Genomic DNA, 57,671 nt, shown 5'->3' with positions numbered 1-57,671 from the left:
ACGAGCTGGACGTGGCCGCCCTGAAGGCGAAGATTCTCGCCTCCGGTCTTTCCGTGCCGCAGCTGGTCTCGACGGCCTGGGCGTCCGCCTCGACCTTCCGTGGCTCCGACAAGCGCGGCGGCGCCAACGGCGCGCGTATTCGCCTTGCGCCGCAGAAGGATTGGGACGTCAACCAGCCGGCTCAACTGGCCAAGGTGCTGGAGAAGCTCGAAGCAATCCAGAAGGAGTTCAATACTTCGCAGTCCGGCGACAAGAAAGTCTCGCTTGCCGACCTGATCGTCATTGGCGGAGGCGCCGCAATCGAAAAGGCCGCGAGGGACGCCGGCAACGACGTGAAGGTCCCGTTCACGCCGGGGCGCATGGATGCGTCGCAGGAGCAGACCGACGTCGACTCCTTCGCTCCGCTCGAACCGACCGCCGATGGTTTCCGCAACTATCTCAGCGGCAGGCAGCGTTTGTCGCCCGAGGAGGCGCTGGTGGATCGGGCGCAATTGCTGACGCTGACGGCACCGGAGATGTCCGTCCTCGTCGGCGGCCTGCGTGTGCTCGGCGCAAATACCGACCAGTCAGCGCACGGCGTCTTCACCAAGCGGCCTGAGACGCTGACCAATGACTTCTTCGTCAACCTGCTCGACATGGGCACGGTGTGGAAGTCGACATCGGACGCCAAGGATGTGTTCGAAGGACGCGACCGGGCAACAGGTGAGCTCAAGTGGAGCGGCACGCGCGTCGACCTGATCTTCGGCTCGCACTCCCAGCTGCGCGCCCTGGCGGAAGTCTATGCGACCGCGGATGCGAAGGAGAAATTTGCCAACGACTTCGTGGCGGCATGGAACAAGGTGATGAACGCCGATCGTTTCGAACTCGCCTGATCCAGGAGCATGATCCCGAAAAGTGGAATCCGGTTTTCGGGATCATGCTCAATAGTCGGGATCATGCTCAATAGAAAGACAGAGCCCCATCCCGATTCCATCGGGATGGGACTCTAGCGCCAAGGCGCTCTGGCAACAAAAAGGCGCGGGCTTGGCCCCGCGCCTTTTTGTATTGGGGTTTCCTTCGGCCGTCAGTCCTTCTCGAAAATGCGTGGCTTGGCCGCAACGCTGGCGCCCCCTCTCCCCGTTGTTCACGGGGAGAGGGTAAGGGTGAGGGGCAGCGCAAACCCGAAGCGATTTGCCGTCTGCCTTCAAGACTCTCCCCGCTTGTGTGCGCCAGTCGCGCGCTTTAGAGCAGGGCCGGAATTAATTTGCTGAGTAACGGAAGACAAAGATGAGACTGGGCGGACGGCTGGCGGCGGCCATCGAAGTGCTGGAGGATATCGGCCGGCGGCACCGGCCGGTGGCCGATGCGCTGAAGGATTGGGGCCTGTCGCACCGCTTCGCCGGCGGCGGCGATCGCGCCGCGATCGGCAACATCGTCTATGACGGGCTGCGCCGGAAGCGCTCGGCCGGCTTTTTGCTGGGCGAAGATACGCCGCGCGCCGTCGCTTTCGGCGCGCTGCTGCTCGAATGGAACCAGACAGCCCAATCTCTGAATGAAGCGCTCGATGGCGACAAATTCGCGCCGCCGCTGCTCAACGACAATGAGTTGAAGGCGGTTGCCGGCCGCCGGCTTGACGCTGCACCGCCAGCGGTGCGCGCCGACATTCCCGACTGGTGCGAACCGCTTTTCGAACGGGCCTTCGGCGCCAGCTGGGTCGAAGAAGGTGCGGCGCTGGCGACCCGCCCGCCGCTCGATCTCAGGCTCAACACGCTGCGGGCCGATCGCGGCAAGGTTCTTGCCGAACTGGCCGAGACCGGCGCCAGGGCCGCACGGATCGCACCGCACGGCATCCGCATCCCGCCGATCGCGGGCGACGGCAGGCACCCGAACGTGCAGGCGGAACCGGCCTTCCAGAAAGGCTGGTTCGAGGTTCAGGACGAAGGTTCGCAGATCGCCGCCATGCTGGCTGGCGCCGAGGCCGGGATGCAGGTCCTCGACTTTTGCGCCGGAGCCGGCGGCAAGACGCTGGCACTGTCGGCGGCGATGGACAATCGCGGCCAGGTGTTTGCCCATGATGCCGAAAAGGCGCGGCTGGCGCCGATCTTCGACCGCATCCGCCGCTCGGAAAACCGCAACGTGCAAATCGTCACCAAGCCGGCGGAACTCAGCCCACTCTCGGGCCACATGGACATCGTCCTGGTCGATGCGCCGTGCACCGGCAGCGGCACCTGGCGGCGCCGGCCCGATGCCAAATGGCGGCTGACGCAGAAGCAGCTCGATGCACGCAAGGGCGAGCAATCGGCGATCCTCGACGCGGCCAAAGCCTTCGTCAAACCCGGCGGGCTGCTGATCTACATCACCTGCTCGGTGTTCGACGAGGAGAATGGCGAGCAGGTCGCTGCCTTCCTGGATCGTAACAGCGGCTTTGCCCCGGTCGATCATCGCCAGCTCTGGGACAGCCGCTTTCCGGGCCACGAGACGGCCGCGCGTATCGGCGCAGCAGGCATTTCGCTGTCGCCGGCGCTGAGCGGTACCGATGGGTTTTATGTCTGCGCACTGCGCAAGGGCGGCTGAACGTTGCCGGCGGGCATGATTGCTGCAGTGCAGCAATAGCGATTGCCTGCCGCTCATGCCTCTGCAATAAGCTTTTCTGACAGGAGCGTGACAAGCCATGGCAGCAGAGATCGTACCCGCCCCCAACTATGAGGATCGCGTCAGGACGTCCTTCGCACGCCAGAACGCCATGACCACCATCGGCGCCGAGCTGACGCTGGTGACGCCCGGCATCATCGAGATCGAGATGCCCTATTCGGCGGCGCTGACCCAGCAGCATGGCTTTCTTCATGCCGGCGTCATTTCGACGGCGCTGGACTCAGCCTGCGGATATGCGGCGTTCTCGCTGATGCCGGAAAGCTCCAGTGTGCTGACCATCGAGTTCAAGGTCAATCTGCTGGCCCCGGGCCGGGGCGAGCGCTTCCTGTTTCGCGGCTCGGTGACGAAGCCCGGCCGTACCATCGTCGTCGCCGACGGCCAGGCCTATGCCTTCGCCGTCGACGGCGAGGCCAAGCTGATCGCCACCATGACCGGAACGATGATGACAGTGGTCGGCCGCGATGGCATTGAAGGCTGATCCGATGCGCAAGGCGGTCACAATTGCGGGCAGGGACGTCCTCTTCGTGATGGCGGCGCAGGCCGAGTACGGCCCGCATCTGCAGCGGCTGTTCACCCCTGTCATGACCGGCGTCGGGCCGGTCGAGGCGGGTGTCAGGCTGGGCGCGGAACTGTCATGGCTGAAGACTGAAAAGGCGCTGCCGGACCTCGTCGTCTCGCTCGGCTCGGCCGGCAGCCGGACACTGGAACAGACGGAAATCTACCAGGCCGTTTCGGTCGCCTACCGCGACATCGATGCCTCGCCTCTGGGCTTCGAGAAGGGGGCGACGCCGTTTCTCGACCTGCCGGTGACCGTGCTGCTGCCGTTCAGGATTCCAGGCATAAGAGAGGCGACGCTGTCGACCGGCGCGGCGATCATTTCCGGCAGCGCCTATGATGCGATTACCGAGGACATGGTCGATATGGAGACCTTCGCCTGCCTGCGAGCCTGCCAACTGTTCGGCGTGCCGCTCGTCGGCCTGCGCGGCATTTCCGACGGGGCTGCCGATCTCAGGCATGTCGGCGACTGGAAGGAGTATCTCCATGTCATCGACGAGAAGCTGGCGGATGCGGTGACACGGCTGGAACAGGCGATCGGCTCCGGTGCGCTGCAGTTTGGACCATCGCATGACGCGGAAACGGAGTGAGAGAGACGCCTTCGCAACCCATTGCGCCGACTCGTTTCTTTCTCTAAACGCTCGCCATGAAGATAGCCAATCATCCCGACACCGTCCTGATTGTCGATTTCGGCAGCCAGTTCACGCAGCTCATCGCCAGGCGCATCCGCGAGGCCGGCGTGTTTTCCGAGATCGTGCCGTTCCAGTCGGCCGAAGCGGCGTTCAAGCGCATCAATCCGAAAGCGGTGATCCTCTCCGGCGGCCCGGCCTCGACCGGCGACATCGGCAGCCCGCGCGCGCCGCAGATCGTCTTTGATGCCGGTGTGCCGGTGCTCGGCATCTGCTATGGCCAGATGGCCATGTGCGTGCAAATGGGCGGCGTCGCCGAAAGCTCCGACCATCGCGAATTCGGCCGTGCCTTCGTCGAGATCCAGAAGGACAGCCCGCTGTTCGAGGGCTTGTGGGCGCCCGGCCAGCGCCATCAGGTGTGGATGAGCCATGGCGACCGCGTCATCTCCCTGCCCAAGGGGTTCGAGGTGTTCGGAAAATCGGAAGGCTCGCCCTTCGCCATCTTCGGCAATGTCGAGCGCAAGATGTACGGCATCATGTTCCACCCCGAAGTGGTGCACACGCCGGACGGCGCCAGGCTGCTGCAGAACTTCGTCCACAAGATCGCCGGCATCGAAGGCGACTGGACGATGCGCGCCTACCGCGAACACGCGGTCGAGACGATCCGCAAGCAGGTCGGCAAGGGCAAGGTCATCTGCGCGCTTTCGGGCGGCGTCGATTCGTCGGTCGCCGCACTGCTGATCCACGAGGCGGTTGGCGATCAACTCACCTGCATCCTTGTCGACCACGGTTTGATGCGCAAGGACGAGGCATCAGGCGTGGTGGAGATGTTTCGCCAGCACTACAATCTGCCGCTCATCCTGGTCGACGCTTCTGACCGTTTTATCGGCGCGCTCGAGGGCGAAACGGACCCGGAAAAGAAGCGCAAGACCATCGGCCGGCTGTTCATCGAGGTGTTCGAGGAAGAGGCCGAGAAACTCGGCGGCGCCGATTTCCTGGCGCAGGGCACGCTCTATCCCGACGTCATCGAAAGCGTCTCCTTCACCGGCGGCCCGTCGGTGACCATCAAGTCGCACCACAATGTCGGCGGCCTGCCCGAGCGCATGAACATGCAACTGGTCGAGCCGCTGCGCGAACTGTTCAAGGACGAGGTGAGGGCGCTCGGCAAGGAACTCGGCCTGCCCGACAGCTTCATCGGCCGGCATCCGTTTCCCGGCCCCGGTCTCGCCATCCGCTGCCCGGGCGGCATCTCTCGCGAAAAGCTGGAGATCCTGCGCGAGGCCGATGCCATCTATCTCGACGAGATCCGCAAGGCCGGCCTCTACGACGCCATCTGGCAGGCCTTCGCCGTGCTGCTGCCGGTGCAGACCGTCGGCGTGATGGGCGATGGCCGCACCTATGAATTCGTCTGCGCGCTGCGCGCCGTCACCTCGGTCGACGGCATGACGGCGGATTTCTACCACTACGACATGGCGTTCCTCGGCGCCGCCGCTACCCGCATCATCAACGAAGTGCGCGGCATCAACCGCGTCGTCTACGACGTGACGAGCAAACCGCCGGGCACAATCGAGTGGGAATAAAGCTCGGTCGTTCGCCAGCATTTGGTGGCTATCGGCGGCGGGCGCTTAACTTATTGAACTATCATTGTTTTCATCTCTTTGCCTATCACGGACTATCGCCCGTAAGCGGAATCGTTTGGCGGCAAACCTGACGGCATGCATTTTCGCGTCATCTTCCTAGCGGGCTGATACCGTCACGCCGCCGCTTCCTAGGCAATTGGCAAAATATCTAGATAAGGCATTGAATTTGAGACATTTTAATCTGGCCTTGACGGTAAAATTGATGACGGTAAAATCCGAGGCCGGATACTTAGAGGTGACTGTTTAATTACTCGCCATGCTCACCGATGTCGCACTTAAGAAGCTGAAATCAAATGACAAAATGTACAAGGTCACTGATCGTGACGGTATGTACGCCGCCGTGTCTCCCACAGGGCAGATATCGTTCCGATACGATTACCGAATAAATGGTCGGCGAGAGACAGTGACGCTGGGACGCTATGGTGAGAATGGCATCTCACTAGCAGAGGCGCGTGACCGCTGCCTTGCCGCTCGAAAAATGGTGGCAGCCGGAAAATCGCCGGCGCATGAAAAGCAGCGTGAAAAGCGGCGCCTGTCTGCGATGGCCACCTTCGGCGATGCCGGCCGGGCCTGGTTTAAGGAGGCCAAGATGGCGGATAGCACGCGCTCAATGCGCAAGGCCATCTTCGATCGAGACATCTTGCCGATCTGGGACAAAAGGCTCCTCACAGAAATAACAGCGGACGACTTGCGGGCGCTCTGCGCAAAGGTGCGCGACCGCGGCGCGCCGGCAACAGCCATTCATGTCCGGGATATTGTTAAGCAGATCTATGGTCATGCCATTCTGCACGGCGAGAAGATTGCCAATCCAGCGGACGAGGTAGGACCGGCTTCGATTGCCACGTTCGAGGCAAAAGACCGAGCATTGTCCCCCGCAGAAATCCGAATCATGCTGAATGAGTTGGAAAATGTGACAACCTTGCCGACGATACGGCTCGGCCTAAAGCTGATCCTGCTCACGATGGTTCGGAAGGGTGAGCTGCTGGACGCGACGTGGGATGAGATTGATTTTGAGAACGCTGTTTGGAGCATACCCAAAAAACGAATGAAACGGAAAAAGCCGCATAACGTCTACCTGTCCCGCCAATCCCTCGATATCCTGATTGCGCTCAAGACTTGCGCAGCGAACTCCCGATACGTGCTGCCATCTCGCTATGACGCCGACGAACCCATGTCGCGCGCCACCTTCAATCGGGTCACCATGGCCATTGTCGCCCGCGCGAAAAGACAAGAATTGGCGCTTGCGCCCTTTACAGTGCACGACCTACGGCGGACCGGCTCGACAGTCCTAAACGAGATCGGATTCAATCGCGACTGGATCGAAAAATGCCTTGCCCACGAAGACAGCCGCACTTCGCGCGGCGTCTATAACAAGGCTGAATATGAGCCGCAGCGTCGTCATATGCTGCAGGAATGGGCTGACATGGTTGAGGCCTGGACGGCGGGCAAGAAGCACACGCCCGTACTCCAGCCGGCTGCCGGGGCGGCGATCATTCTCGATCCGATTTGACAGGCCTTGTCTTCCGCGACCGCACGTCTGGACCTGGGGCGATTACGATAGTGCCGGCAGACGACGCGTTTCGCCTTGCCTGAACCCAGGCCTCGACCTCTGCTAGATCCCAAACAACACAGCGGGGGGTCAGATTGAAGCGTCGTGGGAACTCGCCACGTTGCTCCATTTCATAAATGGTCGTGTGCGATAGGGGGACGATTTCTCGCAGTTGCGACCGGCGGACAGTTCGCACGACCCGACGCAACCCGATGTGTGGCAAAACCGGAAGCGGGTCGGGTTGCCCAATTGCAATGCCCTCGAATTTATCGACCTCGGAAGACTGCTGCCGTTTGACCATTTTCGTTACCGCATCGGTTGCCTTGCTGGCCAACGATCGCGCAACTTTTCGAGATCTCGTACACCCCTCAATTGCGACTACATGTCCCCGCTTATGCACGAGAAGATACAATGGCGCTCCAATAGAGAGAAAAGTCAGGGCCGCGCACACAGCCATGCACCGGTGGACTGGCCGCAAGTTCCGTCCGGATCTTCCAATCTCGACGACATCGATAAAGCCATTGCCAAAGCACCCCGTGCATCAGGACAACTATCTCTACCGTCGCGAGAGCCATCCTGATCGCCACAACGGCCAAAGATACAAAATGCAAAGGCGCGGCCGATCCGGTCAACAATGACTATGGTGCCGAGGACATTGCGGCCAGCCTGTCGTGACGTGCGCCAGAGCGTGAAGCGCGTGTTGCTGTCGCCGCGCATCCTCGATGCCACTAAACGCGCCTTGACGCTGGACAGATCAGTGGGTGCGAACATACTTGCCGTTCGTGCCGTTCACCGCCGCTACGTTGGCTCGCTTTCCGCCGACTTAGGTGAAGAATGTGTGAACACTTCGATCGATCCAGTCGATTACCTGGGCTCTTGTCCACTTTCCGGTCGAATTGCCGAGATGCGTTATGCTTTCATGACTATTTTGTCGGTTGAGCTTGTTGATGCAAGTCACCTGATGTCGGCCATAGTATGCTCCTTTCGAGCGCGAGCGAGCACGCGGACATGGTATTTCGGGAGGGAGTATCGCCATTAGTCTTGGCATCTGCAATCCGAAAGACCGTCACTCCGCGAGTAATCTCGGAAAACCGGACCCTGCCGACGATGCGCTCTTCTTCATCCTCCTGGATGGTCTCCCCCCACGCCTGCCGGATCAGATTCCTGGTGTACTCAGCTACATTGGAGTCACTCCATTTAGGCTGGCCCGTAACAGACTTTGGCCAGCTACTATTTCCGGCTCTCAAAATCCCGCCATCGTGCCTTAGAACAACGACTATGTCTTCAGAGCCTTGGAAATCCTCGCGAAACTCTTTCGGATGAACATCGTCCTTATCCTCATCGTAGTCGAACTCACCATCAAAGCTCACAGCTATTTCTTTGGTTGATCGGAGCCGTTCTTGAAACTCGTCCGTACCCAACCAATCAGTTCCCCATTTTACGAACTTAAGGCCTCCAATTTCTCCTCCACATTCAAGGACCACCTCCGCAGAGCGCGCTTGGCGCTCTTCATCCTTGACGGATGCCGCAATCAATTCGGCTTGCTTGGATGCCCAGCGCGCTAGCGCGTCCCTTGCGGCAAGCGGTTGAGCCGCGTCTCGGGCAGCAGTCACTGCCTCTCCAAGTAAAATGCCCTCTACGTTGTGGAGCCGACCCGCGCGCAGTCCGGAAATAGTCACCCAACCACCGTCTGCCGAAAACGAGTAACGCGACGGCGAAATGAAAGCGCGCCCGAAAATTCGACCGTCTTCATCTTCGATGGTTTGCATGTGGGCTCGGTCTGCTTTTGGAGAGTCAGCGTCGGAGCGATCAGCAGTCGGGTTCAGACGGCGCACCAGATCCAGATCGCTAATTCTTAGCCAGTCACCTGGCCGCGCCACCTGTTCCGTGCCTTCCTTCACCAGGATCTCGGTCGCCACGTCGAGGTTGGGCGCAACTGCGCCTACCAGCGTTGCTAAAGGCATCGTTCGTTTTGAATAAGAATTTATATGAAGGAGTCCACCTGCCTCATGTGGGTGGCCTTTCAACAAAACCTCTATACGCGTGCCTCCATCAATCGGCACAGGCGCACCGGGTGCAGGAGAAAGAATAGGCCGGGCGCTCGTTCCGCCACGGAATTCGAGGAGGCGGCCCGTATCTTGTCCCTTGTCGCAACGTCGCGAGTAGACACGAACGACCGGTCCGAGCATGAAAACCGAGAAGAATCCAATTCCAAACCGGCCGATGGCATGCATGCCTGCGGCCATGAGCCCAGGAAACTCCTCCATTGCTTGGGGCGACCGCCAGAACGATGTTCCAAAATCGAGAAGTGGCCCGGTGAGCACCTGTTCGGACATACCGATGCCATTGTCCTCGACGACCAGCCAAATCTTGTCGCCCTCTGAGAGCAAGCCGACCGTGATGAGGCCCCAGTCCGCGGCGCGCTTTTGATATTTTCGCCGGGCCTGGACCGCGTCGGCTGCGTTCTGGATAAGTTCGCGAAGAGCTACGGTCGGGTCGTTGCCATAGAGCTTCGAACCACCGAGATTTTCCACGATACGCGGAACGTCCGATACCTGAAGGCGAGCATCGACGGGGCGCCAACCCCTGGTCTGAACTGAACGGGCAAGAATTTCGGGCGACCCCGCTCCCTTAACACGTCTCGCCTTGAGGACCTCCTTACCGCGGCCTTGTAGGAGCAAATCAACGTCGTGAAGCTCGCGATCGACGGAATTTAATGTGTCGTATGCCAACCACCAAGCCTCAGCATCCTCCCTGCCGAAAGGCTGACCGGTCGTGAATACCACTGCATCGAGTTCAATATGCGGTCGGGCTAGCCGCTCTTGAAATGTCCAATGCAGGGCCGAGATGCCGGCTGGATTTGTGATTGCACGATGGAACCTGGGAGCACGACGGCTGTCGAGGTGCAGGGCATCGGCAACCCGCAACAGACAGGCGAGCTTTACGCGATCGACGCGATTGAGCGTCCGATTGGCAAGAGCCCCCAAATCTTCCGAGAGTTCCTGCTCAACCTTCTGCACCGACCACCAATGACTGTGAGCAATCTGGCCGATTGTCGGCCCATAGAAGCGACGTAGCTCGGAGTCCTCAATGAGGTACACCTGTGACCCGTCTGCGGCGCGCCAAGCCTGCTCGGCAAGTTCCTCGGCTCGCTCCGCGTGCAGACGGCGAAGGACATCCGGTACGATCCGTTGCACGATCTCGCTCGGCGGGTTCTCGATATCAAAGCTCTCACCACCGCTCTCTTCGGAGGCTAAGGCGAGGCGAGCAACGGCGTCCTTCCATGCAATGGTCGTCCTAACTTCTGCTAGGCCACCGGGGTATGCCGCGAGGCTCATGGCTGCATCGTGCAGAAGAATGCTCGCGCCAAGAACGAACGCCTCGGCCGGATTGACGTTGACGGCACCCTCGGCAACCGAAGAAGCTGTGTCCCATAGAGCATCCAAATGACTGATGTCGTGTACCGTCATCCCTGGTAAATCGACTGCAATCCGGGAAACGAGCTGGGCCGCGCGCTCTCGAATTGAGAGATATTGCGTCCTGAAAAATTCTTGCTCTTCAGTTGTGCTATCCGAGCGTGGCGTTTGAAATGCCTGTCGCCAAAGCCATGTTTGACGGAAATCCGGCCCACTGACTGTCATACAATCCTCGACCAAAAATAGGGTTTACTGCTCTCATTGCGCCGGTGCCGCCGCGAACTCGAACTGAGCCTCGCAGCCGTCATGCGCGCAGACTGGCTTTTTCAGAGTGAAGGGCCGCTGGAATTTCGTCCGGCTGCATTTCTTGCAAGCGAACTGACTGCGGAAGGTCTTGAATTCCTCCCAGCGCGTCTTCTCGTCGCCGATCGAACCGCCGCCATAAGGCCCGTCCTGGAAGTGGCTGCCGAAATTCTCGATCTCGCCTTTCACCAAACTGTCGAGGAACCGATTGTTGACGCCCGGCACCAGCGCCGGCGCCAGCTTGGCATCCTTGAGCAGACCGGCGAGCGCCGAGGCCAACTCGCTGCGTTCGTAGGAATAGGCCTTCTCCAACGCTCGGATGCGGACGCTGACCCCGAAATCCCGACAGATACCGAGAAGCCATTCCTCCTCGGCCTGGCGCATCTCGTTGGCCGCCGACTGGCCCTCCGCCCAACGAGCCTCGATCATTTCGTCGCTGACCTTGTGGTCGGCAAAACGCGGCCCGTAGGCCGGGTCGAGACCAATGATCCGGGTGAAGTGCCACGCCTTCGCTTCAAGCTGATCCTTCAAATAATTGAAGAACCGTTCGTCGTGAGTGGTGATCAGGATCTGGCAGTCGCCGAACATGGTGGCGATGAGCCCGGCAATGGTGCGCCTATGATCCGCATCGTATGAGGTCACGATGTCGTCGAGCGCGATGATGGGCGCGCCTGCATTAAATTGCTTGATCGCCGCCATGCGCAGCGCCAGCGCCACCGAATGGATCTGGGAGTCGCTCAAATAGCCAGCCGGCTGCACGCCCGTGCGGTTCTTGGCGAAATCGATCAGAAGGTTGAGCCGCTGCTGGTTCGCGTCGTCTTCCGCCGGCAGCTCCAGCCGGATTGGCGTGGCGCCAGCGCCCTGGATGAGCTTGTAGATATCGTTCATCGGCGTCTGAATCCTGTCGAGCAGGGCCTGCACCTTCTTGCGGATCTCGGCCGAGATTATTGTCGCCTGCGCCGTCAAGGCGTTGGAGAGGTTCCCCAGCTCATCTCGCGTCCGCAGCGCAAGGTTCCGCTCGGTCTGTAGCTCCAGCAGTCGATCGATCTTCGCCTTAGCCTTGATATAGGTGTGGTCGCCTTGCTTCGATTCGATGTCTGCGATGGCCTGATCGAGCGTGGCGAGCAGCTTGGCGATTGCCGCAACAATATTGGCCGAGGCCGGAACGGCCGTCTGAGGCCAGCCGGCAATGCCCGCTTGATAGAGGACAAGATCGGCTTTCAATGCCGCCTCGCCATCGCCGAGGAAGCCAATCAGCCCCGGCAGCGCCGCCACTAACTGAGTATGGGCCTTGGTCGCCGCAGTCCAGGCCTTGTCGAGCGCCTTCTTAGCGGCGGCGTGGTCCGCCAACTCCTCGAGGTTCTTGGCGATGTGTTCCCGGATCATCTCAGCGCTACCCGCCGCCGTGTCCGCGACAGGTGTCGTGCAGACGGGGCAAATGTCAGGTGCCGCTACCCCTTCGGCAAAAAGCGGCTCTGCGGCTTTCCACAAAGCCTGAAACACAGTGCTCGCCGCTTTGCCGCGTTCTTCCGTTTCTTTACTCTCCGCCGCCGACAGCGCCGCGACCGCTGCGTCAAAGGTCGGAATCGCACCGCTGACGACAGTCTCGCCGCTCTCCGTGTCCGTCGCCGCCGCCCGCAAAGCGGCAGCCGCATTACGGATCTGGCGCAGGCCCGCAAGCCCGATCTTGTTCTCCTCAGCCTTGGCGCGCGATTCCAGTTCGAGATAGGCCAGATCGCCGGCGGCCAGCGCCGCCAACACCAGCGCCGGATCAAGTGGTGCCAGGACCGACGTGTTGGCGTGGGAAAGCACCGCCGCCCCATCCCAGGTTTTCACCGCCTGGGCCATCTCCTTGGCAAGCTGGGTGTCTACGCGCTGCAGCGCCGTCTCGTCCTCGGCGGCGGCCTTCACCTGCGTGCGCAGTGAGCGAATATTCTTCTGCACCTCAACCAGCGGGCCGAGCTGCAGCCAATTGGCGACATCCGCGTAGCGCTGTTCAGGCGTATGGATTTCGACGAACGTGCGCAGCGCATGCCCGCGGATGATCGGCGGCACCGCGAAGCAGGCGTTCACAGTTGTGGCCACCGCCGGTATCAGTCGCTTCGCCCCTGTCGCCGGTCGGCTGCCGTTGGTGGCATCCTTGCCCGAGACCACGCCGATCGTAACCGTCGAAGCAAGCTTCGCCTCCTCAGCCAGATTGTGCGCCAGCGCCACGGGGCCAGCCTGGTTGTTAACGGCGCGCTGCCCGAGCCTTTCGAGCGTTCCGTCCTTGGAGAACATGAATTCCAGCGCATCGATGACGCTGGATTTGCCACTGCCGTTCGGCGCGAAGATCGCCAAGCAGCGCTTCTTGCTGAAATCGAACGACTTCGGTTGGAGATACGCGCGGAACCCGGAAAGGCCCAAGGACCGGAGGAAGTAAGGATTAGCCATTGGCCACCTCCGGCTTAGGAGGATTGGCACGTTCGCCTGCGAGTTTCAGGATGGCATCGTTGGCCTGAGCGACGGCGTTCTGCGCGGGCGCCGCCTTCAGAATGTGCATCTTCAGGATGTCCGCCAGGCCGGCATCGACACCGTCCTTTCCCTTAAGGCTTTCTCCCAAGGCCTTAAGAAATGCGTCCGGCGTATCTGCCGGTCCTGCTTCACCTTCCACACCCTTACCCCCCACTTTATTAGTCTTTGACAGTACAAGGAGATCGCCCACAAGAGAATGGCGCTTTCCTTGAAACTACGAGCCCTTTTGTGGGGAAAGCCTTCCCCTGCGGCCGATCCATGATCTCGATCGACCCCTGCTGCGGGGACGCCCCCTCAACGGCCCGATGCGGCGGAGATCAGGGACACACCACTGCGGCTCCAAGACGCACAATCCCTGATCGCAACCTGACCCGGCTCCCGCTGGCGCTCACGCCGGCGGGTTTTCGCTATGGCGAGTTACCGGTGACCAAATTTTTTCTTGAATGGGTCACTCCATTTGCGTGCGCTGCTTCACCACCGTTCAATGTGAATGCTGATCGAAGAATAAACCATCGGCGTTATCGAGACCCCTCCAGCCCGTTGAATTCGTTGAGTTGCAATGACGAGGCCCCATCGCCGATCACGAAGGGACCACACGCCGAAGCGCATATTGGGCGTGGCGTGAAATAGATCGCATATCTAGGTTCAGAGTTCGGCAGCCCTGTCATCGGGGTGGGTCTGTCCTTTCATTGCTATACAAATGAGCGGGCGGTCCACTCGCGACGACGGACGATAGAAGGGCGGGATGAGCGGGCCAGCAGGCTTCATTCACGCAAGGAACTCCTTTTCATTGGCTTTCACCTGGTCCATCTTCTGGAGACGGAAAATTTCCTCGACTGAGACGATGTCCTTGTCGACGTTGTGAATGCCTCGATCTTTAAGTATCCGCGCGAAAACATCCTTCATGGCCGTCACCGAAGCGCGGACCGCGTGGTTGCCGTAGATGACGACCGAGATTTTTCCCAAATCCTTGATCCGGGCCTCGTTCATCTCGGGATAGGCGGTCGGAATTACTACAATGCCGGCTTTGCCATTCCACGCACGAACAAAGCTCTCCACCTCGTCCGGCGTCTTCTGCTTGGAGTGGACGACGATGAGGTCGGCGCCAGCAGCTTCGTATGCAGCGGCTCGATCGAGAACGTCCTTCTCGCCGAGACCGGCGATCAAAGCCTCTGTTCGCGCAATGATGAGGAAGTTCTGATCGGTGCGCGTCGCGATCGCTGCGCGGATCTTGCCCTGGAATTCCTCGACCCGAAGCAGCTCCTGCCGGCCATCCGCCAACAGGCTCGTCACTTTGGGAAAGGTCTTGTCCTCGATAACGACAGCGGCCGCGCCGGCTTGTTCGTACTGCTTCACCGCGTGAATCACGTTGATCGCATTTCCGAACCCTGTGTCGATATCGGCGATGATTGGCAGCGACGACTGCTCGGCCATTGCGCGCACCATCTCGAGGTGCTCTCTCATCGAGACGAGGCTGACATCGGGGAGGCCATACAAAGCGGACAGCTCAAAGCCCGACGCCCAAATGCCGTCGAACCCGGCTTCCTCGACAAGACGGGCCGACAACGGACTATGTGCAGCCATCACATGAGCGAGGCCGTTCTTCGAAATGGTGTTCTTGAGAAGCGTGCCCTGGCTCATGCTGCTTTGTCCCGAGAAAGTTTGGTGCAAGCCGCGGTGATGCGGTCGCACGCTTCGATGAGGTCATTGATCGAGGAGGCATAGGAAATGCGGATGTACGGGGAGGCCAAGAAGCCTGAGCCCGGAACGACCGCAACACCCGCTTCTTCGAGCAGATACATAGCGAAGTCTGTATCGGTCGCGATCACTCTGCCCGCTTCCGTTTTCTGACCGAGGACACCGACGCAGTTGGCGAATACGTAGAAGGCCCCGTCAGGGACGGTGCAGCTCAATCCCCGCGCGGTATTGAGCCTTTCGACGACCAGGTTGCGGCGCTTCTCGAGCTCAGCCTTGAACTCGGGAACGTACCCCTGGTCACCGGCAATCGCTTCGATAGCCGCATATTGGGAGATCGAGCTGGTGTGCGACGTGGTCTGACCCTGAATGACATTGATGGCCTTGATAAGCTCGATTGGCCCGGCGCCATACCCGACGCGCCAACCCGTCATTGCATTGGTTTTCGATACACCATTGATCGTGACCGTGCGGTTGAAAAGGTCGGGGGCGGCGCGCGCCATTGTCGCGAACCGCGCTGCTCCGTAGACTAGCTTCTCGTAGATATCGTCCGACAGGATGTAGACGTGTGGATGCCGACGCAGGACTTCGGCCAGGCCAGCCAGATCGGCCTCGGAATAGACAGTGCCCGTTGGATTGTTAGGCGAATTCAGCATCAGCCATTTGGCGCGCGGCGTGATTGCCGCCTCCAGGTCTTCCGGCTTCAGCTTGAAGCCCAACCGCTCGAGGCAAGGGACCAGCACCGGCTCGCCGCCGGCGAGCCGCACCATGTCAGGGTAGGAGACCCAGCAGGGCGTAGGGATGATGACTTCGTCCCCCGCGTCCAAGGTGGCGAAGAGCGCGTTAAAGACCACCTGCTTGGCGCCACAGCCGACGGTGATCTGGTCTATGTCATAGTCAAGGCCGTTGTCGCGTGAGAGTTTCTCCCGGATTGCCTCGCGTAGCGGCTTGACGCCAGCGACCGCCGTATAGCGCGACTTTCCCTCAATGATGGCGGCGACGCCGGCTTTCTGGACAGCCTCGGGCGTATCGAAATCCGGTTCACCCTGGCTTAGCGTGACGATATCGACACCTTGTTCGCGCAAGGCGGTCGCCTTGTCAGTCATCGCTTTTGTTTGGGAGGGACGGACGGCCTGCAGTCTTTTGGCGAGCAAGGGCAATGGACTTTCCTCAAGGCAGGGGAAGTTTGTGCCAGAGGTATATGAGGCGTCCGTCGCTCGCCAGTTTTGGCATCGGGGAAAGCGGCCAAAATGATCGCGTTCTGCGATGCATTATTGGGGCCAGCACCTATCTCCCGGTGCTCTCCTCCTCGGTCTTTTTCCGGCAGAGCTTTATAAGCCAACGGCAGAAGGCGCGGGCGAGATCCGTATTGTTGCTGCGATCGACAGCATAGGCCCGGTATTGCATGCCACTTGGTGCGCGTGAGCCGGGAAACACTTCCAGGAGGCGTTGCCTGATCAGGTCCGCGACGATGATATGCGGCGTCACTAGCAAGGTCTGGCCGGTCGTGACTGCTGGCAAGGCCAGATAATGATGGTCGTAGCGTTCCCCCGAGATGATGTCCGACGTCTTCAAATCCATGCTGCGAAGCCAGGTCGGCAGGATGTCCGGCCGCGAGGTGACGGTAATCACCGGTGTGGTGCGCAGCGCCTCTAAGCCGCGGCCGGCGATGCAGTCTGGCGCACCAACGCAAACGAGCTGCTCGTCGTAGAAATCCCAGCGATCTCCTGGTTCGGTGAGTGTCAGGTCCCGGGTCAGAAGCACGTCGAAGCTGTCGGTTGAGGCGGGAGCCGACAGGGTGCTAATGACATCGACCGTGACGCCGCCCATTTCATTCGAAAATTCGCGCAGATTGGGGATGAGCAGCGTATAGGCAAAGGTCGATAGCGATGTGCGCACGACTAGGCGATTGACACCAGTCCGGTCGTTGCGGCGCATCCGCTTTGCGGTGAACAGGATCGTATCGAGCGGCTCGCCGACGGCATCAGCGAACAGCCGCCCGAAGTCCGTCAATTGGCTCTGACGGCCGCGCCGCTCGATCAGCTTCGCGCCGAAATATCCCTCCAGCACGGCAAGATGGCGGCTGACTGAACTTTGGGTGATGCCGAGCGTCTTTGATGCGCGCGTGACACTGCTGTCTCGTGCGACCTGCACGAAGGCGCGCACGGCATTGAGTGATAGATCTTTTTCCTCGGTCAAATTCGTCTCCATGAACCGGATCGATACTATCCAGAATCGTCTAGCTGACATCGCAATATTCGATGACTGTCACAACCATGTAACAAAGCCATTCGATCGTCAGCCTCGGAGTTAAACCCATCAAGGCGATGCTTTTTCACATTGCCGACGGAACGAGGGTAACCGATGTCGGCTATAACCATTGAAAAAGTAGAAAAGACATTCGGTGCGACGCCCGTTTTGCGCGGAGTCTCGCTCAATATTGCTAATGGTGAGTTTCTGACGCTGCTGGGCCCGTCGGGCTGCGGGAAGTCGACCCTGCTGCGGATACTCGCGGGTCTGGAGGTGCAGACGGGTGGATCGCTGTCGATTGGTGATCGCGTGGTCGACGGGATACGACCAAAGAAGCGCGATGTTGCGATGGTGTTCCAGTCCTATGCGCTCTATCCGCATATGACGGTCGCTCAGAACATGGCGCTGCCTCTGAGGATGCGACGCCTTTCGTCCTGGCAGCGCCTGCCGCTCGTCGGCCGCCTGCTGCCCGGCACGCATGCGATGACCGAGGAGATCGACAAGGACGTAATACGCACCGCCAAGGCGCTCGGCATCGGCCATCTGCTCGCAAGAAAGCCCGGGCAATTGTCCGGTGGTCAACGCCAGCGCGTTGCGGTGGGCCGCGCCATGGTGCGTCAGCCGGCCGTCTTCCTAATGGACGAACCGCTGTCGAACCTCGACGCCAAGCTCAGAGTGCAGATGCGCGCCGAGATCAAGGAGTTGCACAAGCGACTCGGCGTCACCTTCGTCTATGTCACTCACGACCAGTCCGAGGCCATGACCATGTCCGACAGGGTGGCGGTGATGCTGGACGGCGAGCTTTTGCAAGTGGCGCCGCCGCAGGAGATATACGCCGATCCCGACGACCGGCGCGTGGCCGAGTTCATCGGCTCGCCGAAGATCAACATCCTGGACGCTCGGCTGCGCGCCGACGGTTTGGCCGACGCCGCCGGCACCAGTTTTACACTTGACGTCGCCGCCCCCTCCGGGACGCCGCTCGCCCTGGGAGTTCGGCCGGAGGCATTCTACTTGGTCGAGACTGGCGGGGTGGACGTCGTCACCGGTTCGGTCAGATTGGTCGAGCATATGGGCTCCGATCTTTTCGTCCATCTCGACGTGCCTGGCCATGATCATCATCCGGTTGTTGCCCGTCTGCTGGCCGAACGCGCGCCTCAGATCGTTTCGGGCCAGACCTTGCATCTCGGCGTCAAACCGGAACGCGTGCTGCTGTTTGCCGATGATGGCAAGCGCCTGCGGCCGGACATCCATCGGTATGCCAATGTGCTGCCTATGCGGGAACATGCATCATGACCCTTGCCTCCCGCTCAACAACTGAAGAGACCAGCCTGTCCAATAGCGCTGTCACCTGCGACACGCTGCGCAACTATCGCTTCACCGAGACGCTTGTCGCCTGGTCCTTGGCCGGACCGGCGCTGGTCCTGCTCGTAACCCTGTTCTTTTTGCCGGTCTTTGCCATCTTTGCCATCGCGCTGACCGACTGGCAGTTCGGCGCCAGTGCGCTGTCCTTCGTTGGCTTTGCCAACTTTAAGGAAGTCTTCGCCGACGAGGGCTTTCGTGCCTCGCTCGTCAACACCATCCTTTATGTCACGATCGTCGTGCCCGGCACCATCGTCCTCGGGCTTGCGATCGCGCTCCTGATCGAAAGCGGCAAGTCTTGCCGAGCCTTCTATCGCGCTATCCACTTCCTGCCCTTCATGGCGACGCTGACCGCCATGGCGATCGCCTGGGAGGCACTACTCCATCCCACCATCGGCCTCGTCAACCAGACGCTTGCCGGTCTTGGGCTGCCGACCGCAAACTGGCTGCGCGATGAGAACACCGTGCTGCCGGCGCTGGCCGTGATCGGTATCTGGCAGAACTTGGGTTACGCGATGGTGCTGTTCCTCGCCGGGTTGAAGTCGATCCCGCAAGATCTCTATGACGCCGCCGACATCGACGGAGCCGATCTCTGGCTTGACCGGTTGCGCACGGTCACCCTGCCAATGCTCGGCCCGGTCACCATGTTCGTCTTCATCGTCGTGGCGTTCAAGGCCTTCGAGACCTTCGACACTGTGCAGGTCCTAACCCAGGGCGGACCCGGCCATGCCTCCGAGATGCTGCTCTACACGCTCTATCGCGAGAGCTTCCAGTATCTGCGCACCGGTTACGGTGCCTCCGTCGCCGTCGTCTTTCTCTTCATCGTCGTCGCGTTGACGCTGATCCAGGCCCGCGTGATGGACAAAAAGGTACATTACCAATGAGCACGCCTCACTCCGAGGGGCTCTCCGCAACCTCCGCGGTCCTGCGCCATTCCGTGCTGCTGATCACCGGCGCACTGATCCTCATCCCCTTCGTCTGGATGGTCTCACTTTCGATCAAGCCGCCGGGCGAGATCTTTCGCGCATCCTTCTCCTTCTGGCCCCAGCAGTTCTACGGCATCGTGAACTATACCCGCGCGCTAACCGAAGCGCCCCTGCCGCAATACATGCTGAACGGTGTCATCGTCTGCGCGGCCATCGTGGGCCTGCAGATCCTCATCTGCGCGCCAGCGGCTTACGCGCTCGCCAAGCTCGATTTTCCCGGCCGGAACCTGCTGTTCACACTCGTAGTTATCGCCCTCATCCTTCCGAGCGAGGTACTCTCGCTACCGCTGTTCATACTCGGCTACCAGATCGGCATCCTCAACACCTACGCAGCGCTGATCTTCCCCTATGTCGTCTCGCCGTTCGGCATCTTCCTGTTCAGGCAGTTCTTCAAGACCATCCCCGACGACGTCATCCATGCCGCCCGGCTCGATGGCCTCTCGGAACTGGCCATCGTCTGGAAGATCATGGTGCCCATGGCGATGCCTGCCATCATCGCCTTTGCCATCTTCTCCGTCGTCAGCCACTGGAACAGCCTGTTCTGGCCCCTCATCGCCGTGCGCGACCAATCCCTCATGCCGCCGCCACTTGGCATCATGGCGTTCAAAAACGAGGAAGCGGGCAACGACTACGGCCCCCTCATGGCAGCATCCACCATCGTCGTTGCACCCCTCATCATTGCTTTCCTCTCCGCCCAACGATGGTTCGTCGATGGCCTGACCGGAGGAGCTGTCAAGTAACTCCCGCATCGAATGAAACAACCCCAACCAATTTTCCATCCCTCCAAACCATAGGTTAAGCCATGATCGAAGTTAGCCGCCGCAGTCTGGTGAAGTCTCTTCTCGCAGCGCCTGTCGTCCTGTCGTCCACCTCTCTACTCGCTCAAACGCGAACGAAATTGACAGCGAACTATGCCACAACCGCATTCGATGCACTGATGGCTCAGGCCGCTGACCTGTACGCAAAGCATGCTGCGGTATCGGTAACTTTCCAGAAGCCAACGCCGGCATCCGGTGGCGAGTTGATCAAGCAGACCTTGCTGAATGCGATTACGGGTGGATTGCCAGACATCTCGTTCAGCGCGAACAACTATGTCCAGCGATTGGCAAGCCAGAATCTAGCTCAGCCGCTGGACAAGGTGGCAGCGACAGACAGCGCATGGTCGCAGATGCAAGCGCACTCGACGGTCGGCCGCATCGGCCAGGTCGACGGCCGCCTCTATGGCGTTCCGTTTCAGGTTTCCGTTCCCGTATGCATGGTCAACCTTGCGTTGGCCGAGAAGGCGGGTGCGGATCCGAGGGCGCTTCCGACCGACTGGCCGGGGATCATTGCTCTCGCCAAGCGCATCTCCGCGCTTGGAAATGGTATAGTCGGGGGCTTCTTCGACCTGGGCGCCGCCTGGACATTCCAGGCTCTGATCACCGCTGGCGGTGGGCAGATGGCGACACCGGACGGACGCGACGTCGCATTCGAGGGACCGGCCGGCATGAAGGCCATGGAGGTTCTGAAAGGATTCGGCGAAGCTGGAATGATCAGCATGAGTGACAACCAGGCATTTCAAGGATTCGGCGCCGGGACGGTCGGTATCTACGCCACCTCCAACAACGTCCTGTCCAAGCTGGAAAATCAAGCCGCTGGAAATTTTGAGATTGCCACCATTGCTTGGCCCTTGACATCGCCGAACGGTCTGTTGCCGGCCGGCGGCCGGACGGGCGTAGTCTTCACAAAGGACCCAGATCGTCAGGCCGCTGCCTGGCAGTTCCTCCAGTTTATGACGAGCCCGGAGATTCAGACTCTGGTGGTGAAAGCGACCGGCGCCATCCCGCTCGACCCTGATGCGGTTCGGGACGACAAGTATCTGGGCGGTTTTTACAGAGAACACAAAAACCATTCCGGGGGCCTGGCTCGAGCCAAGCAACTCACGGGATGGTACAGCTATCCCGGTGAAAACGCAGTGAAGATCAACGAGCTCATGATCGAACGGCTTGGTCAGGTGGCGACCTTGAAAGCGTCTCCGGATGCCATGTTGAAGTCGATGTCTCAAGAGATCAGGGTGCTTCTTCCCAAGGCGTAAATCGGCGCCACTCACCAAGTGGGGCCGTGGCTTGAAGCTTGTTTCGGCGCCGCCCTTACTCAACGACCTATCGGTGGTCGGCGTCTGCAAATCACCGATAGGATTTGGAGCTTCGACATGGAGGTTTATCGTCTTCCAGGCAAGGCATTGGGCCGTTCTGCCGGATCGGCCTTCGGTTCTTTCGTTTTCATGGCGACGGTGGCACACGACCGAAAGGCTGACCTGCCTTTTCAAGCTACAGATATGCTCTCTCGCCTTGAGGAGCAGCTTCCGCACTCGGCAGCGCAAAGAGCTGCATTCTTTTCCGCGACTGTCTATCTGGCAGACATGTCTCGAAAGGACGAGTTCGACGAGATATGGATTGAGTGAGTGAGCGATGACAATAGCAACTGGCCGCAGCGTGAATGCGTCGGTGCGGTATTGGCGGGACAAACGGCTGTTGAAATCTCGATCGTTTTGATGCGTCGCAATTAGACTTCGCATTGACCGCCGCGAAGCGCACCTTTCGATCGATGCAGCACGGAGGTCTGCTGCGTTCTGGCGTCGCCTATTTCTACGGCAGCACGACGCGCAGCGGACTTCGTTTCATATCGACCCTTGGGCCTCCTGCCTTGGTTCATGAGCGAGGCATGCTCCTCACACCAGACGACAAGCCTCGTGCCGCTTTCGTGAATTACAACGTAGAAGCCGCGCAACAAACGCGGCAGTTTTGAGATTAGCCAATGCCTCATGTAGCTGTGATTGGAGCTGGCGTCGTTGGCATGATGTCTGCGTACTCGCTTTTTCAGTCCGGATATCGCGTCACCTTGGTTGATCCTGCTGAGCCGGGCAGCGCGCGAGCATCGAGTTTTGGGAATGGTGGATGGCTCAGCCCAAGTCTGGTGCTGCCAGGCGCCATGCCGGGACTATGGAAAAAGGTGCCGAAGTTCCTCCTCGACCCGAAAGGTCCTTTGACGATCGACAAGCGACGCCTTCCGAAACTTGCGCCATGGCTGCTGCGGTTTCTCTGGAATGGCGCGACGGAAAGTCGTGTTCGTCCCACTGCGGCGGCGCTGAGCTCCATGGTCGGAAGCTGTCCCAGTCTTCATATCGAGATCGCCAAGACAATCGGAGCCCCACATCTCGTGGAAGAGAGCGGATTGCTGTTCCTGTACCGTAATCGAGAAGCCTACCAGCGGGAAGTTCTGCCGTGGGCTCTTCGACGCGAATTGGGCGCGACGTGGACCGAACACGAGGAACAAGAGTTGCGGATAACTGAACCCTGTACGCCGGAAGGATATCGGTTCGGAGTCCTGGTGGCGGGCGGACATGCCTTTGATCCGGGCCTGTTCGTTGCCGAAGTTGCTAAATACCTGTTTGCCAACGGGGTTCGTTATCACCGGGCGACCGCACTCGATTTTATCTTCGATCGCGATCGACTGAATGCGGTGAAAACGGACCATGGTCAGATCGAATGTGACAAGGCAGTGATCTCAGCCGGGGCGTGGTCTTCGAAACTTGCCGAATTGGTAGGTGACCGGATACCGCTCGAAGCGGAGCGGGGCCATCATATCATCATCCCCGGAAACGGACCCGAACTTCAGCACCCGCTACTTCTAACGGATCGCAAGATAACGGTAAGAAAGGTCGGCGCAGGCACGAAAATCACGGGCCAGGTCGACTTTTCGGGCCTTGAGGCGCCAGCGAACCCCTTGCGCTTTTCAGTCCTGCGTGAACTCGTCGTCGACGCTTTTCCAATGCTGGGAGAAGGGCCGGAGCGAAAGATATCGACCTGGATGGGACGGCGACCGTCATTGCCGGACAGCAAGCCAGCTATTGGCCACAGTCGCCGTTCGACCGACGTCGTTCATGCTTTCGGCCACGGCCACACGGGATTCGCAGCCGCACCGGAAACAGCGCGGCTCGTTACGCGCCTGATCGAAGAAAAGAAACCTCTGGGAAAGGAGTCGCCTTTCTCGCCGCAACGATTCTCCTGGCGCGAGACCGTCGCCGCAAAACAGGTGGATGTGTCTTTCACATTGCTGCGATGACGGCAATCTCGACAAGCGAATTGCCCTGAAGGACCGATTGAACGCAGGAGCGCGCCGGGCGCCGACCGGGCACGAGCCACTCGTTCCAAACCGAATTCATCTCGGCGACGTCACGGATGAGCTCGGGCATCCAGATCGTTGCCGAAAGCAGGCGCGATTTGTCAGTCCCGACTTCGGTTAGGCGGCGGTCGATTTCCTCCAGGGCGTCCTTGGTCTGATCTGCCACAGATGCGCTTTTGTTTGGGGACTTCACTCCCGAAACGTAGACGACGCTGTTGTAGATTACGGCGTCCGAGCGGTGGAGAAACTTGCAGCTATCGAAGTAGAGCGGGTCCTGTCGTTCATTTTGCATGTTGTTCTCTCGTCTTGGGGAGGTCGGCCCAGCGTCTATCCACCGACACAGCATGACCGCTAGGAGCCGTTGAAGACGAGTAGATGACAATTATCGATAAAAGCGATCGTTTGGTTCGAATTTTGCGACTGATTTGCTGGGAAAACAATCCGCAGATAGCCAACTGATATCTCAAAATGCGATATAATTCATGTATTTGAAATAGGGGGAATTACGCTGGTGCTTAGGTGTGACTGAGGCCAACCAAATCGCGCCGTGGAACCAGCGCCAGCCATACAATGCGAGAGGGCCTATGACCTTTTCATCTGCAAAATTTCTTATCGTTAGCTTTGATGGCCTGCGTCCCGACCTGATTGACAAGACTCAGACACCCAATCTGATGCGCTTGAAAAAAGTCGGAACGACGCTCGCCGCGCAGCGGACCGTCTACCCGAGCGAAACGCGCGTAGCGTTCCCTAGCCTAGTCACGGGCGCCACTTCGAACCGGCATGGAATGGTCGGTAACAAGTATGTCGACCGAGGTACGAGCCCTCATCGTTACGTCGATACGGCAGACGCCATTCTTCTCGATCGCCTGAACAGAGAAAGTGGCGGTTTGCTTATGAGTGCACCAACACTTGGCGAACTTCTCGGACGTGCCGGAAAAAGCATGGTAGTTCTTGCCACCAACACTCCGGGCACGACGCGTTTTTTCCATCACAAAGCCGAGGATTTCGGCCACATCCGCATTTCAGGCCATTTCCCTGAGGCATGCACGCCGGACGCTGTTTTCTCCGACATCGTCGGACGCTTTGGACCGCTGCCGCCTGTCCCGCCGCAGGGCGAGCCAGATATCGAAGCGCAGACGCTGATCACATCAATCTTTCTTGACTACGTCTGGCCGAAACACGCTCCCGACATCACGGTTCTCTCCTACGGTGAGCCGGACACTGCCTCGCATTTCAATGGAACTGGTGGCGCGAACACCCGTATGGCAATCGCACATTGCGACAGGGAGTTCGGACGCGTTCTCGACTGGTGGGAAGCCGAGGAAAAGGCGGATGGCGTCCAGATCGTTGTAGTCTCAGATCACGGCCACATCACGGCTCATACACGCGTATCTGTTTGTGACAGCCTCACGGAAGCGGGATTTGCAACGTCAATCACGCCGGGTAGCGGAGTTGGCGTCGTCGTCGTACCAGGGCAGGTGGGCGCACTATATCTCGCGGATCGTTCGATTGCGCAGCTCGATCGCGTTGTCGAGGCACTGATCGAACAGCCTTGGCTAGGCCCTGTTTTCACATCGGCGAAGAACGAGGTTGAGGGCATAGCGTCTGGTAGCTTTGCCAGCAATCTCGTCTTCGCTGATCATGTACGAGCGCCCGACATCTATTTCTGCTTTCGGGCTGACGATCGCATGGACGAGTTCGGGCTGATAGGTGGCACTTTCTATGATAACAACCGCCGAGCCGGCCTCGGCGTGCACGGTGGGCTCCATCCTAAAGAACTTGAATCGGTTGGAATCGTAGCAGGAACGGCGTTCTTGGGTCACGGATGCATCTCCACCGTTCCAACAGGGATTTGCGACATCGCGCCAACGTTGCTTTCGATTCTAGGCATGCATGTACCCGGAAGCATGACGGGCCGCGTGCTCTCAGAGGTCTTGCGCGAGGGCACCGCCGACATCGCGGCTCGCACGCCTGCCGTCAGCAGGCCTGAAATCTTTGGGACCGGTCTCAACGGCTATTCTCAGCAGCTGAGACGCGTGAGCGTCGGCCAAACCGTTTATCTGGATGGAGGCTGGGTGTCGGCGGCGAACTAACGGGCGGCCGTACGTTATCGTTCCCACGAAGGCCGCCGCTACTATTCAACTACCGTCCGAAAATTTCTGGAACGGTCATACATCCTTCTGCAAGCCTCGGAGAAATGACGCCGGATGCTGGACGCCGACGGTAACATGGTTGGATTCGTCATGCTTCCCGACTTTCCAGACGTTGCATCGCTCGACAAACACTTGGCGGGCAAACTCTACCAGCGGGGCGGATTGTCGGAGAGATCGAAATGGGTTTCGTCGATAGTGGAACCTCATGTCAGCAGCATCGAATTCGGGCTGCTGACGGGCCGCATCTGTAGAGTCCGCAGTGAATGTACAAAGGCGACCCGTTGCCTGCGTAAACGGGTCGCCTCAGGAGAACTCTCTACGCAAGCCGCGATGCGTTGCTATGCGAAAGCGTTAGATCTCATGTGGTGGTCGGAAGCCCCCGAATTCGCGCTCGACAAGCGTGGCGAAGCCTATGGTCGTCCGATCTTCGAGATAAGGGCCCATGATCTGCATTCCGATCGGCAGACCGCCGCTCTCAGCAATTGGCATTGTCGTTGAAGGCAATCCGATCATATTGGCGATACTTGCCCAGGCATGCAGATCGCAGCGATATTGCCTCGGCTCGCCGTTGATATCGATCTTACGAGAAGGCATCGGCGAATGGTCGTGCTTGAAGGCCTGTACCGGCGACGGCGGGCACAATACCACGTCTACGTGCTGGAACAGCGACCTCCATTGGGCTCTAAGTTCATCTCGATGCTGTGAGAGGGCCACCCAGTCCGCGTGCGTCATGAGATATCCACGCAACATGCAGGCGACTAGGCTTTGATCCTCAGGGGACAATTGCACCCCCCGTTGCTCAACTTCGGCACGCTCTTCCGCCAGAAGCTTGCCGCTCCGCTTGGCAAAGCTGAACTTTTCAAACACCTGCGATGTAAAAGCCAGATCGGGGAGTTTTGGATGGTTGCGCATCACGGCACAGCCGGCCCCCGAAAGGCGTTCGGCCATTTCATTCAGTGCTGTGCGGATGCCGTCGGCAGTAGGACATAGTGGGTGCTCGTCGATCACGAGGACACGAAAGTCTGCAAGCTTGCTGTGACGTGTCGGCGGCAATGAAAGTGTGTAACCAACGCCGTCCGAGGTCTCGTCTGGTCCGGCAATGACTGACAACGCCAGTTCCAGATCCATGGCGCTTCGTGCCATCGGGCCGATCGTAGCTCCCTCGTCGCGTCTGGGCACGATGGGGGCCTCTGGAAGGCTCAGGCCCCGAAGAGGCACGAGATCGAGTGAAGCCTTGTGCGAGAAGATACCACAAAAATGCGCCGGCGTTCTTAGAGAACCGCCGCCATCCCATCCGAGATCAAGCGGAACGTAGCCGGCTGCGATCGCCGCGGCACCGCCACCGGACGACCCGCCCGGCGTATGCGCGAGATTCCAAGGATTGTTTGTTGTTCCGTAGACGTCGTTAAAGCTTTGCCAGTCCCCGTTCTGGTCCGGCACGTTACTCTTTCCGACAATGACCGCGCCAGCGTTCTTCAGCCGCTGCACTGCAAGCGCGTCGACATCTGAAAGCCAGCCCTGATATTTTGGCATTCCCCAAGTCGTCTGGAGACCAACCACGTGGAAATGCTCCTTTACGGTGATCGGAAGGCCTAGCAAAGGCGCGCGCTCGCCGCGCTCAAGCTTAGCATCAGCCTCGCGTGCGGTCTCACGGGCCCGCTCGAAATCGTGAACCACGACTGCATTGATTGCCGGATCAGCCGCCTCGATCCGAGCAATGGCGTTATCAACCAGTTCCAGGGAGGCAACTTCGCGCGACGCCAGTGCTTCGACAAGCTCCGTCGCAGTTCGAAAGTCGGGCAAAGGGCAATTTGCTGCCTTAGTGCTCGCCTGGTCGGCTGCCGTCGTCGAACGGGTCATGGTCGTCTTCCTTGAATCTGATGCATGCCTAAGACCGCCTAGATGGAATCTTTCGGAGCGCGCTACGCCGTGTTTTTGCTGCCGCTAGAATCTTGCGCTGTCGGAACCTTCCGATCAGCTGCAGCGATAGGTCACATTTGTGACACTTAAATTAATAATATCGAATAATTAGATGGATTCAGGCGTTTTCTCGACAGTTCCGCTACGGTCTAGTTTTGCCTTTACGCACTGTATCGAGCAGTTCAGTATTGCTAACGCGCTGTCTCAACTTTCGTTGTTCCGCTGGACGGTCGCTGGTATTGATAACAGGGCGGTCGGTGCGCCAACGACCTTGCCTTCTCTCGTTGATTAAACTGTCGAGGATTTGGTTGCTAGCAATTGCGGTGACTTAAACTGCGATCATTACCGGCGAGCCGGTTAAAAAGCAGCTTACCTCCCATTGATCTCGGCTATGCGACTCGAGCTCGTCTGAGGCGAGCGCGAGACTGTTGAAACTTTCGCCAGATCGACGGCCAAGCCACGCGCACGCACCGGTTGGCTTAGACTAGAATGAGATGCCTGCGCATCCATCCATATAACAATATTATCCATCGCATAATGCGATCCATGTCATCGCGCTGTCAAATGACGTGTTTAGGTCGACTAAACGAGCAGCAAAAAGCGGCGGATCTCCCCGCGACTTCGTCTCGTCATCACAGTCAAAAACGCCATTCGAAAAGAACTAGGCCTCTCCACGAAAGCGGCTTTATCGGCAAAAGGAAGACGTTAATGACAAAGATCGTTGAGACGAGCCGTACTCATCCGCCGCTGGTGCCTACGGTCTTCGATCCGGAATACCGGACAGCGTTGGAAGGTGTGCTGACCCGCTACACGCCGAGCGAAATGGTCGGTGCACACCGCTGGATGGGTCAGCGAAGCGGACCGGGAGGCCGGCGCGGCTTTCACCGGGCGACGGCTGGGCGGCAAGCCGGAGGTCGACCGTGTCATCGTCACCAACGGGACGCAGAGTGCCTTCAACATGCTGCTCGGTGGTCTCTTGGGACATGGCGATGTCCTGGCGGTCGAAAATCTCACCTACCCGCCGATCCTCGTTCTGGCTCAGCGCTTCGGCTTCATCCGAAAGGTGTCAAGATGGACGTAGAAGGCATCATCCCGGAGGCTCTTGAGGAGCTCTGCCGCGTTGATCGGCCGAAAGCCCTCTATCTCCTGTCGACCCTTCAGAACCCAACGACGGCGACCATGGCCGCCAGGCTGTAGTCGAGGTTGCCCGCAAATACGAACTGCAGATCATCGAGGACCATATTTACAGCCTCCTTCCGGAGAACCTTCCCCCACCAATATCCGCGCTTGCGCCAGAACGCTCCTGGTACCTGCTCGGTGTCGCCAAGACGATCGCCGCAGGGATGAAGATCGCCTATGTGGTCGCACCAACGGCGGCGTCGGCGGGGGCCCAGTTCTGGCCCGGTGTCCGCGCTACATTCTGGATGGCAGCGCCGGTCAGCGCAGCTGTTTCCACGCAGCTAATAGAGACAGGTGGCGCGGGACGCATCATTGAGGCGGTCCGGCAGGAAATGGCGGCCCGCCACCGGATCGTCCGGCCGATGCTTTCGAACGCGGATTTCGAGACGAAGGACGGCGCGCTGCACGTCTGGATTCGTTTGCCTCAATCTTGCTCGGCTGCTGGCTTGGCCTCTCGCATCCGCGAACGCGGTGTCAAATATCGGAACCGGCGACCCCTATGCTTTGCCGGATGAGGTCGCAAGCGATCCGCTTAGGTGTCGGTCATGCAAAGTCCCATCCGGAACTCGAGGAGGCCATGCGGATTATTGCCGATTGCCATGAAGCCGACGTCGGGCGTGAACGTTAGCGGGTGGGATCGGACCATGAGCACTGGCAAGAACACGGCCACACGCATCTGGACTGATGTGGATATCGAAGCAGAAGGCGTGTCACACGGCTATTTGCGCGTACCGTTCTCCACCAATGACTCCGCTTACGGACGGATACCTATACCGATTTCGGTGATCAGGAACGGTGAGGGACCAAGCGTCCTACTCATGGCCGGCAATCATGGCGACGAGTACGAGGGTCAAGTCATGCTGATGAAGCTGCTGCGCAGCTTCTCACCGGATCGCATCCAGGGCCGGTTGATCATTCTGCCGGGGGTCAATGCGCCGGCGGTCAGCGCCGGCCACCGTGTTTCGCCGGTCGACGGCGGCAATATGAACCGGCTTTTCCCTGGGACCCGAACGGGACGCCAACCCAGATGATCGCTCATTACATCGATAGCGTTCTCCAACCGAAGGTACGCTACTGCTTCGATTTCCATTCCGGCGGCTACTCGTCCGAATATATTCCGGCCGCCCATCTGGTTGCGCCTGACGAACCGAACCTGAGGGACGAGGCGATCGGATTCCTGAAGACCTTTGCAATGCCTGCCAGCATTCTGATCGAGGGGTTGATGGGCGGCGACCTGCGGCTTCTCGGCTCCTGTCGACGGCTTGGTGTCGGGCAACATGTCGACGGAACTCGGCGGCGCGGGTACCTTTTCGTCGATGCATTCCGGGCAGCGGAGTCCGGGCTCCCGCGGCTTTTGCGACATGTCGGCGTACTGAAATCCGATGGTCGGGAAGAGCCCCCATCAAAGACGGTCTTCTACAGTCGGCACCCGGTCAAGGATTTCGTCTATTCGACCGCCACCGGCGTCTTCGAGGCCTATGTCAAGATCGGCGATGTGGTTGCAGATGGCGATTCAGCGGGTGCGGTGCATTTCACGGAAACGCCTTGGCGGGAGCCGGAGATCATCACCGTCAGGAAGGGCGGCACGATCCTGAAACGGCGCGCGCCTGCCCGCACGAAGATCGGCGACTGCCTGTTCGGGCTCGGCACGCTGCCGCCCGCTATGTCATAGTCGAGGCCGTTGTCGCGTGAGAGTTTCTCCCGGATTGCCTCGCGTAGCGGCTTGACGCCAGCGACCGCCGTATAGCGCGTCTTTCCCTCAATGATGGCGGCGACGCCGGCTTTCTGGACAGCCTCGGGCGTATCGAAATCCGGTTCACCCTGGCTTAGCGTGACGATATCGACACCTTGTTCGCGCAAGGCGGTCGCCTTGTCAGTCATCGCTTTTGTTTGGGAGGGACGGACGGCCTGCAGTCTTTTGGCGAGCAAGGGCAATGGACTTTCCTCAAGGCAGGGGAAGTTTGTGCCAGAGGTATATGAGGCGTCCGTCGCTCGCCAGTTTTGGCATCGGGGAAAGCGGCCAAAATGATCGCGTTCTGCGATGCATTATTGGGGCCAGCACCTATCTCCCGGTGCTCTCCTCCTCGGTCTTTTTCCGGCAGAGCTTTATAAGCCAACGGCAGAAGGCGCGGGCGAGATCCGTATTGTTGCTGCGATCGACAGCATAGGCCCGGTATTGCATGCCACTTGGTGCGCGTGAGCCGGGAAACACTTCCAGGAGGCGTTGCCTGATCAGGTCCGCGACGATGATATGCGGCGTCACTAGCAAGGTCTGGCCGGTCGTGACTGCTGGCAAGGCCAGATAATGATGGTCGTAGCGTTCCCCCGAGATGATGTCCGACGTCTTCAAATCCATGCTGCGAAGCCAGGTCGGCAGGATGTCCGGCCGCGAGGTGACGGTAATCACCGGTGTGGTGCGCAGCGCCTCTAAGCCGCGGCCGGCGATGCAGTCTGGCGCACCAACGCAAACGAGCTGCTCGTCGTAGAAATCCCAGCGATCTCCTGGTTCGGTGAGTGTCAGGTCCCGGGCCAGAAGCACGTCGAAGCTGTCAGTTGAGGCGGGAGCCGACAGGGTGCTGATGACATCGACCGTGACGCCGCCCATTTCATTCGAAAATTCGCGCAGATTGGGGATGAGTAGCGTATAGGCGAAGGTCGAGAGCGATGTCCTCACGACAAGCCGGTTTGCGTCTTTCCCGTGATCTCGGCGCATTCGCTTTGCAGTAAAGAAAATCGTGTCGAGAGGCTCGGCAACGGCATCGGCGAAAAGTCGCCCGAAATCTGTCAACTGACTCTGGCGTCCGTACCGTTCGAGCAGCTTGGCGCCGAGATACTCTTCCAATATCGCGAGGTGGCGGCTCACCGAACTCTGGGTGATGCCAAGGGTTTTCGAGGCACGGGTGACGCTGTTGTCTCGTGCAACCTGAATGAATGCACGAACAGCATTGAGCGAAAGATCCTTATCCTCGGTCAAGTCTCACCTCTTGCGAGCGTGGCATCCATCCGGATTCGCCAGTTTCCTATCGCAATATTCGATTTATGGACGCGAATGGCCTCCAGGGAGCAGGCGCGGATCCTTGTGGAGAGCTACGAGGCTGGCGAGACGGTTTGCGCTGTAGCCCGCCGATATGCGCTTTCCCCGTAGCAACTGCTAGCCTGGCAGCCTTGATGCGCGTCAGCCCTCGGCAGAGGCGACGGCATCAGAATCCCTGAGAGTTCTCATGTTTTGCAAGTTTGCAATTGAACATCGCTTTCTCCTTGGAGCATCGTTGCTGCAGGCGTCATTAGAGATTTGGCCGGCTATGATGACTCGTGGTAGTTGGTCGCCTCAGGATGACGTTTTGGATCGAGTGATAACCCGCCTGCATTGAACTATGGTAATCTACTCTCCCTCCCGACGCGGAAACGGGATCTCGCGCCACCCTAAGCTTCTGAAGGCTTGACGCGTACTGCGCGCCACGAGGCTCGTCCAAATTGCGAGCACAGCGATGGTCCGCAATGTTCGTCGGAAGCAGCGCCGACGGTCAGTTCTCCGGCGAGAGCGCCCTCGTTCGGGGTTCCTTGGAAAGTGTAGTAGATTCTTAGAGGTTGCCCTGCGTGGCAGGAATTCAGAACGATGCCCTTCGATGACGTTTCTCCGCGGATGATTCCGCTCAAGCATCGAGATTTATGTGTGCCACGAACCTCGCTTCCCGTTTGGCTGAGATAAAATACATCTTCCCTGTGTTGGCCTAAAAACTCGATTGAAACCTTCCAAGAGCCGGAAACTTCCAATTCAAATGACTCTGCAGTCGTCACCGCAGCTTCGCTTGGTGGCGATTCGGCCCCAAAAATCTCCCGAAGGCAAAGCACCACACGATCGATGTCTTCGACGCCGAGCATGTTAAAGGGATTGATTTCAATGGCCTCCCCCTTCGACCAAAAATCCTGAAGTCGAACTCGTTGCATTTCAAAAGCCATGCGTCGAACATTGTCGGCTGTGTAGTGGTGTCGAGATGCCCAAGTTATTCGCAGTCTCGGTGCCAGGGAAAACGGCTCCGCGTTCAGTATTTGGGTCTCCAAGCCGAGAGTTGCCGCTTCTTTTTCGATTACCGCCAATGTCTTATGCCATTTGGCTTGATCGTCGTTCTCCGACCTTGTCAGCAACCAGGCCTCAAGAGCTGCGAGGGCTCCGATGATTTCCTCTTTTCCCACCTTCATCGTCCGACCAAACGACTGGTGCGGGGATCCGTTCAGCCATGCGGCCCGACAGAGATCTTCGCGGCCCAGGAGAAATCCTGTCGAGTGCGGCCCGCGAAGGAATTTTCCTCCTGAATAGATAACTAGATCCGCACCGCGTTGTAGCCAAGGATCCGACCTCTGAGGGGACAGGCCGGCAGCGTCCACGACAATTGGAACATGCTCGGCGATCTTGCGCACGTCTTCCAGCGTGGGTCCAACATTTTGAAGGAGAGCTCGTCCCAACATGCAAATCATTTGGGGTTGAATATCAAGCGAGCGCGCAAGTTCCTTGAGACCGCGGAAACTCCTGACCTCCGCCCCGACCACGGTCATTACATGATCATAATCGAAGCGATGTTCTTCAGGAATCAAGACGCTATGGGAAGGCCCCGCAAGATGTGGCAGCTGAAGCATCCGCTCGGGATCGTTGCCTGCCAGACATGCTGCTGTTGCAAGCGCTAATGCTGCGGCGCTTCCGGCGGTCACGATACCCCATTGGGCATCTGTCAGCCTCGCTAGCCGGCGTCCCACCCCCTCCGCCAATTCATCGAAGTCGACAAAGGCTTCTGCTGCTGCAGCCATCGCATTGACAACGACGGCACTTGGCTGGCTGCCTCCATAGTTCGTCTGGGTGCCGACACAATTAACGATAGGTTCTACGTTGAGCGCTCGATAGATCCAGCCACGCGGCTGCACCTCCGGCTCTGAAGTCAAAAAGCGTTCGCTGCTCAACCGTTTCATTATGGGAGCACTCCGCTATCGGTGAACAGCTGCTCCGCTGCTGAAGCGGACAGTTCATCCGCGGTGTTGAACAAACAGTCACCGATTTTTGTACGCGCCGGCACGCGTCGGCAAAGTACATATCCGCTTCTTTGGAAGTGGACGACGTGAGGTTCTCGCCACGGTGCTTCCGTACAATGAAGCACGCCGGCTACTTGCCCTGCTTGCACTCGCTCTCCCAATCCAACGTGCGGTTCGAACACACCAGCTGCCGGGGAGTAAACGTAATCCCGCGTCGGATGTCGTAAAAGCAGTCGCACTTTCTGAGTTTTCGCGCACTCTTGATCGCGAGAAAGGGCACCCACATGTCCGAGGAGACGCAGTAGGCCAACTTCAGCCGCTCGCAACGCCTGTAGGTCTACAGTACCTGACCCACCAAGTTCCGTTGATAGGTACGGTATCCCTCCAGCTCGCTCGCAGGCCCCGCTGAGACTTTGATCGCCGCTGGCTTGTACGTCTGTAATAAATCCGACAGGAAGTCCGAACTGATACGCGAGGGACAGCACGTATTGCAACTTATGTTCTTCCTGCGGTCGGACAATGACCGTTGAAGGCAAATACTCCAAGGATGAGCCGCCGGAATGGAAATCACAGACCAAGTCAGTTCCGGGCAAAAGGCTAGTCTCGATAAAATGTGCAATCGCCCATGTCGGCGTTCCATCTGGCTTTCCCGGGAAACAACGATTCAAGTTGCCCTCGTCAAGGGGGGAAACCCTTCGACCTGCTTCAACCGCTGGGGCATTGGCTGCTGGCAAGATGACTATCGTTCCGCGAACATCGGAGTGTTGAACTCGACGGAGGAAATTCATGAGCACGATCTGGCCTTCCCACTCGTCACCGTGATTGCCGGCGGTCAGCAGGACGCGAGGACCACTTTTGTTCCTTACGACGGCTACAGGTATAGGGATCCAGCCATAGGCCGATTCGTGCGACGATATTGGCAGCCGGAAATAGCCACATTGCTTTCCATCCGCGGTGAAGTCGATGTCGGTCCAAATCTTCGAGGCTTTTGGCTCCGACAGCGCGCCTTCAGGCGGCAGATTTTCGGCGTTGGTCATAAGATTCGCCTCCTCCTGACTGCGAAGGTGATTTCAGTCCTGTACAAAGCTCGGCTCGCCCGTCGTCTGAAACCAGGGCGAGGGATTCTCGCAAGGCATCGATGACTGCCTTTTCATCATCGTAAGCAACGACGGCGGATTTCAGTTGCAGCGTCGTGGCAGCGACTGCAAATTCATCGATGCTGAGTGTTCGACCGCAGAAACACTGGCACTGCTGATCGCGATGGCGAGCGATTTCTTCATAAGGTACCCATGCGGCTTGTTCGACGTCGACGATCTCGCGTGCATACTCAAAGTCATCGACTAACTCAGTGAATGTGACGTTAGTCAGCAAGTCAGCAATGGTCACGTCATCAATGCTGACGTCATTGCCGTGTACCGTTTTCATGTTCCAAAGCCCCCAGGCTTGATAAAATGCGCGATCAACATTGCTTGGATGCCTTCGACCCATTCGCCAAGGACGACGATGTCGGCCTCCCCTCTGGCCAAGACGCCGTGAAAGCTGACCAGCGCCCTGCCTCCACCTTCATCCATTTGGTCCTCATTCCTTTGTGTTAGCGGACCCCAGTCGCGGTCATTGAGAGCGCTAACGATCCAACGATTGCCGCTGCTGACGCGATTGGTATGGCCACCCCACGAATGGCGGGAACCCTGATGGCCGTCGTTACGTGGAGAATCGCGAGCACGATAAATGCCACCGCAATTACCGTTCCAAAGGAAATGCCAGGAAAAAGCGGGCGCGCGAGCAGAAGAAGCGCGAGGAGGGGCGTGTCATACGAAACAGGCAGCCCTGTAAATCGAGCGTCGGCGGTAAGTCCGACGTTCTCGAAATAGCTTAACCTAATGGCACCTGCCAGAATCAGAGTGAGACTGGCGATAAGAGACAGAATGGTGCCCTGGCCAAGGAGGATTACGACCACCGCGGGGAACACAACGCCATGAATGAAGTCGGCGAACCCGTCGAAGCTCTTTCCGAAGTCCGCCACGCCCGGGCGGCGGAAATGGCTCGTCTTGCGCGCAACGTGCCCGTCCCAATGGTCCAGAAACCAGGTCCAGAGCATGGCTGCGACACCGAGCTCGATCCTTCCGTTGAGGGCGAGGTACAGCCCCACGACCGCGAACAAGTAGGCGAGCGCCGTAATGGCATTCGCGTAATCACGCAGATAGCCGATCATCTCCTTGCTCCTGCCGCGAGTGGGGCTGAAGATGCACCGGGCAATGCACGTGCCGGCGGCAACGCGAAAATTTCCTCCGCCAGCCGCAGATCAACTTCGCTGTCGATCTCGAACCAGCGGGTGTCGCTGCAGTCAGCCGCAGAAAGCTGCAGCTCGCGCTTTTCCACCAGGAGGGACAGAATCTGTTCGACATAGGCGGTCCGGTGCTCGCTTTCGACTGCACGATGGAGAGCCGGTGCCAGTTGCTTATGCAGGGCCGCCGCAGAGAAATGGGTCAGGTTGATCGTCTTGAAGAGACTCCTTGCCTGCGCCTGGGCCGGCGTCTGGTTCATCACGAAAGTGGACACAGAGTGATCTGCGGCCAATTCGACCGCGGACCCGCTCATCGCTTCGGTGAATACGGCTACCGCCGCCACATTCTTTTTCGTCGCCGAGACGGTCCGAAGCGTTCGTTCCAGCACTTCGCGCTCAAAGAACACGTCGCCTTCGAGGAAGACAGTGTCACCGGCAAGCATTGTGTTCCGCGCAAGCCAGAGCGAATAGGCGCTGCCGGTCCGGTCAAATATCGGATTGTGGACATACTCGATTTCCACCTCCTCGAACCGCCGGCCACACGACTGCTCGATGACCTCCTTGCGGTAGCCCACGACAATGGTTGCTTCACAAATCCCAAGCTCAGAGAGCTGATGCAGCGCGTTGTGCAGCATAGGGGTGCCGTTTACTTCCACCAGAGGCTTCGGAACGGCATCCGTGTACGGGCGCAGCCTCGATCCCATGCCTGCGGCAAGGATGACGGCCCGAGTACGGTTGCGCATATCAAATGTCCTCCGGATAAGACGCTCAGGCAGCCACTTGTCTGGTCTTGAGGCTGTTCAACGTTTCGACGACCTTCTGCAGTCCCTGCTCCAGCTGGCCTGGGGGCACCCCGAATGACAGACGAAGACCATTCGGATCACCAAAAGCGCCGCCGGCGACGGAGCCGACGTCGGTTTCCTCAAGAAGCAACCTGGCAACGTCGTCCGTGGTCCGCACGTACTCCGCCCGCGGCAGCGAAGCGATCAACGTGCTCAGGTCGAGATAGAAGAAAAACGAACCCTGGGCGGGCGGCGCATCGACATCGCGCAGGTCGGACAGAATGTGCAGCCCCATGGTGCGAGCATCCGTCAGCCGCCGGTGCATCTCCCGTTCAAAACGGCCATCACCAACCTGTAGGTGATGCAGAATGGCATGTTGCGCAATCACGTTGGGGTTCGAGGTCGTGTGACTCTGCAGTTTCTTGGCTGCGGAAACGATCTCCGGCGGCGCCGCAAAATAGCCCAGACGCCATCCAGTGATCGCCAACTCCTTGGAGAAGGCATTTACCAGGATTGTCCGCGACCGAACCCTTGGATGGGCCATGACAATGGACTCATGACGTCCGCCGGTGAAGACAAAGCTGGAATAGCATTCGTCGGAAACGATCCAGAGCTGGTAGTTGATTGCGAGGTCGCCAATGGCCTGAAGCGTCGTTCGATCGTAGACAGCGCCTGTGGGATTGTTCGGCGAGTTGATGATGATGGCTTTCGTGCGCGGCGTGACGGCGGCGCGGACTGCGACGATGTCGGGAACGTAAGCTGGCGGCCGGACATCAACGAATACGGGCTTTGCGCCGGCAAGAAGAACTTGGGACGGGAATGTCGGCCAGCACGGGCGAAAGATGATGACCTCGTCGCCTGGGTCAAGCACAGCCAGAGCAGCATCGAGCAATCCTTGTTTCGCACCTGCGGTGATGACGATATCGTCGGTGTTCCAGCCAATGCCGGTTTCGATCGTCAGTTTTTTCGCGACGGCTTCCCGGAGCGGCACCAAACCGATTGAGTCCGTATAGCGGTTGGTGCCGGCATTGATTGCGGCGATCGCTCCATTGCGAACTGACGTAGGCGGCTCGATGATCATCTCGCCGGCCGCCAGATCGATAATCTGACGGCCGGCCGCGGCAGCAATCTTGGCTGCCTCACGGGCGGCGGCAGTGCCCGGACCTGAAAGCAAAGACATCCGTTGCGCAAGCATGTGCGCCTCTCCTGAGCTAATTGCAGAATCTTTGAAATTGGTCCGAGCCGGACGGACATCGCTCTGCTGTGCTGTCCGCTTCGGCAGATACTGTTCTTCCGCCTGAGCCAGTTCGTCGTAGCCGATCAGGCTGAACAGCTCGTCGAGGCCGGCAACCTGGTCCTCGATCCCGGCGATGCTTTCTTCCGACCAGATGCGGCCGCAGATGTCACGCATGCCAGCGATCGCCGCCCGCATCGAATGGTTGGCCCAGATGACGGTCGAAATACCGGCAACACGATAGACCGAAGCTGGCGTTTTGTAGTATTTGGTGGGGACGATGACGACTGGCAGCTTGTTGTTCCATTCCTTGGCGAAGGTCAGGATCTCGTCTGCGACGGCCTCGCGGGAGTGGATGAGGATTGCGTCGGCGCCGGCCTCTGAATAAGCGTCGGCCCGGCATAGCGCCTCATCGAGACTGTTACCGGCGATCAGCGCCTCGATCCGCGCGACGACGACGAAATCCGGTCCCGTAGTGTCTTTCACGGCCTTGAGACGGCCGCAGAATTCATCAATGTCAGCGAGCAGATGCCGATCGCCGACGAAGGAGTTCATTTTCGGGAACCTCTTGTCTTCAAGGCAGATGCCGCTGGCGCCGCGTTGCTCAAGCTTGCGCGCGACCAATCGAGCATTGTTGAAATTTCCGAAGCCGCTGTCACCGTCGACAAGAACAGGGATGTTCGTCGCATCGACCATGCGCTCGACGACGTCGACGACTTGCGTCCAACTCGCTTCGCTGGCGTCGCGAAAACCAAGTGCCGAGGCGATGGAAAGACCAGAGGCCCAGAGCCCTAGAAAGCCGGCACGCTCGGCAATTGCTGCCGAAAGTCCATCATGCGCTTCCATCAAGAATGTCAGGTCGTTAGAAAGAAGGAGCTCGCGGAGGGTCGTCGAAGACGCCGTCACCGGAAAGACTTCCGCCCCGAACGAAATCGCCTTGCTCATTGTATGACCGCCTCCATAAAATCAGGCCCAATGAACTCGGCGAAACGGGACGATTACTCATCGTCGCCCTAACCTCGCTGTAGAAAAGTCCTTTGGCCTACAAATGCGCAATGGTCGTGATATCCGCTGGAAACGGCTCTGTGCCGGAGCGCACCTACAGTTCAAGCAGCAAGAGCCATGCCAGCTAAAAAGCCGTTGTTATTGCAATAGGTTGGCTTTGCGCGGCTGGTTCCGTTTGTTAGCCACGATACAATTCCGTCGGGATCGCGACAGTGGGCAAGCAATATCGCGGTGCGAGGTTGGCAGGTCGCCCCCTAATCGTGATGTCTTTGGCCGTGCCAGGGCGCGTCCCGTCTAATCCGGTTCATATTTTGCAGCCTTGAAGTAGTTTGCGCATTCGACGGGAGTGCATTGGTCGGGACGGAGCCGACGCCTTGATGGTCCGCTGGGCCTTTGGCGCGCAGAGGTGCCTTGAGCTGCGGCCTCGATCAAGTTGAAGTCGCGACTGCAGTGCAGCAGGAACAGGAGAGCCGCCCTGGCATGTTCTGGGCCGATCCGCTCACGTCAGCGTCATGGGTACTGGCGTCAATCAGCGCCGCGTGCTGGAAAATTCGAAGCCGCAGAAGTACTGCCGATAGGGATTTTCGACCCAGCGCTCGACCGTCTCTTCGTCCGGCAGGTTCGTGGACGTGCTTGAGGTAATGCAGATCCACTATGAGGCGGGTCGGCTTGGCCGGTCGACCGATCGGCCGATAAAAGCCGCTAAAGGCCTGCGTTTAATGTGGGAGTAGGTCTTGAACCTCTCGCGTCATCAATGCGAGGGCCGTGTCCGGTTCTTCCTTCAGCGTGACGACTGAGCGCATGTGGTTTATCAGGACGTTGTGGATTTTGCCGCCATTCTGTCCTGGATATGCGTACCAGCTATGAATAATCGGCAACGCATCTACAACCGCTTTCATATTCGGCTTGCTTGCGAAATAATTGCCGAGCATTGAAGGGTCGGTCGCCACGCGACTGTTAGCAACCAGGTAACTCGTCTGCTGACCTATGATCGTTTGCCCTTCTTTCCCTGCGGCGAACTTCAAAAACTCCCAAGCCGCTCTCTGCCGAGCCTGATCCTTCGCAAATACAACGCCAAGGGCACCTCCGGCTGGCAGGTGGGCATTCGGCGATGACAATGGGAACGCGCGAGTAGCGATGGAAAAACGGCCGCCAGCTTGCCTTTCAAAGCCATTCAAAGCACTACTGGAGTCGGCAATTATCCCGAGCTTCCCGGCAGCGAACAGTTGGCGCGCCTGATCGCTGGGCATGTCCAGTTTTCCTTGCCCGGCTTCGCCAAAAGACTTGAGGAGTTGCATCGACTGCAATCCCTCCGGACCACCGAAATCAGCCTTCTTGTCATCGGCGGTCGCCACTCTGCCGCCGTAACTCTCTACCAGTGCGATCCAAAACCAGTCGATCTGATCATAGTTGAAGTACCCGCCGAGAGTGCCGTTTGCGGGATCATTCAACTTACGTGCTAGGTCCAGGATGCCGTCCCATGTCGTCGGCAGGTGCGTAGCATCAATCCCAGCTTTCTTGACCAAATCGAGATTGAAGAAGATGACCGGTGCAGAGACGGAGAGCCCTAGTCCGTAAGTCTTGTCGGCAAGCCGACCAATCGACGCGACTGAAGGCGAAAGCGTGCTCGTACCCGAGGCTGCATCTTCTTTGAGGTATTTCTCCAGCGGAACGGCCATGCCGCGTTCGGCGTAGAGTCGGATTGTGTAGTTCCCTTGAATTGAGGCATCGGCGAGTTGGCCTGTCAGCGAGTCCCGGAGCGTCGCCTCTACCAGGGCTTTGTAATCGCGCTGCATTGCGTCAATCTCGACCTTGATATTGGCGTGTGTCTGCTCGAATGCAGTTGCGATCGACTTGTAGACGTCGGCAATAACTGACGGTGCCGCAGTGACACGAAGGGCGATCTTGTCCTGCGCGGCACCAGGAGACGAAAGGGTGAGTGCCGCAGCCAAAATGACGTTAGCGCAAATAAACCGCCTGGTGAACATTAAACGTGTGCTCCATAACCGTGAATGATGTGGAGGCTGGTAAGAGAGCCGACTGTTGCAGTCTCGCTTGCTTTACCTTTTTCAGCCGAGCGCTGCGGAAAACCACCACCTGAACTAGTATCGTGGCGGATGATCCAAGCGTTTTGTTACAAGTGCGTGACATGTATCGAGTATTGCGATAGGAGGCCGGCGAATCCGGATGGATGCCGCGCCCGCAGGAGGTGAGACTTGACCGAGGAAAAGGATCTTTCATCATTGCTGTTTGGGCATTCGTTCAGGCTGCACGAGACAACAGCGTTGCCCCTGCCTCGAAAACCCTTGGCATCATCTAGAGCTCGGTGAGCCGTCACCTCGCGGTAGTGGAAGAGTATCTCGGCGCCACGCTGGTCGATCGGCGCCGCCGGTGGCGTCACGGTCGACGTCATCAGCACCTTGTAGGCTCCGGCTTCGACCGACAGCTTCGACGTGCTCCTCACCTGAGACCAGATGCTGAGTGAACCAGCGGATCGCTGGGACGTATACGAAGAGCAGCTCGTTTGCGTCGACGCGCCGGACCCGTCGCCGGTCGCGACCTCAAAGCCTTGCCAACGCTCCCTGTCATCGCGGTTACGTCGCGGCTCGATATTCTGCCGACTTGGCTTGCAACATCGGCAAATCTCAGGGTTGCACTCGTCGCCGTAACGACTGAACCGTAGTTGCAAAGATCCGGCAAAGATCCGGCGTTGAGCCGCCGAGCTGAAATGGAGGGCCGGGGATATCTTTGCTCTATCTTCTGCACTTTGCTTCTGCTGCGACCCCAAGCTTACTCTTGTAGTGCGCCCGACATGACATTCGGCCGCCTCCTTGGAGCACTCTGTTTCGGCCATGCGCTGGGGCTTTGAATGCGTCCCAGCGTGGTGACGCGTCTTGCAACTCTGTGCAATCGGGAGAGTTCGCGAGAGAGACCTAGCCATGGAGCCCGAACACTTTATCAGGCATCTTTCCTAATGCGTGTTCCGCCCGTTTCAGACTGTGAGGCTTACATTGTAGTCGGTCAGGAAATCGTTGAGGGTCAGGATATGCTCCACCCAACCGATCTTGTCGGTCGCGCTGAGCAAAGCGCGGGAGCCATCGACGGAGAGCAGTGGTGCCACTGCCGCATTCCGGTCATTCAGGAGCGTGGTGAACCGAGCGCGCACCATTCTGTCGTAGATCGGATCCTGGATAGCTGGATACCCGCTCTTAACGCGCTGGACCACCGACTGCGGCAGCAGGTCCGCGGTCGCGGCCCGCAGCAGACTCTTCTCGCGCTTGTCGAACGTCTTGTGCGACCAGGGGCAGCCGAACACGTATTCAACGAGGCGGTGGTCGCAGTAGGGGACCCGTACCTCGAGACCCAACGCCATGCTCATCCGATCCTTGCGGTCGAGCAGCCTCGGCAGGAAGTGCGTTAGAGAGAGGTAGCAGACCTCTCTCATGCGACGCTCGTGGGGATCGGCCGAGGCCGGCCCGGTCAGGGCGGGTACTTCCGCAAGTGCCCTGCGGTACTGCTCGTCGAGGTAACCGGGAAGGTCGAGTTTCTCGAGCAGGCCGGGATCTAGATACTGCCAGCCGGCATCGACGTCCAACCAGGGAAATGTCTCGGCCTGAACGTGCGCGGGATCGTGGAAGAACCGGTAGCCGCCGAAAACCTCGTCGGCCGACTCCCCGGACAGGACCACCGTCGAGTGTTGCCGGATGGCCCGGAACAGCAGATAGAGCGAGCTGTCTTTGTCGCCCAAAGTGAACGGTAGATCGCGCGCGTGGAGGGTGCTGGCCCGCACGTCAGGGTCCATGACTTCGTCCGCGGACAAGGTGATATCCATGTGGTCCGTAAAGACGAACTTCGCAACCTCCTGCACGTACGGCCCGTCGGGTGTGGTGTGCCTCGGGTGGGCGGTAAAGTTCTCGGTGTAGCCGACGAAGTCGAGGGCGAAGGACCGGATTCGTTCGCCGTTAAAGCGCGCGGCCAGTGCGGTCAAAACGGAGGAGTCCAGCCCGCCCGACAAGAGCGTGCCTAGCGGCACGTCGGCGACGAGCTGCCGCTGGACCGTGTCCTCGAGCAGCTCGCGGACGCGCCGAACTGTGGTAGGCACGTCGTCGGTGTGCCCGCTGTCGGTGAGCTGCCAATAGGTCATCTGCTGGATGCCGTCGCGGGTCACGCGGACGATGTGGCCGGGCCGTACCTCACGCATACCACGGAACACGGAGTTGTACGGGTCGGCGACGCAACAGAGGGTGCGACGAAGCCCGTCGGCGTCCAAGGCCCGTTCCGCGAGACCATTGGCGAGGATCGCCTTTGGCTCCGAGCCGAACAACACTCCATGCTGGGTGGGATAGTAGTAAAGCGGCTTGATGCCGAGCCGGTCGCGTATGAGAAGCAGTTCGCGCTTGGCGGTGTCCCAGAGTGCGTAGGCGAACATCCCGTTGAGTTCGCTCACCGCAGTGCAGGGGTCCCGTCGGCCCCACTCGCGGTGGGCGTGCAGCACCACCTCGGTGTCACTGCTCGTGTCGAACCGATGGCCGAGGGCGACGAGCCGTTGACGCAGCTCGCGATAGTTGTAAGTCTCGCCGCCGTAGACGAGCACCAAGGCGGGTTGGCCGTCCTCCTCGAGCGTCATTGGCTGGCGGCCGCCCTGGATGTCGATGACCGCAAGGCGGCGGTGTCCCAGTGCCGCATTCCCGTCGATCCAAGTCCCCTCGTCGTCCGGACCACGATAGGCCATGGTGGTCGTCATGTCGGCAAGCTCCCTTCGCGCGTCGGGACTTCTTAGGTCACGATCGAAATCAATCCATCCACAGATGCCACACATATTTTCGCTCCTTCCCTAGGTAGCTTGTTGCGCAACTTCGGGGGTTCAGGGGCATCGAAGCCCGGAACACGTGATAGTCTTCAAGGGCGGCACATCGACTCGAGTTGGCTCGACCAATCGGGACGGGTTTCCGACACGCTGCCCTGTGCCGTATCCGACGTCGACGGCGATTATGGGTGTGCAAATGTCGGGCAGAGCGTCGACGAGGTTTTGGACCACCCCGGCCGGATAGCCCGGCCGCGCCGATTGGTAGTAGGCGGCAGGCCTGTATAGATAGCCCAATTGGCGGATGCCTCGTGGGGCCTGCTCGAAATTGGTCCCATGTCTTGAACTCCTTCTACTGGTGGGAAGTGCTAGGATTGGTCTGAGATGCGCTGATTTCCGTTTTTATCAAAGACTGGCGCATAAGATCTCTGACATACAGCGCATGTAACCCGACGCCGGGGATGTCAAAAGCCTTGCCCAAGGCTCGAAACCCATTTCCGAGATAAACCGCTTCAACTGACGTGCGCCCATAGCACCAAACCCTTGTGCCGTTCCTCGCCGTCACTTCCGCCAGGCCGCCTTGCAGAAGTAGTCCGCCAATACCGCGCCTTTGTTGGTTCAGTTCGGTCGCCATGCCGCGCAACCGCCAAGTACGGCCCTCGTCTTTGCTGTCGTCCTTCATTGGTTCGATCAAAAACGAAACCACCGACACAAGCTGGCGGCACCGGAACGCCCCCATGTGAAAAAAGTCGGACGCCGGATGGAACGGGAATTCCCAGCTAGGGATACCGGGACGCAGCACTCTCCTTCTTAGGTTTGTTCCTTCCTCTAGAGGGATGAGCCGTAAGTCGATTTTAGCGCTCGGAGTGTGTGGCGAGCTTGCTTCGAGGTTTTCGCAAGGCATGATGCTGCTCCACGATCTTCTTTCTCTTCGGCTCCTAATTTATTTGTTAAGACGGAATGTATTGCGAAACAATTTTCAGCGCGTGCTCCAGCAATTCCATTGTCTCCGGGTTGCCGATACCAACTCGGATCGCCTCAGGAGGCTCAAAGGTTTGAGATGCATATGAGTTACTGGCTGCGACCTGCACGCCATCGCTCTTAATGGCGTCCGCCAATTCCCGACTGGATGGGCCTTCGGTTAAGGGAAACCATACGTGAAGGCAGCCAGGATCCGTGACATAACGGCAATTGCGAAGGACTTGTTCGAGAAGTCTGTGTCGGCTGCGTAGCTCGTTCTTCACGGCCGTTAGGATCACCTGATCGTCGCCTCGGCGAATGAAACCGGACATCAAGGCAGCGCTCATCGGCGTTGCCATCCAATAGGTCGCACGAACTCCCGGCCAGAACACGCGGGCAGCTTCGTTCGCCGTAGGGGCGACGAGATATGCCAATTTCAGCCCGGCTGCGAAACTTTTCGCAGTCCCCAAGAGATACCAGGATATTTCCGGCACCATTGCCGAGATCGGCGTCAAGGGCACCGGGCTTAGAAGGCTATATACATCATCCTCAATGATCTTGACGCAATAGCGCCTAGCGATCTCCGCGATATGCGCGCGGCGCCCCAAAGACATCGTAATGGTTGTAGGGTTTTGATAGGTCGTCAAAAGATATATAGCGGCGGGGTTTGCTTCCTTGCAAACATCCTCGAACGCATTCGGCTCAACGCCGTCGACATCGATGGGCACGTCAATCACCGGAATTCCGTAGCGCTCGGCAAAAGTTCGTACCGGCGGATAGGTCATTTGTTCTACTACAAGCGCTCGACCTTTAGGGATAATCCCGGGGAGGATCATATGAATGGCCGCTTGTGTACTATGGGTCAAAACAACCCGGCGCGCATCCGGTTGTGTTCCTAGTCGGCGGCCCGTGAAGTCCGCGCCTCTCGACCGATCCTCGTCGGTGCCTATCCAGCGATGTGTTTTTACAAGGCTGGAAGGCGACATTGTCAGAAATAGTTCTTCAAGAACATTCTTGAAGATTTGATCGAAAGTTTGGGGAACAGGAGGGGGATGGTTGAGATTAAGCCGGATCAATCCATTGTCCTCGACACACCTGTCGACCAACAATCCAGATTGAACATCTATCTTATTCATTTTCTAGACCTCCCATCGTCTTCCATGCTCACCAGTTTTCATCATTGCCGCATAGGTGAGTCAGACTCTCTCATGCCAAACAGCAGAGATCGCGATCGCGAGGACTGTTGCGATCGGAATTGCCCGGCCCCGGTATCGCAGGCACCTTAACCGCGCCAGTCACGTGCAGCATGGCGAGGCCTATGAAGGCGATCGCGAAGATGTCGGAAACGACGCAACCGGGAAAACTGGCTGCGCCATCAGCAGGATCGCGAACAACGGACGAGCTGGCGCGGTCCCTGTCCGGAAAGGAGAGAAATTCGATACGCTAACATACCGGTTTCCTATCTGTTGTTGCTAAGTTCAGCCTGCAGAACCCCCGCCGCCAGGGGCTGGACTGCCGTCAAGCCCCTTTGGCGCGAAGATCCTTTTTCGGTGATCAGAAGATCCGCCTCGCTGAATGCGCTCTCTCGGTCGACGAGGATTGGAATTTCCGCCGCGTCCGCCATCCGTTCCATGACCTCGACCACCTGGGTCCAAGAGGCCCGAGGCGGAGGAGATCGAGGGGCCGGACTCCCAAAGCGTCTTGAAGCCAGCCCGCTGCGCGATCGCCGCGGAGAGCGCATCATGAGCTTCCATAAGGAATGTGACGGTCGGTGACGGATGCAAATGAGGTCACGAAGCGTAGATATACCTTCGCTTGCACCCGGATTTCGCAGGCGGCGTTTTTCCGATAGTATGCGCACCTGACGCGGATCTGACATGCTGCTTCCTCCCTTCGTTCCATAATCGTGATTCAACCGGTCAGCTGCTCCCTGTCGCCTTTCTAGGAGGAAGCCTCAAAAGTCGTGCCAACTGGCAGGGAAAACCTCAGAAGAGTGTTCTCCATATTTATCAATGACCTGAATGATGGTGGGAGCAGGAGCCAAGCCGAACAACCGTGTCGCTCACTCGACAAACCCGGCAGTAGTGTCGGTTTCCTGCCGTCTTCCATTGCCTGTTCTACAAGGGATGGATCGTGTTGGCAGCGGCGGGGGTAAAAATCCGCGAGGGAAAGCGGGTCGTCTGTCCGGTCTTCCTTCCGAAGGGCGAGGCGCTGCATTCTGCAGCTCGCTCAGGGAGGTCGAATCCTACTTTCGCCGGGCGGGTCAACGAAATCTATGGGCGGCGACGGTAGTGCTTTGGCTTTCATCTCCTGGTGCAGGATGTAAAGGCCACTGCCGATGAGGACGAGCGACCCGACAAAGGCCCACAGGTCTGGTATATCACCCCAGATAAAAAAACTGAGCGCAACGCCCCATATCATGCCAGTATACTGGAACGGCACCACAATCGATGGCGTCGCCATGCGATAGGCCTGGGCCGACATAAGAGTGCCGACGCCACCAAGGAGCCCGACCAGGACAAGAAGACCGCCGTCCGACCACCCCGGCATGATCCAGACGAAAGGCATTTGAACGCCAGTTGCGGCTATGACAACAACGTTGCCGTAAAAGATCATCGCAACGTTGCTCTCGGTGCGACTGTAAAGGCGGACCAGAACCATCGACAGAGCGTACGCAGCGGTAGCAACAAACGCTATGGCGCCCCCGCCGAAAGCGCCATTGACGCCCGGTCGGATCATGATAAGGACGCCAGCAAAGCCTACAAGCACCGCCAGCCAGCGCTTTAAGCCCACACTCTCGTTCAGAATTGGGACCGACATGGCAGTAATAAACATTGGCGCGGCAAAGCTGATGGCGTACGCGGCGCCCAACGGCATCATCGCCAGGGCCCAGCACGCGCCGAACGTGCCGACTAGGCTGACAAGCCCGCGCAGCAGATGCGCGCCGACCCTGCGGGTCTTCAACGAAAGCAGTCCGGGCGGCCTCAGTAGCATGGCCAACGTCGGAACAAGCCCTAAAACGGCGCGGAAAAATACGATCTGAGCGATCGAATAGTTGGTCGACAACCATTTGATCATGGCGTCCCCCACGCAGAAGATGAACACACCGCCGGCATACATAGCGATGCCTTGCGCTGGCGACTGCGTTGGGGATATCAATCTGGGCACACCGTCCTGCGCCCTCATGGCTCACGCAACCCGCTTGTTTGCCACGGTCGGCCGACCCGACTGCTTCTTGGCCGCCGACACTCTCCTGGACCCCGGCGCCGGACATTTACCGACCGCGGTTCTACGCTGCAGCCCAGTCTTTTCGGAAACAACCGACGTTTCCTTTCGCGACAAGGATCGGAGCCTAGGACCTCGTTTGCCGACGATAGATTGAGCTCAAAAGCGCATTTTTGAAACTGGCGGCGAATCAGGGCAAAGCGCGACTGCTGACAACTTTTGCATCCAAAGATGATCGGGGAGATTCGTGCCTCCGAATTGTATTTCGTCACCATTGTACATCCTTGCTAAAACTCACAGTACGGCCCGCGTGAGCTGACCCTCTCAACTCCTTGCGTCTTGGTGCGCAATTACAATACTTTCGACGGCATCAGCGACTGGCAGCATGCAGAGACGAGCCCGCAAAAGAAGCGACTAGGAAGTGGAGAGACTACGGGGTTCGCTCTGCCGCTTACTCAACGATCAGCTGGCGAGCCGAAAGCAATTGGACCATGCTCGTTGTAAAACATGTCTCTCCAATATTTTCCTGCATCAACAGCGATTCCGTTGCGAGGCGGAAACGAAGATAGGCATCTCGCCGACTTGCGTCTCTCTCGTGCTTTCAATTGCATCAATGTTCGGCGACGATCACCTTCGGGCACTGCTGACGTTGGGTGAATTTGCAACATCGTTCAATTTGATGCAGGGTGTGGTCCCGGTTAGACCGAAATACGGCAGAGCCTGAACTGTTGCATAAACCGACTCCTTGGCGCACGTAATTCCGCAATGTCATAGGTCGCACGCAGCCGGGAACATTCGCCGATCAAGGCATCGAGATTGGTTGTATCGACATGGACTGCCTCAATGAGTGCTCTTCTTGCCACCGGCTATCCCGAGTTGAATGCCGTGCCTCTGTACGAAGCGTAAATCAACGTCAGCCTTTTTGACTCGCCTAATCTCGGACCTTGTCGTGAAGGTATCATCGTCGGCGATTTGCGGTTGTGAAGTTGTGTGAATTTATTCTAAACGGCGGTTAATGCGGCCTGCTGGATCCTGGGCGAAAGCGGTGGCGATGAAGGCTGAGATAACCCCCGGCCGCTCTTGCCGGCATGGCCAAGAACCTTCCTCATGAAGTGACGCGGCACCTCGGCTATCTAGCGCATAGCACTTGGTGACGGCCGCCTTTATGCACCGGAAGGCATCGATGGCGGCATCATCATCGAATCAGCCGTAGCTGTCTTTGGTTGACAAAAGTCCGTCGCATAAAATTGCAGACCGGAATTCAGCCTGGAAGCCGCCATCTGGTTCTGCATGGTGCCTCAACGCCAGAAGCGCCTCGTGTTAACAAAGGCGTCGTGCGCTCCCGCGGCGTCCTCAAGAAGCAGATCGGGGGCGGTGGCGAGATCGTTGAGGCTGCCGAGCTGATCCTGCAGGTCCTTTATCGCCGTGATGAACCGTCGATGGCGTTTGGCTTCCCCCTTGCTCTTGTAAAGCGGCTCGAAGTACTCCGCCGCATAGCGCGAATGGCAATCCGCGAGCAGCAGATTAAGGTTTGCCGCGACATGATCGAATGGGAAGCGTCGCACGATTGCAATCAGTGCGATCCATGTCCCCACAGATTCAGGGATTCTTGCCCCTGACAAGGGGCGTGGGTAATTACGTGGGGCAGGCCTGGTCAGAAGTCACTCACGGTCGCCGCAATCTGACACCCAGATGATTGCCGTTGGTGAATCCTACGCCCTCGGCCTCGAGAGCAGCACGGATCTTCTCCAGCGTTTCAGCGGACACGACCGAAGCACGCTCATTGTCGCTCTCACTGCGTTTTATCGTTGGAATCGAGACGCCAGCCCTGCGGGCAAGCTCCGCTTGTGAGGGACCGATCAACGCCCGGGCCGCCCGCATCTGTGCCGCTGTTACCAATTTCTATTGATCCCTTTAGATCATTTCGTTATGATCCAAAGGTATCAGTGATACGCTTGGGCCCTGTTGGTCCGGGGCGCGGCCAGACACAGTGTTGACGCACTGTGCCTAGCCTGACCAAACCTAAGCTTCTAGGAGCTCGGATCATGGCTTCTCTATTCGGCGGCTTTGGGTCAAGCGCTTTTGTCCTTTTCCGCCGTACCGTCGTCTGACATCGTTCGCGGGTTCGTGCTTCTCTTCGGGATCGGCCCATTGGCCTTCCCTTGATGGGGTCAGAGAATAAGGCGGAACAATCTGATTCGCGTCCTGGCCAGCATGGCATGACCGGTACGCCCATGATCGCGAACTCACCTCATCCATCGTCCCGCGAAGGACGTGCTTCCGCCGGTGGGCGGAACTCCCTACCTCTTCTTCCCGGCCTTCTGTCAAATGGCTGACACCATGGTGTCCCGCGTCCAGCGGAACTCGGTGTTATCCAGCCACATGCGGTGCATGACGATCGCCAAGCGACGTGCGAGCGCGACTGTCGCCTTGCGCAAGCCACTCCGCTTGGCGACGTTCATCGCCCAAGCCTTCAGCCATGACATTTCCTCACGTGCGTCAGCATGACTTGGGCCGCTTCATAGAGCAATGTTCGCATCATGCCATCGCCGCTGAGCGAGATGGATCCAACGCGCTTGCTCTCGCCAGACTCATTGAGCTTCGGTGTCAGCCCCAGGATCGACCCTACTGCCTTGGAGTTTCTGAACCGCTGTGGAATGTCGATCGTTGCGGTATACGCGAGCGCACTATGGAGCCGATACCAGGGACCGTCATCAATCGCCGGCAGGTCGCATCGTTCCTGGCTATCGCCAGCACTTGTCTGTGCAGTTGCGCAAATTCCTCGCGCAGCTCCTACCTGGCGGCCAGCAGTGGCTCCATAATCTGTTCGAGATCGGGCATGCATTCGACGAGCTCACGGATGCGCTCCTCGAACTTCGCCGTTCCCACGGCGCCAATCTTAAGACCGAAGTTGCGTAGAAGACCGCGGATATCGTTCTCTATGGCGATCGCCTTCTCCTGCAAGATCTTGCGGGCCGTCAGCAGCACCCGACGTTCAGCGTCTTGATATGCACCGGGCGGAACAGGTTGACTCGCATCATATGGGCTATGCCGCGCGCATCATTCCGATCCGTCTTGTTCGGCTGCGCCTTCAGGAATGCTTTCACATGACGTGTTTCGATGCAGATGACCGGCAGCCCGGTCCTGGCTAGCCCTTCGAATAACCACTGGGACAAGGGCCCGGCCTCGAGCCCAACCCGCTCAACGTTCCAAGTCGGTTCTGCAGCACCGCAATGAGATCGTCAGGGTGGCTGACCACCTTTACCTCACGACAGATCTTGCCGGATTCATCGACAATGCAAACGGCCGTTTCCTTCACCGAAACATCAAGGCCGATATAGTGTTTCATGCCGCGTTCCTTCCTGATGCTTGTGGCTGTGTCTTGCAGACCACGTTCTATCATCAGCTGAAGCGCAGCACCTCTGCATCACCGTCGAGGATGGGGCACAAGCCGAATACCCCATCTGATTCCGACACTACCACGACTCTGCCTATCGTCACCCGCAGGAGGGTACTTGCGGGAACGGCAATTGCAATGGCGGCGTGTCAGCCAGCAGCGTTTGCCCGCGACGATTTAGAAAAGGACCAATCGACCGATCCCGCCGTTGCGGTGTGGGGCAAATGGCAGGCGGCTTCCGAGCAGACTGAACGGCTGTGCCGTCAGCAGCAGCGCCTGGAGCGGAAGCTTGTCGAAACTGTTGGCTTCGACCATCCAGTTGTCCGATGGCGAGCGCGTGGCCGTTCATTCTCTTGAAGTCCTTCAAGAATTGCTCAGCGTTCGTCCTGCGGACGCGGCGGCCCGCGCTCAGGCTGAAGCCGACATCGCGGCCCATCAAGCGCGCTGGGATGCCGCGATAAGGAGATTGGCTATTCGGCCACGCTGCTCGCGAAGCACGAGGCTGCCGAGCGCGTGAAGGCGTTGCTAAAAGTCTTATCCGAAGCTCCCGCTACGTGCCTTGCAGGTGTGGCTGCTAAGCTTGATGCAGTGCTTAGGGAAGGGGAGGATTCGCAACACAGTGGTGAGTTTCCCTGGCCACAAATCCGCTCGGCCCGCGATGATATAGGTCGGATTAGCGGGCAGACAGAGTCGAGCTAAAGCTTCGCTGCGTTACGAACCGCGGTCCCGATCGTTCGGTGGTTTGGTGAGTTTCGCGGGGCTGTACAGCGCGAACTCTCTATCCGGATAGCTACAGATGCAGCGCACAAGGCCTCGGCAGACCCGAACATCCCCGCCTCTTCCACACGTCGGCCAAGCCTAGAGTCGGGAGCAGCCCTCACTCTGCCGATCAGCATGTCGGCAGGCAGATTGCCACAGTCCGCCTCCAGTCGGACATATCGCAGGCCGAGCTAGCCCGATCCATAGGCATCAGTTTTCAACAGCTTCAGAAATACGAGAACGCGAAGAACCGCGTGAGGGCGTCCACGCGTCGTCGACGAGCCGGAAAACCAATCTCGCACCGTTCTATTTTTCCCGCATCGTGCGGCGGATCGAGGACCTGACTAAGGGAGGTCGAGCCCAAGCGTAGTTTCGAGCCATTCCGCGAGCATTCTCGCCTGGGTTGATTCAGGTCAGCATTCCGCCTCAACCCCGCCGATCGGACAGCCCGGGTCGGCGTGATTTTCTTAATTGGAAGCGCCGCCCGCCGAGGATTAAGATGGCGGAAAGGCCACAAGCTTCGTGCAGAAGGCTGCCTCATGCCCGCATTCCATTAGCGCCACGTAGATCGTGATCATATATGGCTCGTACGCGTCCTGAACCGCCGCAGGCTTTCATCTGCTTCGCACTTCGCCATCCGGACTTGAGACAGCGCCGGGCGCATCTGGGGTGGTTATGCCACAGGCTCGGTATAGCTCTCTCGATCAATCGCAAGAATCGAGTGTTGCGTGTCCATGATTTGAAACTGCGGACCAGACGTCGCCCATTGGCCGCCGCGGGACCGTACGGAATGATACGGGAAGACTTGCAGAGATGGCCCGCAAAAAAGCTAATAAAATCAATTCGTATATGACATCCTCCGGGCCCACCAAAATTTTTCAATATCAATAACTTATGGCCAACTTCGCTTTGAGGTGGGCCAATCGAGCTTCGCTATACCCGCAGCACTCAGTTTGACTGTTCTCGCATGATGGCGATCCAAGGCCAGGGGAGGGCGATCTTGTGCCTGTTTTCTATCGTCTAATCTTGCTCCTGTTCGTCGGTCAGATTGCGTTCAGCCACACATAGCGCGGCTACCGCGACGCTGGAAGGCCTCCGACTGATAGGTGCGGCGAACGGCGGCAACGGCGTGCGAACAGGATGGTCAAACGTATGATCGAGAATGCCGCGGCGGTAATTAGGCTGGCGTGAAATGCCGGCATCTGTGAGCCAACGGTCGTCGCAGCGGCAATATCCTGTCTTGGAAGCGGGCTTTCCGCCGAACCGGAAATCATGACCCAATCCTGACCTTCCGGACCCCATTATCCTTCCAGAAACCGGACATTGGCCCAACCAGAACTCGTGACCCATGGCTGCGGTTCAGTCTCGCGATCTTGAGGGTCCGGAAAGCGTTGCGAGCCGACATTCGCTCAGGCCACCTTGGGTGTGTGTTTGCTCCGAAACGAAGACATGAATCGTAGAGTGTTACTGTCCGGCGCGCGACGATCGTGATAGGTTTCCGGGCAGCGAGGTTAGCATCATGCCGGACATCGCCTCTTGGCTGGCCCGCCTCGGGCTCGACAAGTACATTGAGGCGTTCACCGCGAACGAAGTTGATTTCGATGCGCTTCGGCATCTCACAGAAAATGACCTAAGGGAGCTGGGCCTACCCGTCGGCCCGCGTCGCAAGGTTCTGGCGGCGATTGCCGCGTTGGACGACGACACCATGTCGCCCGCGAGTTCCGTGTCCGCTCCGGTGTCAGCCGCGCTTGTACGTGAGGCCGAGCGGCGGCAGCTGACCGTGACGTTCATCGACCTCGTGGGGTCGACCGAGCTGTCACAGCGGCTCGATCCGGAGGAAATGCGCGACGTCATCCGTGCCTACCAGAGTGCGGTGTCAGCGGAGATTGCACGCTACGAGGGTTATGTTGCCAAGCTCATGGGCGATGGTGTGCTCACCTATTTCGGTTGGCCCAGGGCGCATGAAGACGATGCCGAACGGGCAGTGCGCGCGAGTCTGGCGGCAGCAGCGGCAACCGCTAGCCTGACGACGCCATCGGGCGAACCCCTTGCGGCCCGTGTTGGCATTGCCACCGGTCTCGTCGTGGTCGGCGACGTGGTTGGCGAAGGATCAGCGCGGGAAGAGGCCGTCGTCGGCGAAACGCCCAACCTTGCGGCTCGCTTGCAGGCCCTGGCCGAGCCGAACACCGTCGTGATTGCCGGCGGCACGCACAGGCTGGTCGTCGGATTGTTTGACATGATCGATCTCGGCCACCAGCAACTTAAAGGCTTCGCAACTCCCGTTCCCGCCTGGCGCATCACCGGCGAGGCAGATGCGGAAGGGCGCTTTGATGCGCTGCATGGCGTTGCAACGCCGTTGGTGGGACGATCCGAGGAACTCGAATTCCTGCTTCAACGCTGGCAGCAGGCTCGGGCAGGAAAGGGCCAAGCTATATTGTTGTCGGGTGAGCCGGGGATCGGCAAGTCGCGGCTGACTGCCGCGCTGGAGGAGCGACTGAGCGCCGAGCCGCACGCCCGGTTGCGCTACTTCTGTTCCATCTACTATACAAACAGCGCACTCTATCCCGTCACGAAGCAACTCGAGCGCGCTGCGGGACTGGGGCACAGCGACACTTCGGATACGAAGCTCGATAAGCTCGAAACTCTGTTGCGACAGGCTGTCTCCGATATTGCCGAAACGGTACCATTGATGGCGGAGCTGCTGTCAATCGACACCGCTGGCCGCTATGCGCCCCTGAAGCTGACGCCGCAGGCGCAAAAGTCACGAACGCTGAGAGCCCTGATCCAATTGCTCGAAGGATTTGCGGCGCGACAACCTGTCGTGATGATCATTGAAGATGCCCACTGGATCGACCCGACGACCAGCGAATGGCTCGACATGCTGATCGACGGTTTGCAGAACCTGCCTGTGCTTCTGATCATCACCTTCCGCCCTGAGTTCAAGCCACGGTGGACCCTGTTCTCGTATGTCACTGCGTTGTCGCTTAGCCGCCTCGATCGTGACCAAGGATCAGCGATCATCGACCGCGTGACTGGCGGCAAGTCTCTGCCAGCCGACGTCAGAAACCAGATCCTCGCCAAGACGGAAGGCGTGCCCCTGTTCGTCGAGGAACTGACGAAGACTGTTCTCGAGTCCGGCCTCCTCATCGATGAAGGCGATCACTATGTCCTGTCGGGCCAGTTGCCCTCGCTAGCGATCCCGTCAACGCTGCACGATTCTCTGATGGCCCGCCTCGACCGGCTTGCCCCGGTCAAGGAGGTGGCACAGATCGGCGCCTGCATCGGCCGTGTCTTCCAGCATCGTCTGCTGGCTGCCGTGACCGGTTACGATGATGCCCGGCTCGGGGACCTCCTGCAGCAACTTGAAAAGTCCGAACTCGTTTTTCGGCGCGGCGTCCCGCCCGAGGCGACCTACACGTTCAAGCATGCGCTCGTACAGGACACCGCGTATCAGAGCCTGCTGAAAAGCCGGCGGCAACACATCCACGCCAGCATCGCGTCAGAGCTGGACGCGCAGTTCCGCGAGATCGTCGAGGCCGAACCTGAGACGCTGGCGTACCACTACGCTGCCGGCGGCCTGCCTCAGCAAGCCGTCGACTTTTGGCTAAAGGCTGGCCAACAAGCCCTGAAACGATCGGCCCATCCTGAGGCGATTGCCAACTTAGGCAAGGGAATCGAACTGGTTGCGTCCTTGCCGGATTCAGAGAGTCGCCTGCGACAGGAGATTCATCTCCAGACGGCATTGGGCGTGACCATGATGGCAACCAGGGGCTTTGCAGCGCCGGAGGTCTTGCAGGCCTTCTCCGAAGCCCGTACGCTTTCCGAGAAACTGGGTGACACGGACCAGTTGTTCGTCGCGCTCTGTGGTGAAGCCTCGTACCACATGATTTCCGGCAATTTGCCCGCCGCTGACGAACTCGGCCTTCAGTGCCTGGATCTCGCGCGGGCATCCGGCGACCAGGCCCTACTCCTCGAGGCACATCATCGGCAATGGGCCACCAAATACTACATCGGAGACTACACTGCCGCCGAACACCATTTAGATTATGGTATCGCGACCTACGATCCCGATCGGGATCATCGCTTGACTTACATCTATACCGGACACGACCCGGGCGTCTGCTGTAGGAACTTTTCTGCGCTGATGCTTTGGCTTCGCGGTTATCCTGACCAAGCCCTTGTCCGTTGCCAAGAAGCCGTAACCTTGGCCGAACGAGTATCTCATCCCTTCACGATGGCGATGGCGCAGTCGAACTTCACCGACCTTCATCTCTTGCGGCGCGAACCCGACGAAGGGCGCCGCTATTTAGACAAATCAATCGCGCTGTCAAAGGAATTCGGCCTGCGGCGCGAGATGTTCGAGGGCAGATTCCAACTCGGCTGGGCACTCGCTGAAGAGGGGCATTTGGCGGAAGGCATCCGGGAGATGCGCGAGGGACTTGCAGCTACCACAGCGATGGGTGCGGGAGCCGGCTTGCAACACAACCTCTGTGTCCTGGCGCGGGCCTGCGGCGAGTGTGGTGGGGCAAGCGAAGGACTGCCTCTATTGGATAGGGCGTTGACTATCGTCGCAGAGTTCGGTTCGAAACATCTTGTGCCTGAGCTGTTCCGCACCAAGGGTGAACTCCTGCTGCAACAAAATCCCCCAGATGATACCGCCGAAAGCTGGTTCCGAAAGGCCCTGATCCTGGCTCGTGACCAAGGTACGAAATCGCTGGAGTTGCGGGCGGCTCTTAGCCTGGCGCGGCTGTGCCACGCTCGGGACCGAGACGGAGAGGCTCGCGACCTGCTGACTCCTGTATATGCCTGGTTTACCGAAGGTCTCGATACGCGCGACCTCGTCGAAGCAAAGGAACTACTCGATCAATTTAGATAGATGCACTCTCAGAAGGCCACCAAGATCAAACTGAGCACGCCTCGCTCTTTGTATTGTTTCGACGACAAGAACTAATCTTCGGGGCGTCTGAATAGGGTCCAAATCACCTCACATCGCCTCCGGCGGCGAACGACCGCTCTGTATCAACGAGTGGCCGTTCCTTCCGCCACAGGCGAATGGCAACAATTGGCGCAAACCGAGCCGAATGGGAGCAATTGGTTCGGCCGGACTTCGTGACGCGCTCTTCGTCGCGAGAGGGTGGAAGGCCGTCGTTCGCCTCGCTCATCGGGACAAGCAGGTTGTGCCATGAACGGACGTTCTTGGTTCACAGGTTCATTTCGCGGATGCCACAATGAAACGTGCCGCTCCGTGTGACTAGA

General features: G+C 58.8%; 45 protein-coding genes and 5 pseudogenes (1 of these 50 running past the window's edge). 21 read left to right on the top strand and 29 right to left on the bottom strand.

What is annotated here, in order from left to right:
* From katG to AC0L3N_RS18310, 6 genes are all read left to right on the top strand, one after another.
* A protein-coding gene (katG, locus tag AC0L3N_RS18335) for a catalase/peroxidase HPI (RefSeq protein ID WP_473548936.1) crosses the window boundary here: on the top strand, positions 1-872 show its end. It extends 1,324 nt beyond the left edge of the window; only the last 872 of its 2,196 coding nucleotides appear in the window; the start codon falls outside the window, past its left edge; the stop codon is at positions 870-872.
* A 394-nt stretch (positions 873-1,266) separates the two neighbouring features.
* The gene (locus tag AC0L3N_RS18330) at positions 1,267-2,553 is read left to right on the top strand and encodes an RsmB/NOP family class I SAM-dependent RNA methyltransferase (RefSeq protein WP_473548934.1); all 1,287 of its coding nucleotides are present in this window, start codon (positions 1,267-1,269) and stop codon (positions 2,551-2,553) included.
* A 97-nt stretch (positions 2,554-2,650) separates the two neighbouring features.
* Positions 2,651-3,109, top strand: a complete 459-nt coding sequence (locus tag AC0L3N_RS18325) for a PaaI family thioesterase (RefSeq protein WP_128175186.1) — start codon at positions 2,651-2,653, stop codon at positions 3,107-3,109.
* 4 nt (positions 3,110-3,113) lie between these two features.
* The gene (locus AC0L3N_RS18320; RefSeq protein WP_473549013.1) at positions 3,114-3,776 is read left to right on the top strand and encodes a 5'-methylthioadenosine/S-adenosylhomocysteine nucleosidase; all 663 of its coding nucleotides are present in this window, start codon (positions 3,114-3,116) and stop codon (positions 3,774-3,776) included.
* 56 nt (positions 3,777-3,832) lie between these two features.
* On the top strand, positions 3,833-5,395 hold the full coding sequence (guaA, locus tag AC0L3N_RS18315; RefSeq protein WP_473548933.1) for a glutamine-hydrolyzing GMP synthase: 1,563 nt from the start codon (positions 3,833-3,835) through the stop codon (positions 5,393-5,395).
* Positions 5,396-5,711: 316 nt separating this feature from the next.
* A complete protein-coding gene (locus tag AC0L3N_RS18310; RefSeq protein ID WP_473548932.1) occupies positions 5,712-6,965 on the top strand; it encodes a tyrosine-type recombinase/integrase in 1,254 nt (417 codons plus the stop codon).
* Here the strand turns inward: AC0L3N_RS18310 and AC0L3N_RS18305 are convergent.
* The 8 genes from AC0L3N_RS18305 to AC0L3N_RS18270 form a co-directional block, all read right to left on the bottom strand.
* Entirely contained in the window at positions 6,946-7,305 is a 360-nt protein-coding gene (locus tag AC0L3N_RS18305) for a helix-turn-helix transcriptional regulator (protein ID WP_473549012.1), read from the bottom strand. The genes AC0L3N_RS18310 and AC0L3N_RS18305 overlap by 20 nt on opposite strands.
* A 522-nt stretch (positions 7,306-7,827) precedes the next feature.
* The gene (locus AC0L3N_RS18300) at positions 7,828-7,962 is read right to left on the bottom strand and encodes a DUF3892 domain-containing protein (protein ID WP_473548931.1); all 135 of its coding nucleotides are present in this window, start codon (positions 7,960-7,962) and stop codon (positions 7,828-7,830) included.
* Entirely contained in the window at positions 7,928-10,645 is a 2,718-nt protein-coding gene (locus AC0L3N_RS18295) for an HD domain-containing protein (protein ID WP_473548929.1), read from the bottom strand. Before AC0L3N_RS18295 ends, AC0L3N_RS18300 begins: the two co-directional genes overlap by 35 nt.
* A 33-nt stretch (positions 10,646-10,678) precedes the next feature.
* Entirely contained in the window at positions 10,679-13,156 is a 2,478-nt protein-coding gene (locus tag AC0L3N_RS18290) for an AAA family ATPase (RefSeq protein WP_473548928.1), read from the bottom strand.
* The gene (locus AC0L3N_RS18285) at positions 13,149-13,427 is read right to left on the bottom strand and encodes a hypothetical protein (protein WP_473548927.1); all 279 of its coding nucleotides are present in this window, start codon (positions 13,425-13,427) and stop codon (positions 13,149-13,151) included. The genes AC0L3N_RS18290 and AC0L3N_RS18285 overlap by 8 nt, the downstream gene beginning before the upstream one ends.
* A gap of 578 nt (positions 13,428-14,005) precedes the next feature.
* Positions 14,006-14,878, bottom strand: coding sequence for a phosphonopyruvate hydrolase (locus AC0L3N_RS18280; protein ID WP_473548926.1), 873 nt, complete (start codon positions 14,876-14,878; stop codon positions 14,006-14,008).
* Positions 14,875-16,092, bottom strand: coding sequence for a pyridoxal phosphate-dependent aminotransferase (locus AC0L3N_RS18275; protein ID WP_473548925.1), 1,218 nt, complete (start codon positions 16,090-16,092; stop codon positions 14,875-14,877). Before AC0L3N_RS18275 ends, AC0L3N_RS18280 begins: the two co-directional genes overlap by 4 nt.
* A 127-nt stretch (positions 16,093-16,219) precedes the next feature.
* Positions 16,220-17,131: a LysR family transcriptional regulator gene (locus AC0L3N_RS18270; RefSeq protein ID WP_473548924.1), complete on the bottom strand. Its 912-nt coding sequence runs from the start codon at positions 17,129-17,131 to the stop codon at positions 16,220-16,222.
* Positions 17,132-17,296: 165 nt separating this feature from the next.
* On the opposite strand from AC0L3N_RS18270, the gene AC0L3N_RS18265 reads away from it, so the two are divergent.
* The 6 genes from AC0L3N_RS18265 to AC0L3N_RS18240 all read left to right on the top strand — a co-directional run bounded on the left by AC0L3N_RS18265 (position 17,297) and on the right by AC0L3N_RS18240 (position 23,631).
* Positions 17,297-18,475, top strand: a complete 1,179-nt coding sequence (locus AC0L3N_RS18265) for an ABC transporter ATP-binding protein (protein ID WP_473548923.1) — start codon at positions 17,297-17,299, stop codon at positions 18,473-18,475.
* On the top strand, positions 18,472-19,425 hold the full coding sequence (locus AC0L3N_RS18260; RefSeq protein WP_473548921.1) for a carbohydrate ABC transporter permease: 954 nt from the start codon (positions 18,472-18,474) through the stop codon (positions 19,423-19,425). Before AC0L3N_RS18265 ends, AC0L3N_RS18260 begins: the two co-directional genes overlap by 4 nt.
* Positions 19,422-20,267, top strand: a complete 846-nt coding sequence (locus AC0L3N_RS18255; RefSeq protein WP_473548920.1) for a carbohydrate ABC transporter permease — start codon at positions 19,422-19,424, stop codon at positions 20,265-20,267. Before AC0L3N_RS18260 ends, AC0L3N_RS18255 begins: the two co-directional genes overlap by 4 nt.
* A gap of 62 nt (positions 20,268-20,329) precedes the next feature.
* Entirely contained in the window at positions 20,330-21,601 is a 1,272-nt protein-coding gene (locus AC0L3N_RS18250) for an extracellular solute-binding protein (RefSeq protein ID WP_473548919.1), read from the top strand.
* Between the two features lie 117 nt (positions 21,602-21,718).
* Complete coding sequence (locus tag AC0L3N_RS18245; protein WP_473548918.1) at positions 21,719-21,970, top strand: RidA family protein; 252 nt, start codon at positions 21,719-21,721, stop codon at positions 21,968-21,970.
* 353 nt (positions 21,971-22,323) lie between these two features.
* On the top strand, positions 22,324-23,631 hold the full coding sequence (locus AC0L3N_RS18240) for an NAD(P)/FAD-dependent oxidoreductase (RefSeq protein WP_473548917.1): 1,308 nt from the start codon (positions 22,324-22,326) through the stop codon (positions 23,629-23,631).
* Here the strand turns inward: AC0L3N_RS18240 and AC0L3N_RS18235 are convergent.
* Positions 23,615-23,983 (bottom strand): RidA family protein, encoded by a 369-nt coding sequence (locus tag AC0L3N_RS18235; RefSeq protein WP_473548916.1) that lies wholly within the window; start codon positions 23,981-23,983, stop codon positions 23,615-23,617. The two genes, AC0L3N_RS18240 and AC0L3N_RS18235, sit on opposite strands and share 17 nt — an antisense overlap.
* 292 nt (positions 23,984-24,275) lie before the next feature.
* Between AC0L3N_RS18235 and AC0L3N_RS18230 the strand changes: the two genes are divergently transcribed.
* Positions 24,276-25,784, top strand: coding sequence for an alkaline phosphatase family protein (locus tag AC0L3N_RS18230; RefSeq protein ID WP_473548915.1), 1,509 nt, complete (start codon positions 24,276-24,278; stop codon positions 25,782-25,784).
* Positions 25,785-26,195: 411 nt separating this feature from the next.
* On the opposite strand, the gene AC0L3N_RS18225 is transcribed toward AC0L3N_RS18230, so the two are convergent.
* Positions 26,196-27,704 (bottom strand): amidase, encoded by a 1,509-nt coding sequence (locus tag AC0L3N_RS18225; protein WP_473548914.1) that lies wholly within the window; start codon positions 27,702-27,704, stop codon positions 26,196-26,198.
* 889 nt (positions 27,705-28,593) lie between these two features.
* Between AC0L3N_RS18225 and AC0L3N_RS18220 the strand changes: the two genes are divergently transcribed.
* The 5 genes from AC0L3N_RS18220 to AC0L3N_RS18200 all read left to right on the top strand — a co-directional run bounded on the left by AC0L3N_RS18220 (position 28,594) and on the right by AC0L3N_RS18200 (position 30,615).
* Positions 28,594-28,845: a hypothetical protein gene (locus tag AC0L3N_RS18220; protein WP_473548913.1), complete on the top strand. Its 252-nt coding sequence runs from the start codon at positions 28,594-28,596 to the stop codon at positions 28,843-28,845.
* A complete protein-coding gene (locus tag AC0L3N_RS18215; protein ID WP_473548912.1) occupies positions 28,836-28,961 on the top strand; it encodes a hypothetical protein in 126 nt (41 codons plus the stop codon). Before AC0L3N_RS18220 ends, AC0L3N_RS18215 begins: the two co-directional genes overlap by 10 nt.
* Before the next feature lie 146 nt (positions 28,962-29,107).
* Positions 29,108-29,458, top strand: coding sequence for a hypothetical protein (locus AC0L3N_RS18210; RefSeq protein WP_473548910.1), 351 nt, complete (start codon positions 29,108-29,110; stop codon positions 29,456-29,458).
* Positions 29,459-29,587: 129 nt separating this feature from the next.
* Positions 29,588-29,974, top strand: coding sequence for a M14 family metallopeptidase (locus AC0L3N_RS18205; protein WP_473548909.1), 387 nt, complete (start codon positions 29,588-29,590; stop codon positions 29,972-29,974).
* Positions 29,971-30,615, top strand: a complete 645-nt coding sequence (locus AC0L3N_RS18200; RefSeq protein WP_473548908.1) for a succinylglutamate desuccinylase/aspartoacylase family protein — start codon at positions 29,971-29,973, stop codon at positions 30,613-30,615. Before AC0L3N_RS18205 ends, AC0L3N_RS18200 begins: the two co-directional genes overlap by 4 nt.
* Positions 30,616-31,005: 390 nt before the next feature.
* Here the strand turns inward: AC0L3N_RS18200 and AC0L3N_RS18195 are convergent, their stop codons facing one another.
* The 19 genes and pseudogenes from AC0L3N_RS18195 to AC0L3N_RS18105 all read right to left on the bottom strand — a co-directional run bounded on the left by AC0L3N_RS18195 (position 31,006) and on the right by AC0L3N_RS18105 (position 51,608).
* On the bottom strand, positions 31,006-31,917 hold the full coding sequence (locus AC0L3N_RS18195; RefSeq protein ID WP_473548907.1) for a LysR family transcriptional regulator: 912 nt from the start codon (positions 31,915-31,917) through the stop codon (positions 31,006-31,008).
* Positions 31,918-32,366: 449 nt separating this feature from the next.
* Positions 32,367-33,905: a hypothetical protein gene (locus tag AC0L3N_RS18190; protein WP_473548905.1), complete on the bottom strand. Its 1,539-nt coding sequence runs from the start codon at positions 33,903-33,905 to the stop codon at positions 32,367-32,369.
* Complete coding sequence (locus AC0L3N_RS18185; protein WP_473548904.1) at positions 33,905-35,002, bottom strand: succinylglutamate desuccinylase/aspartoacylase family protein; 1,098 nt, start codon at positions 35,000-35,002, stop codon at positions 33,905-33,907. The genes AC0L3N_RS18190 and AC0L3N_RS18185 overlap by 1 nt, the downstream gene beginning before the upstream one ends.
* A complete protein-coding gene (locus AC0L3N_RS18180; protein ID WP_473548903.1) occupies positions 34,974-35,390 on the bottom strand; it encodes a hypothetical protein in 417 nt (138 codons plus the stop codon). Before AC0L3N_RS18180 ends, AC0L3N_RS18185 begins: the two co-directional genes overlap by 29 nt.
* Complete coding sequence (locus AC0L3N_RS18175) at positions 35,387-35,536, bottom strand: hypothetical protein (protein ID WP_473548902.1); 150 nt, start codon at positions 35,534-35,536, stop codon at positions 35,387-35,389. Before AC0L3N_RS18175 ends, AC0L3N_RS18180 begins: the two co-directional genes overlap by 4 nt.
* A 20-nt stretch (positions 35,537-35,556) precedes the next feature.
* Positions 35,557-36,177 carry a CDP-alcohol phosphatidyltransferase family protein gene (locus tag AC0L3N_RS18170; protein WP_473548901.1) on the bottom strand — a complete coding sequence of 207 codons (621 nt, stop codon included), beginning with the start codon at positions 36,175-36,177 and terminating at the stop codon, positions 35,557-35,559.
* Positions 36,174-36,992, bottom strand: a complete 819-nt coding sequence (locus AC0L3N_RS18165; protein WP_473548900.1) for a phosphocholine cytidylyltransferase family protein — start codon at positions 36,990-36,992, stop codon at positions 36,174-36,176. The genes AC0L3N_RS18170 and AC0L3N_RS18165 overlap by 4 nt, the downstream gene beginning before the upstream one ends.
* Before the next feature lie 25 nt (positions 36,993-37,017).
* A pseudogene (locus tag AC0L3N_RS18160) lies at positions 37,018-38,127 on the bottom strand (pyridoxal phosphate-dependent aminotransferase); the annotation flags it as partial.
* 177 nt (positions 38,128-38,304) lie between these two features.
* Positions 38,305-39,210 (bottom strand): annotated as a pseudogene (gene aepX / locus AC0L3N_RS18155) (phosphoenolpyruvate mutase); the annotation flags it as partial.
* A 354-nt stretch (positions 39,211-39,564) separates the two neighbouring features.
* Positions 39,565-39,689: pseudogene (locus AC0L3N_RS18150) on the bottom strand (IS630 family transposase); the annotation flags it as partial.
* A gap of 64 nt (positions 39,690-39,753) precedes the next feature.
* Positions 39,754-39,983, bottom strand: a pseudogene (locus AC0L3N_RS18145) (transposase); the annotation flags it as partial.
* A 3-nt stretch (positions 39,984-39,986) separates the two neighbouring features.
* Complete coding sequence (locus tag AC0L3N_RS18140) at positions 39,987-41,258, bottom strand: extracellular solute-binding protein (RefSeq protein ID WP_473548899.1); 1,272 nt, start codon at positions 41,256-41,258, stop codon at positions 39,987-39,989.
* 1,004 nt (positions 41,259-42,262) lie between these two features.
* Positions 42,263-44,089 carry an asparagine synthase (glutamine-hydrolyzing) gene (gene asnB, locus AC0L3N_RS18135; protein WP_473548898.1) on the bottom strand — a complete coding sequence of 609 codons (1,827 nt, stop codon included), beginning with the start codon at positions 44,087-44,089 and terminating at the stop codon, positions 42,263-42,265.
* Positions 44,090-44,426: 337 nt separating this feature from the next.
* Positions 44,427-44,876 carry a hypothetical protein gene (locus tag AC0L3N_RS18130; protein WP_473548897.1) on the bottom strand — a complete coding sequence of 150 codons (450 nt, stop codon included), beginning with the start codon at positions 44,874-44,876 and terminating at the stop codon, positions 44,427-44,429.
* Positions 44,877-45,024: 148 nt separating this feature from the next.
* The gene (locus tag AC0L3N_RS18125) at positions 45,025-46,170 is read right to left on the bottom strand and encodes an aminotransferase-like domain-containing protein (protein WP_473548896.1); all 1,146 of its coding nucleotides are present in this window, start codon (positions 46,168-46,170) and stop codon (positions 45,025-45,027) included.
* A 1,093-nt stretch (positions 46,171-47,263) separates the two neighbouring features.
* The gene (locus AC0L3N_RS18120; RefSeq protein WP_473548895.1) at positions 47,264-48,154 is read right to left on the bottom strand and encodes a DMT family transporter; all 891 of its coding nucleotides are present in this window, start codon (positions 48,152-48,154) and stop codon (positions 47,264-47,266) included.
* A gap of 1,403 nt (positions 48,155-49,557) precedes the next feature.
* Positions 49,558-49,824 carry a CHAD domain-containing protein gene (locus AC0L3N_RS18115; protein WP_473548894.1) on the bottom strand — a complete coding sequence of 89 codons (267 nt, stop codon included), beginning with the start codon at positions 49,822-49,824 and terminating at the stop codon, positions 49,558-49,560.
* 100 nt (positions 49,825-49,924) lie between these two features.
* Positions 49,925-50,140 carry a helix-turn-helix domain-containing protein gene (locus AC0L3N_RS18110; protein ID WP_473549011.1) on the bottom strand — a complete coding sequence of 72 codons (216 nt, stop codon included), beginning with the start codon at positions 50,138-50,140 and terminating at the stop codon, positions 49,925-49,927.
* Positions 50,141-50,583: 443 nt separating this feature from the next.
* Positions 50,584-51,608: pseudogene (locus AC0L3N_RS18105) on the bottom strand (IS110 family RNA-guided transposase).
* Between AC0L3N_RS18105 and AC0L3N_RS18100 the strand changes: the two are divergent.
* The 3 genes from AC0L3N_RS18100 to AC0L3N_RS18090 all read left to right on the top strand — a co-directional run bounded on the left by AC0L3N_RS18100 (position 51,507) and on the right by AC0L3N_RS18090 (position 57,291).
* Entirely contained in the window at positions 51,507-52,013 is a 507-nt protein-coding gene (locus AC0L3N_RS18100; protein WP_473549021.1) for a hypothetical protein, read from the top strand. The pseudogene AC0L3N_RS18105 and the gene AC0L3N_RS18100 sit on opposite strands and share 102 nt — an antisense overlap.
* 551 nt (positions 52,014-52,564) lie before the next feature.
* Positions 52,565-52,759, top strand: coding sequence for a helix-turn-helix domain-containing protein (locus AC0L3N_RS18095; RefSeq protein WP_473549009.1), 195 nt, complete (start codon positions 52,565-52,567; stop codon positions 52,757-52,759).
* 1,175 nt (positions 52,760-53,934) lie between these two features.
* The gene (locus tag AC0L3N_RS18090; protein WP_473548893.1) at positions 53,935-57,291 is read left to right on the top strand and encodes an adenylate/guanylate cyclase domain-containing protein; all 3,357 of its coding nucleotides are present in this window, start codon (positions 53,935-53,937) and stop codon (positions 57,289-57,291) included.
* Positions 57,292-57,671: the final 380 nt, after the last annotated feature.

This window comes from Mesorhizobium sp. WSM4807 (genome assembly GCF_055811615.1).
Note: the sequence above shows the minus strand (reverse complement) of the source record. Positions and strands in the feature narration are given on the sequence as shown.

Excerpts from the sequence above, each read along its gene's own strand:
- AC0L3N_RS18090 (WP_473548893.1), top strand. The coding sequence starts at position 53,935 with ATGCCGGACATCGCCTCTTGGCTGGCCCGCCTCGGGCTCGACAAGTAC.
- AC0L3N_RS18225 (WP_473548914.1), bottom strand. The coding sequence starts at position 27,704 with ATGACCCGTTCGACGACGGCAGCCGACCAGGCGAGCACTAAGGCAGCA.
- AC0L3N_RS18175 (WP_473548902.1), bottom strand. The coding sequence starts at position 35,536 with ATGGATGAAGGTGGAGGCAGGGCGCTGGTCAGCTTTCACGGCGTCTTG.
- AC0L3N_RS18165 (WP_473548900.1), bottom strand. The coding sequence starts at position 36,992 with ATGCGCAACCGTACTCGGGCCGTCATCCTTGCCGCAGGCATGGGATCG.
- AC0L3N_RS18205 (WP_473548909.1), top strand. The coding sequence starts at position 29,588 with ATGAGCACTGGCAAGAACACGGCCACACGCATCTGGACTGATGTGGAT.
- AC0L3N_RS18255 (WP_473548920.1), top strand. The coding sequence starts at position 19,422 with ATGAGCACGCCTCACTCCGAGGGGCTCTCCGCAACCTCCGCGGTCCTG.
- AC0L3N_RS18280 (WP_473548926.1), bottom strand. The coding sequence starts at position 14,878 with ATGAGCCAGGGCACGCTTCTCAAGAACACCATTTCGAAGAACGGCCTC.
- AC0L3N_RS18250 (WP_473548919.1), top strand. The coding sequence starts at position 20,330 with ATGATCGAAGTTAGCCGCCGCAGTCTGGTGAAGTCTCTTCTCGCAGCG.
- AC0L3N_RS18215 (WP_473548912.1), top strand. The coding sequence starts at position 28,836 with ATGGACGTAGAAGGCATCATCCCGGAGGCTCTTGAGGAGCTCTGCCGC.
- AC0L3N_RS18305 (WP_473549012.1), bottom strand. The coding sequence starts at position 7,305 with ATGGTCAAACGGCAGCAGTCTTCCGAGGTCGATAAATTCGAGGGCATT.
- AC0L3N_RS18180 (WP_473548903.1), bottom strand. The coding sequence starts at position 35,390 with ATGAAAACGGTACACGGCAATGACGTCAGCATTGATGACGTGACCATT.
- AC0L3N_RS18170 (WP_473548901.1), bottom strand. The coding sequence starts at position 36,177 with ATGATCGGCTATCTGCGTGATTACGCGAATGCCATTACGGCGCTCGCC.
- AC0L3N_RS18295 (WP_473548929.1), bottom strand. The coding sequence starts at position 10,645 with ATGACAGTCAGTGGGCCGGATTTCCGTCAAACATGGCTTTGGCGACAG.
- asnB (WP_473548898.1), bottom strand. The coding sequence starts at position 44,089 with ATGTGTGGCATCTGTGGATGGATTGATTTCGATCGTGACCTAAGAAGT.
- AC0L3N_RS18265 (WP_473548923.1), top strand. The coding sequence starts at position 17,297 with ATGTCGGCTATAACCATTGAAAAAGTAGAAAAGACATTCGGTGCGACG.
- AC0L3N_RS18200 (WP_473548908.1), top strand. The coding sequence starts at position 29,971 with ATGATCGCTCATTACATCGATAGCGTTCTCCAACCGAAGGTACGCTAC.
- AC0L3N_RS18330 (WP_473548934.1), top strand. The coding sequence starts at position 1,267 with ATGAGACTGGGCGGACGGCTGGCGGCGGCCATCGAAGTGCTGGAGGAT.
- AC0L3N_RS18125 (WP_473548896.1), bottom strand. The coding sequence starts at position 46,170 with ATGAATAAGATAGATGTTCAATCTGGATTGTTGGTCGACAGGTGTGTC.
- AC0L3N_RS18185 (WP_473548904.1), bottom strand. The coding sequence starts at position 35,002 with ATGACCAACGCCGAAAATCTGCCGCCTGAAGGCGCGCTGTCGGAGCCA.
- AC0L3N_RS18230 (WP_473548915.1), top strand. The coding sequence starts at position 24,276 with ATGACCTTTTCATCTGCAAAATTTCTTATCGTTAGCTTTGATGGCCTG.
- AC0L3N_RS18190 (WP_473548905.1), bottom strand. The coding sequence starts at position 33,905 with ATGAAACGGTTGAGCAGCGAACGCTTTTTGACTTCAGAGCCGGAGGTG.
- AC0L3N_RS18240 (WP_473548917.1), top strand. The coding sequence starts at position 22,324 with ATGCCTCATGTAGCTGTGATTGGAGCTGGCGTCGTTGGCATGATGTCT.
- AC0L3N_RS18310 (WP_473548932.1), top strand. The coding sequence starts at position 5,712 with ATGCTCACCGATGTCGCACTTAAGAAGCTGAAATCAAATGACAAAATG.
- guaA (WP_473548933.1), top strand. The coding sequence starts at position 3,833 with ATGAAGATAGCCAATCATCCCGACACCGTCCTGATTGTCGATTTCGGC.
- AC0L3N_RS18235 (WP_473548916.1), bottom strand. The coding sequence starts at position 23,983 with ATGCAAAATGAACGACAGGACCCGCTCTACTTCGATAGCTGCAAGTTT.
- AC0L3N_RS18140 (WP_473548899.1), bottom strand. The coding sequence starts at position 41,258 with ATGTTCACCAGGCGGTTTATTTGCGCTAACGTCATTTTGGCTGCGGCA.
- AC0L3N_RS18245 (WP_473548918.1), top strand. The coding sequence starts at position 21,719 with ATGGAGGTTTATCGTCTTCCAGGCAAGGCATTGGGCCGTTCTGCCGGA.
- AC0L3N_RS18320 (WP_473549013.1), top strand. The coding sequence starts at position 3,114 with ATGCGCAAGGCGGTCACAATTGCGGGCAGGGACGTCCTCTTCGTGATG.
- AC0L3N_RS18260 (WP_473548921.1), top strand. The coding sequence starts at position 18,472 with ATGACCCTTGCCTCCCGCTCAACAACTGAAGAGACCAGCCTGTCCAAT.
- AC0L3N_RS18120 (WP_473548895.1), bottom strand. The coding sequence starts at position 48,154 with ATGTATGCCGGCGGTGTGTTCATCTTCTGCGTGGGGGACGCCATGATC.
- AC0L3N_RS18290 (WP_473548928.1), bottom strand. The coding sequence starts at position 13,156 with ATGGCTAATCCTTACTTCCTCCGGTCCTTGGGCCTTTCCGGGTTCCGC.
- AC0L3N_RS18210 (WP_473548910.1), top strand. The coding sequence starts at position 29,108 with ATGAAGATCGCCTATGTGGTCGCACCAACGGCGGCGTCGGCGGGGGCC.
- AC0L3N_RS18325 (WP_128175186.1), top strand. The coding sequence starts at position 2,651 with ATGGCAGCAGAGATCGTACCCGCCCCCAACTATGAGGATCGCGTCAGG.
- AC0L3N_RS18110 (WP_473549011.1), bottom strand. The coding sequence starts at position 50,140 with ATGCGGGCGGCCCGGGCGTTGATCGGTCCCTCACAAGCGGAGCTTGCC.